The sequence below is a fragment of the Candidatus Omnitrophota bacterium genome, assembly GCA_016929445.1.
Taxonomy (GTDB): domain Bacteria; phylum Omnitrophota; class Gorgyraeia; order JAFGIU01; family JAFGIU01; genus JAFGIU01.
In genome coordinates this window covers 1-48,295 of the sequence record JAFGIU010000113.1, presented here as the reverse complement: position 1 = coordinate 48,295, position 48,295 = coordinate 1, and the positions used below count along the sequence as shown (strand labels likewise).

Sequence of the window (48,295 nt, the reverse complement as noted above, 5' to 3'; positions counted from 1 at the left end):
CGGCGGGCAAGCGCGACTATGTGGCGCCCCTGGCCAGGGCTGCGATCGCTGCCGGCGCGGACGGAATTATTGTGGAAGTCCACGACAAACCCGAAGAGGCGGTTTGTGACGGACCGCAGGCCTTGTTGCCCAAGGCCTTTGACCAGCTCATGAAGGAATTGCGGGGTATTGCCGAAGTCTTTGGCAGGACCCTTTAACCGTTTCGAACCCATCCGGTTCATTTCGGCTCCTCCACTAGATGAACTCCGAGGAGTCCTGCCTGAACCATTCCTTTGGCCCCCCGTGCAATGAAAAGCCGGTGTCCGGGGTCGGCATCTCTTTTGGCCATGACAGTGATTTCATTTAAAACTGGGTCAAACGCCCTTACCGTGTAGTCCGGGTTGAGTCCGTAGGGCTCCACAGAACGAATCTTTCCGTCACTATAAAGCAATTTCATGGCGGCGCTGCGCCCTCCGCGCAGAAAGGCCGCGCTGATGTCCTCGACTTCGGTTTCCCAAAAGCTGAAGGGAGGAGCCTCGTCAATCATGGCCAGAAGAACCCCCTCTATCCGGCGTGTGCTGCTGCTCAAATGAATCGGTGTGCCCAGATACGGGTCGTTGGTGCTTTTGCCCGGGGACATGTACCAGCTCGGGGATTGGGACACAGGCTCGCCCAAGGTCCCTGATTCATAACCTTTGGCAAAGAGCCGGTAACGGCCGGGCCGCATCACCAAAATCTCAAATGCGCCGCCCGCATCACAGCGAGTGGAATAGGTTCGGCCGTTAACCACGTGAACAGCGTGCACGGGAACGCGTTGATCCTGGCCTGTCTCAACTCTGCCGGAGATACGATACAGTGCTTCGGGCTTCCAGGCATCGACCCATAAAGCCTGGTCCTGTTCTGTGAGGGCCCGCACATCCCAGTGTTTCCAAGTGGGTCCCTCCGCGTTCATCAGGGCTGCAGGGGCCGGCGAATGTCCGACAATGCCCAAAGCGTGTCCGATTTCATGGGCCAGAACCGGAAAGCTCAGGGCTTCCAGCCCCTCGCGCACATTGAGGAACACATAGCCTCCCTCGTAATGATCCGGGCTCTGGCCAAAGCAGCGGCTGCGGTGAGCCGCGGGCGCCTCAAACAAATAATCGCTGTCCAACACAATACGGAGGATACCGTCCCGGGGGATTTCGTGGGGGAGGGTGTAGTGCTCTGCGCTCAGGCCAACGAACTTAAACTCCATTGGGGCCTTGGGAACAGAGGTCCAGAGCTCAAACACCCGCTCAATTCTTTGGAGCGCGGAGTCGGGAGTGGGGACGGGTTCCACAGCTTCCGGCACCCACATCCGGGCACTTACCTTGTAGCGGAGAGTCTCGGCCAGGGCGGATTTCGGATAGAGGCCCAGGGTCAAGCTGAGGAATAAGAGAAGGACAGAGTAAGGGGTCTTGCGAAGGAACACTATATAACACCTTATATTGATGTGAGATACAAAAGAAAATAGTCGTAATTCGGCATTGGAGGCCCTTGTGGTGCCCCTGCCTAATGCTATACTTGAATAAATATCAGGTAGCTTTTATTAAGTAACCTGGTACTGGCTAGCGAGCACCATGCCGCCTCTATAGAGAGGAAGGGGCATCGCTCGCATTGCCCTGGCTGAGAATACGATACAGGGCAAACCGGAATAACGAAAGGCCCAGAGGGACTAAACAAGACAGTCCACACCGCTGGGGGCGAAAGCTGGGTGGTGGGATGAAATTGACCAAAGCACTTAAGAATAATCGGGGGGTCACCCTTTTTGAGGTGCTCGTCAGCAGTTTTATACTGACGATTGCACTTGGGGGACTCATTGCGAGCATCGGGCATTCGCTTTATCTCATCGATGTGAGCGGAGAGCAAACGACGGCCAGCGAGCATCTGCACGATATGGTGGAGCAGATTCGGGCTGAGCCGTGGGATCAGATGGGGACTACCTTCCCGGAGTCTGTCACGAACGGCGACGGGAATGAGTATGCGGGTGTGGTCGGGGAATTGGTGCTCGGCAACGAGCAGATCTGGGTCAGGTATCCGGCAAGTACGGATCTGGACGGAGACGCGGATCCGGACCTGGTTGAAGTTGAAGTCACTTTGCAGTGGCAAGACAAGAGGGGACACCCGCATGTGGCGTCACTCACGACATTCAGGGCCCGCTAAGAACAAAGGCGGGTTTCTTTCCTGTGCTGGTCTTTCGGTAATGGAAGTCATGGTGAGCACGGCGATCCTTTCGGGCATCTTGATAGCGCTGGCCATGATCCAGGTTTCCGGAAAGGATATGTACGAGATCGGCCAGGCCAGAGCAGACATGCAGGCGCAGGCCCGGAATGCCATCCAGCGCATTGGGGATGATCTGCGGAATGCGACGGTAACATCGGCGGGGATTCCTTCGCCAAACCTTCAAATCGCCGCGGCTCCTCCGAACAATACAGGGCTCACGTTTTCCATTCCCTCAGACTTGGATGGAAACGGATTGATTACAGATGCCAACGGACAGTTGGAGTGGGACACCGGGAATCCCATAACCTATCAATTCCTGGCCGACACCTCTCAACTGGTGCGCCGGCAGGGAGCGAATACCACGGTCCTGGCCAATAATGTTCAGAGTGTGGAGTTCTTTAATTTCATGATGGATTCCGGGCTGGAAAGGGAAGAGCTCCGGATCGATTTGACGCTGGTAAAGACGACCGGAACTCAGCGGGTCATTACCTATGACTACTCTACGGTCATTCAAGTGAGGAATTGAGATGAATAAGCTGCGGGAAACCTTGCTGCGGGGTGTGGGGGACGAACGGGGGCATATCCTCATATTGTCCTATATGGCGGTGTCCTTCTTTTTGCTGGTCTCTGCGACTTTATTTTCTAAAGCGATCGTGGAACGGAATCTGACATTTCGCAGTGGACTCCAATCCGAGGTTTTCTATTTGGCCGAAGGCGCGATCGATAATGCCATTGCTACCGTGCGAGGGCAAATGGCAACCGGCGTGTTGGATCCCGGTATCAATGTCTACAACCATCTGGCAAGTTTTCAGACATCCGAGCTCCTCGGGCTGCAAATCCCGGTGACAGTGACGGCCTTGGATGCCGCTGATCGAGTGGAACAGGATGGCGCCACGACTGTTCTGGTGCGGAACTATGATGTGGCGGTGAGTGTGGGTCACCCGGACAATCCGAATGTCTCGGTCACGATGCATCAAATTATCGGCCGCCGTCTAATCTCTCCTTTTCAATTTTCCGCTTACTACTCTGAGGATTTGGAAATACTGCCCGGCCCTCCCATGACTTTGGCCGGCAGGGTCCATTCCAATAAGGATATTTATTTGGGAGCAAACAATACATTGACCCTGGATACAGAGCAAGTGCGCGCGGCCGGAGAAATCTATAACCGGCGCAAGGATGATACCAGCGTGCCCGGCGGGGACGTAGAGATCTTGGTGGCCGGGAGCAGTCCGGCAGTGTACGAAGAGATGAACGGCTTGGATAGTTCAGACCCGGATTGGCTTGCGGAATCCTTAAACCGTTGGAACGGTTCCGTGCAAACGGCCAGTCACGGGGTGACGGAGATGGGCATCCCGAAGATTGAATCCATTCAGAAGGATGGTTATTATGCCGGAGAAGCAGGCTTGACGATGACCGACGGAGTGCTCTACCGGGATGGTTTCGCACTGATTGAGGGTGTGGATTATCCGCCGGGGACAGTCTCCACATCAACTTCGGTTTTTAATTTCAGGGAGAACACCAATGTGCATATGGATACGGTGAATCTCTCGATGCTTGCGGGCTACGCCCCGGGAGATCCGCCCAATGCCCCGAGTTTTCCGAACAACCTCCCGGCCAATGGTTTGATCTATGCCTCACGTGCGGACAGCGGGTTGCAGCCGGGGATTCGTCTGGTTGGCGGACAGGAAATCCATCGCGCCGGGGGGTTGACAGTGGTCACAGAGGATCCCGTGTATATTCAAGGGGACTTCAACTCCACCAACAAGAAGGCTGTGAGCGTGATTTCGGATGCGATCAACATCTTTTCGAATGATTGGGATGATTCGCATTCCGCAGCGGGAATAAGTTCGCGTCGAGCGAGCGAGACCACCGTGAATGCGGCTTTCATGTCGGGGATCGAAATTACGCAGCCGGGTGTCTATAACGGCGGTTTGGAAAACTACCCGCGCTTCCACGAGAACTGGAGCGGGATTGATTTTAACTTTACGGGTTCCTTTACACAGCTTTGGGAGAGTGCAATTGCCGAAGGCGTCTGGGGCTCGGCGTCCTACTCTCCTCCCGACCGGAATTGGTCCTATGACCCTGCGTTTAACGACCGCACACAGATTCCTCCTTATTCGCCCTATGTGGTGGAGATTGTGCGTATCGGATGGTGGAAAGAATAATTACTCTTCCCAGTGACTGGCAAACCCGTTACAGAAGAAAATCTTCCTCAAGATCTCGCCCGAGTCCTTGTCCCGGTAAATCCACGTTTCGCTCAGAAATTTCCGGCCCAGATCGTCATTAGTGACTGCGCGCTCCACTTCTTCGGTCTTGCCCCAAGCTTTCTCAGCATGGCGTTGATCCATCCCCACGCGCAGAAGCCCCAGTTCTCCTAAGAGAATATCGAGCTGGCGGTCCTTGGGTTTTTCCTCGCGCGAGAGCAGTCCTGTGTCTTCAAAGAAGTAATAAACCCGCGTATCGGCTCGATTATCCGGGATGTAAACGAATTCTTCAAAAGCGCGATTCGTCATGGAGTCTACATTGACATTGCGTCCAATGGCGGTGGGGACACCGTTTATCCTGAGGAATTCGCATTTTTCTTCGGTGAGCAATCCGTAGTAGGGGTGGCTGAACGCCTTCTTGGCATCAACGGCTTTGGCGCTCACAAAGGCGGTCTCCAGATTGACGAAATCCGGGTCAAAGGAGTCCGAGCGTTGATAGCCCTTCCAATGGTCTGCCGGCATCCAGAAATTTTGCCAGTAGCGCCCCACAGACTTGGCTTCAGCCATGGGATTGGTGCTGGAAAAGCAGCCTTGCAAGGAGGCAAAAAGGCCTAAGAGTCCAATAAGTAAAAAGAGTGTCGGGGCAGGGATTCGCATTCTCATTGCGGGCTATTATACATGCATTCCGGTGTTCCCTAGAATTCGAGGTCAATGCCGCCATTGGGAAGCGCGACATCTATTTCGGTGAAGGGGAAGCTCGCCAGATGCGTCACGCCTCCTGCAGTCTGTATCAACGCCATCCCCATTCCTTTCAGAAGGGCCCAGTGAAAGGCTGCCCCATCGTTCACATAGCGTCCGGTGCCCCGGAAGATTTCGGTCCAGCCCAGGAAGCTGTGTTCCAGGCCAAAGCCCAATTTGTGCATCATGCGTGTGGGATAACCCACTTCATGGGTCCATCGGCTGGGCACGTAGTCGGAGGAGAGGGTGAGAGTGAAGGTGGAGTAGTCCGGGCTGCGAGCCCAAACAGAGGATGCGCAGGTCAGTAACAAAAGGAGCATGAGTCCGGTACGGAAAGCTCTCATGCGCCTATTTTAGCAGAAGACCGCGTACAATCCGGAGAAGCTCGTCAAAGGGAAAAGGTTTGGTGAGAACGCGCCCCGCCACATTCTTGAGATCGCAGGCTTGTTTGGCATAAGTCTCGGAAGCAGTGAGCAGGATCACGGGCACATCACAAGTGGCTTGGTTCCCGCAGAGCCGGCCGGCAACTTCCCATCCGTGGATTTTGGGCATGACTAAATCCAGGAGCACCAAATCGGGGTGCTCATTGACCGCAGCCTCCAAACAGCGCTCTCCGTCATTGACCACGACAGAGTCAAATCCGTGAATCCGGAAGAGCTGGCCGAGACTTTCGGCAAAGCCGGGTTCGTCGTCCGCGATCAGAATTTTCTTTTTCATCAGCCGCCTCAGGGTTGCCAAACACCCCTTTGCTGCATCATAAAACCTAATATTACAATATTATACGTAAATGTACGCAAAATCAACACGTGGTGTGTGTGAAGCAGAGCCCATAAAGGCATTGACCTGGGCTTTAAATGTGACTAAAATAGTCCGAATTTCATTCACAAGGCTATCCAGGGACTTTTGCGAAACAGCGAAAAACGCTGCAGTCGTCATCACGAGCGAAAGCGTGGTGATCCGTCGTTGCGAGGACCGGAGGGACGAAGCAATATATGTCTCGCCTTGTCAAGAGCTTATGTGCAACAAAGATTGCTTCGCGGAGCCTGCCCAGAGCGTGGCGTCGGGGTCCGCAATGACGGAAAGGCTATTTCGCAACGGTCCCATCTACAAGTTTCAGTGAGCGGCCGCCTTAGGGACTTATTTACATGCTAGTTATTGGAAAAAAAGAAATTGCATCAATAAGAGAGCAGGCTGAACAGGGCTATCCCGATGAGATTTGCGGTTTGTTCCTGGGTTCTTTTGAGCAGGAGGGTTCGCTGCGGCGTGTGGCTGCCGCGCGCCCGGCAGAGAATCTGAACAAACTGCGCGGGCGCGACCGTTACGAACTCAACCCCCTGGACTATCAGCGTATTGAAAAGGAAGCAGCGGAGCGGGGCTGGGAAGTCATCGGTGTTTATCATTCGCACCCGGATCATCCTTCCAAGCCTTCCGAAACGGACCGCCGACGTGCCGAGGAGATTTGGGAGTCATCGGAGAGTTGGTCCTATATGATCCTCGAAGTGACGCGGGGCAAAGTGGTTTCGTGGCGTTCCTGGGTGCTCCGGGACCGGCAGTTTGGGGAAGAAACCACACAGGTCGCAGACGAGTCGCGCGCATCCTAACAGGGAGACAGTACCGTGGCAAAGAGTTCTCAGGAAATGGCCCAGGAGTTAAGACAAAAGATTCAGGAGATTAGCCCTGCTGAGTTGCATGCCTTGCGCGAGAACGAAGAGGATTTTGTCCTTATCGATGTGCGCGAGCAGGACGAGTATGACCAGGGCTATATTCCCGGTGCCGTGCATATTCCCCGGGGCTTTCTCGAACTGCGTATCGAAGAGAAGGTTCCCGACCGATCCACACCCATTGTGGCTTACTGTGCCGTCGGGTTTCGATCCCTTTTTTCTGCCGAAACTTTGGAGCGCATGGGCTATGAAGAGGTGAGTTCTCTGAGCGGTGGTTACAACAAGTGGAAGCAGGGAGAGTACGAAGTCAAGATTCCCCGGGTCCTGTCCGCGCAGGCGAGGAAGCGCTATTCCCGCCATCTCCTGATTCCCGAAGTTCAGGAAGAGGGACAACTCAGACTTCTCAACTCTAAAGTTCTCATGGTGGGCGCCGGTGGTCTGGGCTCGCCTTCGGCCTTTTATTTGGCGGCCGCAGGGGTGGGAACCTTAGGCATTGTGGACTTTGATGACGTGGACATGTCCAATCTCCAGCGCCAAATCCTTCACACCGATGACCGCGTGGGCACGCCCAAGGCAGAATCGGCCCGGAAAACACTCACCGCTTTGAACCCGGATATCCGGGTTGTGCCGCACAAGGTGCGCCTTGGCAAAGAAAACGTGGATGAAATCTTTAAGGATTACGATATTATCGTGGACGGCACGGACAATTTTCCCACGCGCTACCTGATCAATGATGCGTGTGTGAAGCTCGGCAAGCTCAACGTGCACGGAAGCGTGTATCGCTTTGAGGGCCAGGTCACCGTTTTTTGCGCGCCTGGAGGCCCGTGTTATCGCTGTCTTTATCCTGAGCCGCCGCCGCCGGAATTGGCCCCTAGCTGTGCGGAGGCAGGGGTGCTCGGCGTGTTGCCCGGGGTGGTCGGTTTGCTGCAGGCCGTGGAAACGGTGAAGCTGATTTTAGGGGTCGGGGAGTCTATGGCCGGCAAACTGTTGCATTACGAAGCCTTGAACACCGAGTTTCGTAAACTAAAATTGCGCCGCGATCCCCAGTGCTCGTATTGCGGCGAGAAGGTCAAAGAGTTCCCAGGCTATGCCGACTACGAATTCTTTTGCGCCAATCCCTCGGGCTTATAGATCCATTGTGGCTTTTTGCCCCGGTGCCTCAATAAAGACAATCGTCACGCACCGCAGGATAAGACTGAGTTACAATAATTCCGACGTCCTAATTGGAGGGGGAATGAATGATGTTTAAAACACTCTTTGTGAGCCTGATGATCTTAGCCCTTGGGGGGATCTTTGTGGTAAATCCGTCGATCGCCTTTGCCCAAGAGGCCTGCGAGCACGACGCGCCGAAGATTCCCAATCCCGTCGAGCCCTTGGCCGGGAATGTGGCGGAGAGCACCGGGGAATCCGGGCTTTTCGGTTTACCGGCAGGTGTTGTGGAGGGAAGCGCGGAAGTGGTCGGTGATGCGGCCGAGTTTGTGGCGGGCGAGACAGAGGAAGTCTGGGACACTGTGGCTGAGCAGCTCGAAGGCAAACGAGAAGTCGGCAGCAAGAACGACCGGGCCGAGATCAAACTGAGGCGAATCGACTTTTGAATACGCTGTTTATCGATCTGGGAGGCGTGCTCGTATCCCTCCAAATTGAAAAAGCCCTGAAGGCCTATCTCTCATTTTCCGGTGTTTCCGAGGAAGCAGTGCAGTCCCTCCTGCAAAAGCGCGATCCCCAGGATTTGTGCAACCGCTATGAGAAGGGCTTGATTGAAAAGACCGGCTTTTACCGGAGTGTGGCCGGATTCCTCGGCCTGGAAATCACTCCAGAGGAGTTTGAGCGTATTTGGAACTCCATGATCGGGCCTGCGGTTCCCGGCATGGAGGCTGCGCTGCGGGGGCTCAAGGCAGCGGGAAGGGCGGAGATCCATCTTCTGTCCAACACCAATCCCGGTCATTATGGGTATGTTTGTGAGAATGAGCCCTGGATTCCGGAGCTTTGTGACGGGGTCCACCTTTCCTATGAGATGGGACTTCTCAAGCCGGATCCGGCCTTTTATGAGGCTGTGCTCCGGCAGTCGGGAGGGGTGAGCCGGACGGAAGTGCTTTTTGTGGACGATACGGCGGCCAATTTGGAGACTGCCCGGGCCCTGGGCCTGCAAACCCATCTATTTATTTCTTCGGACGCAATGATGGCGCAAGTGCAGGTCCTTTGCTAGAATGATCTAGATCATGTTTGCAAGCACCTTCTTTGGCGACAAGAAAGTGACGGAATGCCCCATCAATCCCCCGGTTACCACCCCTCCGGAGACCTCCATCCGCGATGCTGTGGACTGTATGCGCGAGGCCAAACGGGGCTATGTCCTGGTATGTTCGGAAGATAAGCTCTGCGGCATCTTTACGGAGCGCCATCTCCTGGACAAAGTCGTGGGCCGGGGGCTCTCTCCGGAGGCTCCGATCTCCCAGGTCATGCGCACGGAAATCATCACAATAGGGAAGAATGCGCTCCTGACCGAGGCAATACAGCTTATGGATCAGCACCACATGCGCCGGCTTCCCATAGTGGATGAAGGGGGTTCTGTTTTGGGCTTAATCACGGTGTTGGATATTCTTAATTATTTATCCGCACATTTTCCCTCTGTCATTGGCAACTTGCCTCCCAGGCTCCATCAAAAAACCCGCACTTCTGAGGGCGGCTAACAAGAGTATCCGATGGCCGAACAGAAACAAACCAGAACACTCAACGAGGTGACGATCCGTTTTGCCGGGGATTCCGGAGACGGGATGCAGCTTACGGGTCTGCAATTCACGGACACAGCCGCTTTGATCGGGAACGATATCAGTACCTTGCCCGATTTTCCCGCAGAGATTCGGGCGCCTGCGGGGACTTTGCCCGGGGTCAGCGGATTCCAAATTAACTTTTCGGATCAGGAAGTGCTTACGCCCGGAGACAGACCCGATGTGCTGGTGGCCATGAACCCGGCGGCGCTCAAGGTCAATCTCAAGGATCTGGCCCACGGTGCGACGATCATTGCCAATCAGGACAGCTTTACCAAAGGCAACTTGGATAAAGCAGGTTATGATTCCAATCCCTTGGACGACGGTTCTTTGGCCGAGTACCAGTTGATTTCGCTGCCGATCACCACTTTAAACAATGAAGCAGTCAAGGATGTGCCGGATCTCAAATCCCAGCAGGCGGAACGCTGCAAGAATTTTTTTGCCCTTGGCGTTATGTTTTGGATGTTCGACCGGCCCCTGGATTATACGCTCAAATGGATCGACGATAAGTTTGCCGCGGTCCCATCGGTGGCGGAGGCCAACCGTCTGGCCCTCAAAGGCGGTTATAATCATGCGCAGTCTACGGAACTGTTGCCCGTCCGTTACAAGGTCTCAGCTGCGGATTTAAGTCCGGGGACCTACCGCCGTATCACCGGCAATGAAGCCATGGCCATTGGATTGATATCCGGCGCTGAGCGGGCAGGTCTGACTCTGTTCTACGGAAGTTATCCCATTACGCCCGCCAGTGAAATTCTCCAAGACTTATCCCGCTTCAAGGAATACGGGGTCAAGACCTTTCAGGCCGAGGATGAAATTGCGGCAGTGACCGCGTCCATAGGCGCGAGCTTTGGCGGAAATATCGGGGTAACAGGCACGAGCGGGCCGGGTCTGGCCTTAAAATCCGAAGCCATTGGTTTGGCGGTGATGACGGAATTGCCTTTGGTGATTATCGATGTGCAAAGGGGCGGCCCGAGCACCGGCCTTCCGACTAAGCCGGAGCAGGGAGATCTTCTGCAGGCTTTGATCGGCCGGAACTCGGAATGTCCTGCTGTTGTGATTGCGCCCGCAAGCCCCGGGGATTGTTTTTGGATGGCTACGGAAGCTGTTCGCCTGGCCGTCACGTATATGACCCCGGTATTTGTCCTTTCAGATGCCTTTTTGGCGAATGCATCGGAACCTTGGAAGGTGCCGGTATATGAGAGCTTGCCAAAGATTAAGGTGGAACACCGCACGGATCCTGAAGGTTTTTATCCCTATTTGCGCAACAAGGAAACTCTGGCCAGGCCTTGGGTCCTCCCGGGTACGCCGGGTCTTGAACACCGGATCGGAGGTCTCGAGAAAGAAGACGTGACCGGGAATGTGAGCTATGACCCCTTGAACCACCAGAAGATGGTGGAGATTCGGGAGGCCAAGATTCAAGGAATTGCGAAATTCTTGCCGGATGCGCAGGTTTACGGTCATGACGAGGGCGATCTTCTTGTGCTCGGCTGGGGTTCCACTTACGGGGCTATTTTGACGGCTGTTGACAGGGCGAGAGAGAGGGGTTTGGATGTTTCCTGTTTGCACCTGCGTTATCTCAATCCCTTTCCCAAAAATTTGGGGGAGCTGCTGGGCAAGTTTAAGAAGGTTCTCATTCCGGAAATGAATTTAGGACAGCTCGCGCTGCTCATCCGCGCCAAGTATCTCGTTGATGCGATCTCTTATCCCAAGGTCCAAGGAAAGCCTTTCTTGATAACGGAAATAGTGGACAAAATCGAGGAGATACTTGCAGGTCATGGAGATTGAAGTGGATACGCATAGCCAAGAACAAAAGTTGACGCGCAAGGATTTTGTGAGCGGGCAGGAAGTTCGTTGGTGCCCTGGATGCGGAGACTACGCGATCCTGGCGCAAGTGCAGAAGATCATGCCTGAGGTGGGGATTCCGCGTGAGAAGATTGTTTTTGTGTCCGGTATCGGATGCTCCTCCCGCTTTCCTTACTATATGAATACTTACGGATTCCACACGATCCATGGGCGCGCGCCCGCAGTTGCGACGGGGCTCAAGATCGCGAATCCGGAACTCAGTGTCTGGGTGGTGACGGGTGACGGTGACGGATTGAGTATCGGAGCCGGGCACTTTATCCACACACTGCGCCGCAACGTCGATCTCAACCTTCTTCTTTTCAATAACCGGATATACGGCCTGACTAAGGGACAGTATTCGCCAACCTCTGAAGCGGGAAAGAAGACCAAGTCTTCGCCCTGGGGTTCTGTGGAGCGCCCGATGAATCCGGTGCGTTTGGCTCTGGCCGCTGAAGCTACCTTTGTGGCGCGAACCGTGGATGTGCATATCAAGCACATGGCCGAAACTCTATTGGCCGCCGCCGCGCACAAGGGGACTTCTTTTATAGAGATCTATCAAAATTGCATTGTGTTCAATGACAAGACGTTCGCCGATATCACGGAGCGTTCTGTCCGGGACGAACGCCTGTTGGAAGTGGTTCACGGCAAGCCCATGCGATTCGGGAAAGACAATGAGTTTGGAATTGTGGTGCGGGGGACGCGGCCTGAAGTTGTTAGAGTTGATGAGGTGGGTGAAGACCGGATTTTGGTCCATGATTCTTCAGATCCGAATATTGCTTCACTCCTGAGCAAGATGGAACCTCCGGACTATCCTGCTCCTATCGGGGTCTTCTATGAACGCCATTCGCCCACCTACGACGAACTGCTGATTCGTCAAATCGAGAACGTGATTCAGAACAAGGGGCCAGGAAATTTGCAGAAGCTCCTCGATGGCCCGAGTCCTTGGGAGATCTCCTGATGGAAGAAACCCTGCGTTGTCCTTATTGTGATGCGGAGTTGATGCCCGGAACGGATAATTGTGATCAATGCCATCAGGATGTCAGTGATTTGGCTTTGCCCGATCCTGCCCCGGATATGAAGGAATACATTACTTCCGCCCTGATCAAAGACCTGCCTCCCCAAGAGCCCATCCTTGTTGAGGCCCATACTCCGGTGGTCGAGGTCGTGAAGCGCATGCAGGGAAGGTGTATCGGCAGCGCGCTTGTTGTGGATGGGCGGGGAGCGCTTGTGGGGATCTTTACGGACCGGGATGTGTTGAGCCGGGTTGGGGTGGATCCTTCGGGATTGGATTCTGCTGAGATCCGTTTTGTGATGACGCCGGATCCTGTCGCTTTGAGGGAAACGGACTCCTTGGCTGCAGCCCTGCACAAGATGAGTGTAGGGGGTTTCCGGCATCTGCCTGTTTTGCGCGACGGGAAACCCGTAGGGGTGGTTTCCGTGCGCGAAGTCTTTCACTACCTCTGTCGATCCGAACCGGACTGATGCGAATGCGTCATGGCGAAGCCCTCCAGGGCTGTGGCCATTTTTGCGGAACAAAGATACTGTCGCTGCGTTTGGGATGACGGCGGGGTTGCTGTTGCGCGCCAGTTCAACTATCAGAAGCTGTCTTTGGTCTAAACAGTCCGATACTCGAAGTGTATCCGTGCACGTAGTTTCTTCCCGCCACAGGGCCGATCTCTCCGTTACAGAAAAAACCTCCCAAAGGGACCGAGCCAACAGCAGTGCGCACGGTGCGGATATCGTAGTGGGCTTCTCCGTAAAGACCGCGTCCGCGGCCCATACAGCTGAAGATCAAACCTCCTTGGGGCGGGCCTTGTTTGATGGACTCTTTGTGCTGATTGAGGGATTCTTCCAAATCTTCGCGCGAGGAGTCTGCGTCACGCACATGGAACTGAATGGTTTGACCGATTTCGACACGGTCTCCGACTGCAAGCGCGTTTTGTTCAGGATCCATGCCTAATAGATTCCGGATCAGAAAATCCCCCCGCCCGAATCTACTTTGATACTCATTCATGACCACACCTACGAAGAGAGCCTGCCGGGCGAGTTCCTGGTCTTTTTGAGGGAGGGAGGCGTACATCTGCTCTAAAACTTCGACAGAGGGTTTGCCTCCCAGTTGATAGATGATGTTTTCTTCCGCCTCCGTTACCACATAACTGTCGCCGATAGGCCGGCAACCCTGCGCCACAATCGTTTCCAGCTTGATATTGCCGGTTAGCGCAACCCCGACGGCCCCGGAGCCCAGGACATGGGTATCGAACAAGAGCAGGGGATCCTCCTCTTGTGTGGTGGTGCTGGCAAGGCCCCCGATCACAGGGGCCTTGGGATAAGCCCGATTGATTTCCCCGAGCAGACTGAGTACATCACAAGAAAAGGGATTGGGCAGGAGCACGATGATGGGTTCGTCTTCCGGGCGGACTCCGATGCGATCGATCCAAAATTCAGGCGGCTGCTCGAGCGGTTCGCCTTCTTCTCCCTGTAAGTCCTTTGGCGTGATGAGAAAGGGATGAACCTGCACACCGGGCAGATGTGCGGCGACCAAGGACATAGCAGGTGTGAACTCGAGCTCCTTGTCCGGCCCGATGATACCGCCTCCCGAGCATCCGATGAGTACCTTCTTCCCCAGATGATGGAAAAGGCCGTCCAGGAGTTCATCCCAATCCGCCTCGTAGAGGCTGGAAACAAACAAGAAGGCAAGGTCCGCGGGCTTTCCCCCGAGTTCCCTGAGGACTTGTTTGCTCAAGGTTTCGGCAGCGGCTTTGGGATTGGCCTCTGGCACAATGGCGGAAGCGAATTGCATGGGGACTGCTCCGTTGATGTAACTCTTTGATAGATTATGTAGATAGGATAGTCACTCTGCCGGGCGGAGTCAAATGGAGAGACGGAAGGGTCAGTTGCGCCAAATTGACACAAGGAATAACTTATAGTAGACTTTAATTTGGAATGTAATAACAGCTCAAAACCTTATCCCGGTTGGTCGTAATAGCCTCGCTCCCGAAGCATGTCGAGATGTGCTTAGCAATCCTACACGAGGACAGAATGCTCCAAGGTCAGAGATTTCTTTGCCGGATTACGAGCCTCGTTCTCTTCTGTCTTGCAGTTTCCTTTGGTCTTGCGACTGTCTCGCCCACCCATCCTCCTTCTCCTGTTCTGGCTGCAGAAAATAGAGCGGCCCTGCAAGTGCCTGCAGAGCATGGACGCCTTGTCGGGAGTTTTGATGCAGGACCGGGTTCGACCTGGGTTGTGCTTCTGCAGGATGTCCACGCCCATCCTGAAGCGCAGCGCAATGCCGCAGCCATTATCAATTCTCTTGCGGATCAACACGGCTTTCAGCTTGTCTGTTCCGAAGGCGCGGCCGGTCCTGTGGACACCTCTGCCGTTTCTTCCTTTCCGGCCCCCGAAATACTGACCCAAGCCGCGGATCTTTTTTTGGAATCCGGAGAGCTTTCGGGGGAGGAGTATGCCAGTATCACTGCCCACCCTTCTTTGAAAATCCGGGGCATTGAAGATCCGGAACTGTACTTTGAGCAAGGACGTCTTTACTTGAGGACCCTGGCTAGCCAAGAGAACGGATTCCGGGTCATTCAAGAGGCAGCGGAAGGTCTTGAGGTAAAGGCTCGGGAAATTTGGCCGGGACAAGCCTGGGAGCTGGATCAAAGCCTTGCAGATTTTCAGGCCGGAACCCGGTCTCTTCCGGACTTTATTCGATATCTCTCCGGTTTGGAAAAGGAATCCGGATTGTTTTCGGAGATTGCTTACCCTCAGATGCGGATGTTTGGTGAGCTTGCCGCCCTGAAGGAGGAATTCGGGGACTTGGATACAGTCGTCGCTGAGCTGAAAGGGCCGGAGGCAAATCCAAGTTCCGAGCATTTGGAAAAGCTGCTCAAGACTGTGCTGCGTCAGCAAACCCTGTCGCAAGCAATTCATCCGGGGAAGCTGGGCGATGAGCTCGGGGAATTCTCAGAAGCGCTGCTCCAAAGCTTGTTGCAGACCGGGCAACAGAAAGAGCTTTATAGAAACTTGTGTTACACGAGACTTTTGGGAAAACTGGTGAACTTGAGTCTTTCCCGGCATGAATTCGAAGACTACTTGGAGTTAAGTCATGACTTCCGCCCCGCCTCCATCCCGCAGCTATCTGTTTTGGATCCAGCCTTTTTTCAGAGAGCAGAAGATTTTTACCGGGTTGCCGCGCAAAGAGACTCGGCATTACTGGAGAACATCCTTGCACAGCTGAAGCAGGAGAGCCAGGACCGCTGTGTGGTGGTGACAGGGGGCTACCATACCGATGCCATTGCTCAAGGCCTCCGGGAACAGGGTGTCTCCTACACTGTGCTTCAACCTTCCATACGCACTGAGTGGAACCGGGACCGCTACCATCAAATTCTGTTTGGGCACCGCGAGGATGTGGCAAGGCTCTTTCAATCCCCGAAGGACGCCTACAGAGCTTATCTCATGTTTGTGCCTCTGAGTTTCCGGGCCGAGTATTCTGCGGAAGTGTTCCTCAAGGCTGCCCAGGATACGGCCGATGCACATGAAGGTATTTCCATGGAAAGCCTTGTTGAGGAGCCTCAGCCCACTCTGGAGCGTTGGAGGGCAGTTTTGGCAGTCTTAGTTGTGCAAGAAGGGATCGAAAAGAATCTCGACAAAGAGGTGATTGCCCAGAGGGTGCGGGCTTTTTGCGGTGAGGAGATCGAGGTTCTCTACTACCGGGGTCTGCAGTTTCCAGGATTTACGCGCCTTGCGAGGTTTCAAGAGAGCCGGTTCCTGATCCTTGCCAATGGAGAACACTTAGTTGATATAGGGGCGAATGGGGAAGTCCGGAATAGAAGTGGACGGCTGCGCCCTCAGCGGAGGGCCAGTCAAGTTTCTTTTGCTCCGGATACTCCCGGGACACTCAATATGAGGAGGCGGCATATTGCTGAAGCCGCGGGAATGCATGCCTGGACATTGAGTGAATTTCAAATTCTCCGGGAATCCATGCAGGGTATCCAGATGGCAGAGATGCCCAGTGGAAAGAACATCTCTCACAAGGCAACCGAAGAATTCAGAATAAGAGCGGGGGCAGAACTCCGGCAATGGTTACAGAGAATAGAGCACCAGGGCGCCGTGCCAAATTATGTTCGGAGAATTGAACCATCCCCGGGACCTAAGTGGGAGGAAGATTCCCCCTATCACACGCGAGCAGACTGGCCAGCCATTGATCTGAGGCCGGAGCCTGGCGAGGACTTGCCTTACACGCGGATTGAGTTTCGCAAAGTGGAAGCTGCGCTTGAGGATCCGGGCAGTATTTTGCCCGCTTCCAAGGATGTTTTTTCCTTCTTGGAGGGAGACACTCTGGTTGTCTGTGTGCACGATGTCGAAATGCTGAAGTACCGCTTGGGTGAACTGGGCAGCGCGCTATTTCTTGAACCTTGGTACTTCAGAGAATCCGGGGATCCCGGCGCAATGGCTGCTATTTACGCGGGATGGTTGAGCGGGATCTCGCTGGATTCCGGGCAGATCGGCATTAATGACCGGGAGGACTTGGATTTCTTGAAAGTGAGTTCCCGGACCCTCCGGTGGCTATGCAATCTTCCGCTTGGAGATCTTCGGGATCTAGAAAATTACTTTGCAGTTCCAGGCAGTGAGGAAACGTGGCTGCATGAGGAGCTGCAGAGGAGGTTGGGACCTGAAGAGTATGAGAATCAGGGAAGAGTCTATGTAGACGCGATTTGTGCGGCTGCAAAGATGTTGGCGGAGATTCGGCTGCAATTGGCGAGGAATCTGCATGCGCGCGGATTTGAATTCGAAGAAGGGATGAACCTTTGTTTACATATCCGTCCGGATCAACGCAATGCCACGGTTGAAAGCATGGAATATGTCTCCCAGAGATTGCCGTGGTCTGAATGGGCGAAGCGGATGAAGCCGCCGAAACGTTGGGTGTCTGTTCCGTACATTGTTCCCCCGGATCAGGAGTTTCGCTTGCCCTGGTTACGCGAGCTTCTTAACGCGCGGACGGATTTTGCCATGACCATTGCGGGATACCGGGAGGCTCAGCCGTTCACTTGGACCACTTCTGCGGAATGGCCGGAGCTCAGGGGGACAGGGATGATCTACTGGGGCTGGGATTCCGAGACAGGAGCCAGACAGCTCATGAGGACGTTCTCTCTGGGCCCTGCCTTGGAAAGAGCTTACCTGCGCAGTCAATCCGCGCGTGGCGAAACCCATCCTCAGATTAAAGTGCAACGCGTTGAGTATCCCTTTTCTTCCAGAGGTCTTCCTGAGCAAAGGCTGTATGCCGAGGACGCCAGCATGCCCGCTATTTGGTGGGGGAGATCTCCCACAACTTTGCCCAAGCTGCGCCGGTATTTGACTGAAAAGGGCTCCCAGGACATTGGGGCAGTGGAAGCCGGAGGAGCGTGGGTGGACTGGAGGGAGGTGAGCGGGCTTCGGCTGAAAAATGGCGATGAAATCAACACGAGCACTGTGGATTCCCCGATCAATTGGGACAAAGTCGTCGCCTTGATTGTGGGGGAAGAAGAATTGCCTTTGTTGGAAATCTCTGAAGTGCAACCCGGAGAGATGTTTTGGTGGGGAGAAAATCTACCCGCGGGGGTGCAGAGGCCCAGGGGCTTGGAAGGAGTCTCCAGAACGGAGTTGGAGCGCTTTTTGACACAAGAAGGTTTTTTTGATGATCAAGGCGAGCCGCGCGTTAGTGCTTTCTCCACCCGTAAATTGGAGCGGGGACGCTTACAGCGATTGGAGGAAGGTATTCCGCTTACAGCGCGGGGTGTCTGGACAGAGACCGCGGATCAGACCCGGAGTCTACTGGTTGTGGCGGCAAAGGATGTTAAGGCGGTGGTCCTGCTCGATGGAGAAACTCGCGAAATCGGGGCAGGTCTGGACTGGTCCCAGGTCCGCTCCCTGAAAGTCGAAAATATGGAGGTACCTTGGTCGCTCATTGACCGTGTCCATCCCCGGGGCACCTTTGAGGGAAAGCAGATGAGCATTGTGGGATTGGGAGCTGCAGGCATGGCAGCTGCTCAAACCGCAGCGCTGGCAGGAGCTGAAACCTTTGTCTTGAGTGATATTGATCCGGCCCGAATGGAGGAAACGAGCGGCCAGATCCGGGATATTGCAGTTGCAATGGAAAAGAATGTTTCTATCCGGACTCTGAGCGGGGAGACTCAAATCTCGGTCCCGGACTCAGGGGCGCATTCTACGCGGTGGGTTCGTATTGTGCTGGTTCCTGCCGGGGATGCCCGCATCCGGAGACATTTAGCAAACAGCCATGTGATTGCCAACTTTTCAAATGTGGGAATGCCCTTTTGGGAAGACGTGGCTGACTTAGGGACCGGTGCAGTCCGGAGGGAGCCCAGGCCTGAATGGCTCCAAGAGGCTTTGGAGCACAATCGAATTCCGGGGCGGCTAATCTACAACAATATGATTCAACCGCCTGTCCCGGCCGATCTGCGGGTGGCTGCGGTTGCGGCTGAATCTGCGGGTGTACCCATTGGCATTGCCAACGGCGGACGGGTGTGGGCAGAGGCCCAAGCCCTGAATATGGCACGGCTTTTGGAGTTGGACCCGCTTCAAGATAGTGAGGATTACGATCGAGTCCTGGAGGAAGTGCTCGCATACACCAGAGGAACTCTGAATCTTCTTGATGCGGAGGAAGTGCTCGTTCTGGAAAGGGTGCGCGCACTGACAGAGGAATACAAACGGGGTTTGAGTGTGGATGGCCAAGTCTATCCTTCGTTTGGAGCGGTTATTGAGGCAAAGATTTCTCCGGAATATCGAGACTTGGCCAGAAGAGCCGCCCAAAGGCGCGGTTGGCCGCCGGATCTTAATTTGTTGGAGCTTTTCGGCGACCTTCAAGCAGAAGGGGAGGAATCTGCAATCCTGGGAACTTTTCCTCCATTACAGGCTTTTGATAAAGACCGGATTGATTGGCGGCCAAGATCCAGCCCGCTGAATTTCTTGGCGGCCGTTCACCCGGGCGGGACTCCCATGCCTCAGGTGCAGATCTGGACTGATTATCCCTTGCGCGGCGGGCAAAAAAGAGCTTGGGGCCATTACCCTATGGAGCTATTGGCCACCCTTCCAAACGGAATTCAGATTTGGTCCCGGACTCTCGTGTTGCATCATTTCGAAGGCCCGGGTGAGGAATTGCCGCGGCGTGTGCAGCCCAATGTGTATGGAGTAACCGCACGGATTGCGCGTCCCCGGTCTCCGGAGCAAAGGGCGGCCAATGTTCTTTCGGAGTCCGATCCCTTCAAATGGGCTTCCGAGGAAGAAGGAAGGAACTTATGGTTCGGAGTCTGGGAGGAGGCGGCTCTTGCCCAAGAAGGAGCGGAGGCAGATTTGTCTTCGGATCTGGTTGGGGCCCCGGATCCTGCGGCAATGCGTTGGGTGGGCGGGCCACCGGTTATGGTAGCTGTGGACTGGGGAGGAACTCAAATAAGAGGAATCCTCGGCGGACCCAACGGATTGGATGAATCGAGCTTTTGGCGGATACCCACGGAGAAAGAGAGCCCCATAGAGGATTTGGTCGGGCGGGTTGCGGAGGCGATTGCGGGTCTGTATACAGGTCCGGAAGAGGATTCTTTTGATTGGTGGCGGGAGGTCGGAGAAGTGCGCATCGGATTCCCGGGCAAGATAACCGAACACAATGTGGTTCACGAAAGCTGGGGATTTCCTCAAGTTGTGGGTTTGCCTTTGGCAAGAATGCTGGAGGCCGAAATCCAGAAGCGCGTCGGTTGGTTTGTGCGTGTGAAGCTCTATCCGGACACGGAGACAGCGGCTTATGGAGAGGCGGTTCAAGGCTTGGGAGCGCCCCGGCAGAATACGGCGGGTGAAGAGCTGGGCTTGAGGGATTTCTTTACGGTGACGGGAGGCCATGGCCACGGGACCGGCCTTTTTAATCGCGGATTAGGGGTGCGCAAGGTAGCATTCGAGGATCACTATCGTCCGGATGTAGAGCCCTTTGATACGCCCGATATTCAAGAGGCCATACGGGACGCTTTGGGTAAGCTTCCGGATTCGAGTTTCAACCTCGAGGACTTGGTGGCCAGCCCTGCGCTCCGGGCTCGTGTGCGCGTCCCCGCGCAGCGAGTCATGGCCGATGAGAATTGGACGTTGAGTGATCTTCCCCAGGGTCTTATCTTGGATAACTCCCCGGCTGGACCAAGTGGTGTTTTGGCCCATACCAAACAACGTTTGGCAGCAGAACAATCGGAACTGCGGCGACAACTTGCTGAAATAGAAGAGAAAGAGGCAGCGGTGCGTCGCCGTCTGGAAAATGTCGAAGAAATCAAGAGGAATGTAAGTCCGGATGATTTTCCTGAAGCCATGCAAATGCAGGAGGCGGGACTTTCCGGCTCTCTGGAGAAGCTCAATAGGCGAGTCTCCGGGATCAAGAACCGTTTGGAGTTCTTGAGAGAGCTTTGTGAGACGGGGGATGATTTCTATATCACTCGATCCCAGGTAAAAGGTCTTCTCGAAGAACTGGAGCCCGAAGATGTGGGTAAGGCGGCCATGGAGGCGTTTTTGCCCCTTATCCCGGAACAAGCCATCCGGGCGGTTACAGAGAGGCGGCTTCTTCAAACAACCGGATCTGCCAATGCCCAGGGGGAAAGCTGGGAATCCCTGGTTGAGCTGCAAAGAATCGACTCCAACCCCGACACATTGGGCAACTTCCTGGATAAACACCGGAGCCCAACGGATATCAGTATTGCGTTGGACCAGCTGGTCTCTTCGGATGAGGCCTATAGAACGGCAATTGAACAGGCTCTTGGCGAGCAGGGCGGAAACATGGCGGCGATTTCCGCAGTTAATGCGATGGGAGTGTACTTGGCTCGTTCCTTTGAAAAGATGGCTGAGGAGGTGCAGCACCAGACTTTGGATTTTGTACTGGGCGGGGGTGTCTATCTGGGGATGGGGCCTGTCTTGCGCCAAGCGATTCTTTCCAATCTGAGGCCCGTGTCAGAGGACCGGATGCCCCGGGTCCATCTGTCGGATGCCGATCTTCGGGACATGCGCGGGCTCCTTGGCGCGTGGGCTGTAGACCGGTTTCCATCCAGACCCATGACTCCAAGCCGGCGCCTGAGTTCTGCGGATTCCGCAGAGACCTTAAAGACACTTTTTGATGTGGATTGGGCCAACGAAGACGTGCTGGTGATCCATACTGAAAGTTCCCGCAGGAGATTGCAGGAGACGGTGGGGGAGGAACTGACAGATCAATTGCTCCGGGACGTCAGCCGAGCTCAGGGAAGTCGCCGGGTTCTTCAGGTTGGAGGCATCGATGATCAAACCCTTCAGGAGCTGATGGGCCGGGTCGCTGAGCTCGTGGCCGGAGAGGGAGGGATAGGCAGAATCCCCGGCCGGATTGTTGTATTCGGAGGGGGCTCTGCCATTGATTTGGGAAAGGTGTTGGCGTGGCGGCTGGGCGCCAAGTACACTGCGATTCCCACGAGCCTTTCGACCAATGCCCATGACACTTACAAGCCTGCGGTGACGAAGCGGATGAGTGAAGTTCTTTCAGAGATCCGGCCGGAGAGTGCTGTGCAGCCCGGCGAGAATGGGGAGCTAAAATTCAAGTTCCCTGTATCCGAGGCGATGTTGGGTCGTCATGGGGAGACCTATGTGGAAATTCATGCTGCGCCGGAGGGCCAGGAGCATCCGGTGTGGACCAGGGTCCGGAGAGAGGGCCCGATGAGCATCCAAATCGTCTCTCAAAACACATCCGCTAAGGAGATTGAGCAACTCAGGACTGTGCGCGACAGGGTGCTCAAAGTGGGAGAGAATCTGGAGTGGAATGAAACTCTCGAGTTGCCTCCCGGACACCGGGCCGCCTCCGTGCGTGCGCGCTTGGTGGAGCAGAAGTGGACTAAGTATTCTTTTCCCGCAGGGGCTCCGGATGAGGTGGTCTTTTTGGAGGACTTACTCAGCAAGTCGGTGCGCCAAAATACCGCGGGATTGGCGGATGCTGCGTCTGCAGCGACCGCCTATTTGGACCGGGACAAAGCAAAGGAGCATCCGCAAGCTTTTAATGTTTATGAAGAGGTTCTGTCACAGATTCCTCGGGACCGGAGAGAGGAAGCGGCTCAGGTTTTTGAGGACATCGGAGAGCGCCAGTTGAGAATTGTGCGGGGCTTGTTTGATGCTTCCATGCGCACTCCCCCCACTTTAGGCAAAGGCGCGTCTCCCGGCAGCTTGGTTTCCCAGGTAAAGGCGTATTTGACGGAAGTTTCCGAAGCTGTGGTAGAGGCAGGGGACTTCCATCATGACTGGGCAGGGTTGATTGACGCAATGGGTGAACACCAACTGGCTTTTTCGTTGGAGACCCAGTTCCCCGAGGCGCGTATTCTACACGGTGAATACATCTCTTTGTGTATGGTGATGGTTTTTCGCTTGTACGAAGAATTTTTTCCGGATACAGACTTTATGGGTCAAAAGGTTGACTCAGCGGACTTTGCCCGCAAGCTTCAATCCTTGGATTTGCCTGTGACTCCCGGGGCCATCAGTCCGTTCATTACGCGGGACTCTCTGATCAATATGCTGATGGAGGCGGTGCCCAGGAAAGGGCGATGGTCTATTGTGAACCATCTTAGTGAAATGCGGGATGCAGGGGAGTTCACGTACCTGGACGCGGCGCACATTGTGGATTCGCTCTTTGGACCGGAGGGTTCTCTTTTCGGCCCCGACAGCTACCTTCCGACCCCATCCCAAGAAATGGCGGGCAGGATTCGGGAGCAGATCGGGCCGGAAATCGCGGAAGACGATTCCTTGTTTCGAGAATTCTGTGAGGTCTTGATCAGTGCGTGCGGGAATACCTGGTTTGAGAAACCCTTAAGACAGAGGCATATTCAACTGGAAGAGAGAGTTCTGCAGCTGAATCGCAACTTGGAGTTGACGCACTACCACCAGGACCTCACTTGGGAAATGCTTTCAGCCCTGCTTCTGGAGACTCTGCAAAACAGAACGGCTTGGCGCAATGCTGCGCAGCAGTCGAAGACCTCCCTGGAAAGCCTGGTGACTGCGGACGGGCTTCGGCAAATCGCCCAGCACCTCCTTTGGACCCGCTCTCCGGATGCTGCTTTGCCGCCCTTGCTTGCGGATCCGGGACATTTAGCTGTGTCACCCCCAGATTTGGCTGAGGCAGTGCAAGCGTCGGAGCTGCTGGCGGTCGCTCTCTAGGAAGCTCTCCGCCAGCCTTGAAACCCAGCCTGGGCCTTTTGCGGGGCCCGGAGGGACGAAGCAACCTATGTGCCCCCTTATCAAGAGCTTATGTGCAACAAAGATTGCTTCTCCGCCATGAATCGTGGCGGATCGCAATGACGGAAAGGCTATTTCGCAACAGTCCCCTTGACAAAAGGGCTTACTTATGGCATACTTTAACATACACTTTATGATCTGAAGAGATACAACTCTTGGAACCATCCTAAGACACCCTTTTAAAGGTACTTATGTCTTCTCTCAGGCGGGGCGGCTATGACGCAATTTGGAAAACGTCTTTGCGCTGTACTCCTATCCCTGGGTCTCTGCCTGTTGTTCCCCGCAATAGCCGGATCTGTCCCCTCAGATTCCCTTCAAATCGATTCTGCTAAGGGCCGGATTGTTGAGCAATACAAAGGCCGGACAAATTTACCCTTTGTCGTGCTCATGCAGGATGTGCATGCTCATCCCGAAGCCCAACGCAATGCCTCTGAAGTTATCGCGCAGCTGTATGAGACAAACGGATTCGAATTGGTCTGTTCTGAAGGCGCTGCAGGTTGGATTGACACTTCGGAAGTCTCTGAATTTCCCTACCCACAGATCCGGCAGAAAGCCGCAGACCTTTTCTTGAGACTCGGTGAGTTGACCGGGGAGGAGTATGTGAAGATCACGCGCTTTCCGGAACTCAAAATCTGGGGAATCGAAGATCCGGAGCTTTATTTCAGAGAAGGACGCGCCTATCTCAGTATTCTTTATCAAAAAGAGGAGTGTGTTTCAGAACTGCAACGGCTGACCGGACATCTGCTCTGGATCGGGAAAAAGGTTTGGCCCCGGGAGCTTGTTGAGCTCGATGCGGTAAGCCAGAACTTTGAAAATTCGAACGGGGGGTTGCAGCCCTATCTCCGGCTTCTCTTGAAGATGGCAGAAGATCAGGAAATACGTACAGAAGAGAGGTTCAAGCAACTCAGTTTGATGCAAGAAATGATGTTGTTGAGTGATTCTCTGCCTCCACCTGAAAAACTGAAGGAGCAAGTCCAGGCATTGAGCAGGGAGATTAGCGCGAGTTTGAGTCAGGCTGAGCTTAAGGAGTGGTTGGGGGGCTGCTGGGTTTCGGAAGCTCAGGGCCTGGATTTTCAAAAGCCGGAGGCACTGCTTCAGCTTTTTGAGTCCCCGCCGGCTAAATTGGACGGGTTTCAGAAACGCTATGGCATTCTGCAATCCGCACTGCGCTATCAGGTTTTGTCCACACAGGTGAAAGTTGCCGAGCTCAATGATCAACTGAGCGCACTGCAACAGCTTGTCCTGGATGGAATGCTGGTGCCAGGGCCTCAGAAGCAACTCATGGAGGCTCTTCGACAGGCACGGGCTTTGAGAAAGCTTCTGGATCTGGAGCTCAGTCCTGAGGAGTTTTCAGACTTTCTCCAGGCGGAGAAACTTCAATCAGTCCGGAACACAAAGAAGCTTATGGCACAGTTTGCCGGTCCGGAGATCTCACCGGACACAGAGCCTTTGGATTGGGAAGTGTTGGAGGAGAGTCTCGGGGATCTGGTATCCGGGGCAAAGGGTTTTTACAGGATTGCTTTGGAGCGGGATGCTGCCTTTTTGCGAAACATCCGGAGACAACTGCAGCAATCAAAAGCAGACCGGTGCATCGTGGTTACAGGAGGCTTTCATACGCCCGGCTTGGTCCAAGGCCTGCGCGAAGCGGAGTTTTCTTTTATAGTCGTCCGGCCGGTTTTTTCGCCGGATTCGGATGAGTCACGTTATCGGAATCTCTTGCTTGGGGAAAGACTTCCTTTGGAACAACTGCTCCGGAGTCTGGAGAATTCTTACCGGCCCTATCTCATGTTTGTGCCAGAAGCGTTCCGGGAACGCTACAGGCTGGAGGTCTTTCAAAGAACTCTGGAGGCGCTGAGTCAAACCAAAAACGAGCAATGGGTTCAGAAAGTGATCTCCGGTGAGAGCTCTTTGCACAGAATAAGGTTGGTGCTCGGAACCATGTTGGTTCTGGACGGGATAGAGAATGGCCGGGATCTTCGGGAAATAGGAGGCGAATTAGCGGGTCTGCTGGGCAAAAAGACTCGCGTTGGAACTTATCGAGGGAGCCTTGTGGCCGGGACTCAAGGAAGAAAACAGGTACTTGTCCAAATAGATCCTGACGGAGGGGTATCTTTTCCGGATGTACGCACCGAGGAGGTGACATGGATTCCACCGAATGAGTACTTCTTTACGCGCCACGCTGCCAATGAGGCGCGGCTTCGGGTGGCGCACTCCCTGCAAGAAAGAGAAGGCATTCGGGCGCCGGATGCTGATGAATCGGAGAGAATCCGTGGGCTGCTTTCTTCCCTCACGGTTCCCGAACCCGGTAGCCTGGCGCGTCCGGCCGCGGATCCTCCGGTTGTGGAGAAGGCCCTTCGGCATTTTGGGGAGTGGAAACAATCCATCACTCAGGCATCGCATTGGAGTGGGGGCAATCTCCGAATAGCCTCTTCTGCAGGGGGTTCCTATGAGCCGCCTTATAGGGAGATTGAATTCAGGATTATGACCAAGCCCATTTCAGACCCGGCCGGACTCCTGCCGGGTAAATCAAGGGTTCTTTCCTATCAGGAGGGGGAAAAACTAGTAGTGTGCGTGTGCCTGCGGAACTTCTCTGAGGAGAGACTGGGGGATTTGGCAGAGGAATTGGCCAGCGCGCTTTATCTTAAGCCCATTGCTTTTCAGGACGCTGAAAATCCGGAAGTGTACGCCCTGATGACGGAAGGGCTTTTCGGCGGCCGGCTGGTCTGGCCAACGGACCCGATGCATGGGGAAGAACCCTATTCTTGGTGGCGCGCACAGACATTGCGGGCGAACGGAGAGGCTGCGGCTGTGCCGGTTCCTCCCTTTGTCTGGGTGAGTGACCGTCTGATCAGGCACCTTGGGGAGCGGGCTCAAGAGGAGCCTCCGGAGCCGGACGGCGAAGCGAGCCTGACCTGGGTGTATCCGATGAAAGAAATCCTGGTCTCCGGAGGAGCTTCAGCGCCGGACCAGGAGTTTTTTAAGCACTGGGAAACCGCTTTAGGGCTTTACGCAAAGGCGTTCAAGGAGTTTGATTCTCAGTTCCAGGAGGAGCTCAGACAGCAGCACATTGATATGGAGCGAGGGGAATCTCGAGTGGGGATCCATCTGGCCGGCCGGACTCGGGGTTCCCGGACACCTTTTCTCCTCAACCACATTGTGGAAGAGATGGGAGGCCCTTGGCGCTTTGTGCCCTTTGAAATGGGGGAGTATCAACAGCATCGATTGCCTCAACTTTTGGACTGGATGCGACTTCGCGGTCTTTCAGGAACTGTGAGCCGGCCCTGGTCAGTGCCTTTGTCCTATCTGGTGCCTCTGGACACCCCTTGGCCTTTTTCTCCTGTGAGTCTGCTTTACTGGAAGCAAGATCCTTTGGGGAAATTGGGGCTTGTGGGGACCAATACCTCGGCCCAAGCTGTTGTGCATGAATATGAGTCAGTCTGGAGGCCGGGTCAGACCCTGGAAGACAAAAAGGTGGCCGTGATTGGATTAGGGGCTTTGGGCCAGGCTTTGGCCGTGGAGATTGCGCATCAAAAGCCCGTGCAGCTGATTCTCGTACTTCGCCCAGGACATGAAAGCACACCCCGGTTCCGAATGCTCATGACGGAGCTTCAGAAAATTGCCCAGGGGCAAGAACGCAGTCTTATAGTCGTAAGGCCGAATGGTGTAACAGAGGAGGTTCCACATGATTTCGGTCAGGCCGCTGCGCTGGAGGTGATTTTGTTGGAGGCCTGGGAAGATGAGTCAGTACAGGCGAGTTTAGCATCGGCTCATTTGATCATCAATGCCAGTGGAGAAAGGAGGCCTGTCAATTCAGGCTTCTCAAAAGGATTATCCCCGGACTGTGTTGTCTTAGATGCTGCAGCCAGAAATCCTGCGGTTCCGTTTCTGCGCGATGCTTTTGCTGAGTGGATGGCATCCATTCCTCCGGGTGCTGAAGAAAATGTACCTTCCTTTTGCAACGGAACAGGTCCGATGATTCGTTCGAACATGGAGGCTGCCGAGCTTTTGGCAGGATGTTCCATTGTGCCCCGTCATATCTCATCGATTGCGGAAAGCTGCCGCCAAAACCTCGAATTGTTGGAAGCGCTGCCGCTCTTGGTGCACGACTACTTAGAAAGACTTTTTACCGAGTGGCGTCTGGGAATGCACGTGGGTGGAGTTTTTTATCCGACCTTAAGGGAAATGATTGAGAGCCATTTCCCTCCCTCCCTCGCGGAGATTGCTTTGCGGGACATGCAAAGCCGGAGATGGGACCCGGATTCGGATCCGCGGCTGTTTCTCACACGCAGTCTGGCCAGGCGTCGCTGCGGGGAAGAAGCATCAGAACAAGATCCGGCAGAGTTGTGGAACCGAATTCTGAGTATGGAGTCCGCATTGCCTGGGCGCGGCATTCTTGCTGTGAGTCCTGAGCTGGATGAGCGAGTGATTGCGGAAGCGGGAGAGGAGTTGGAAGTTTGGGCTGCGGTCCTGGAAAATGAAGGCTCTGAGCCGCTTGTTTTTGCGCACCACAACTTGGCAGGTTCTTGGCAAGCCACCCATATGTCCCGGAGGTTTTTTTGGCAGACAGAAATTGACGGGGAATCTGCGCGGGTGCATTTCTTCCGGGCAGTCCTGCAGGTGCCGGAAGCGGGGCCAGAGGAGCTTGAAGAGCCGCTTCAGTTGACCTATTGCAAAGTTATTTCTGAGATCTCTCCCGAGCTTAATCTTGCAATAGGGCGAAGACCCGAACCCCTGGAATGGGCGGGTTCGCCTGGTGACAATGCGATCATTACTGTGATTCCTTCCACTTCATTGGTTGAGGATCGCAGTGTTGCCCCATACTTGCCCATGGCGATTACGGGTGAAGTGCCTGCGGTCTCCAGATTACGGGTTCAAAACTATGGTCAGATTTTTGCTGTGGATATGGGGGGGGGCAGTGTGCGGTTGGCTTTGCTGCCCGAGCATCTTCCTGAGGCTATAGAGGTAAGCCGTGTTACGCATGATAGAAGCTCTTGGACAACTCCTGAGGAGATGTTGAAATGGCTTGGACAGCGGATTGCCCTAAGCCTGCCTCTGGAGAAGGGGCTCTTGGGCTCAGGCTGGGAGGGGGTCGGCGAAATCATTGTGGGTTTTCCCGGCTTGACAGACCGCCATGGCAAGGTGCTCAACAGCTGGCATTTTCCGGAATTTGAGGGCTTTGGATTGGCGCGGGAATTGGAAAAGGTGATCCAACAGGAGGTGGGCTGGTTTGTGCCGGTAAGAGTGCATCCGGATACGGGGCTTTCCGTCAAGGGAGAGTATGCGCACGGGACACCGGAGCAGGAGTTTATCTACTTCAACTTGGGCACAGGGGCGAGTTTTGCGGTCATGAGCCGGGGCCATGTGGAAGCCGATGCGTTTGAGGATGACTATTTCCCGCCTGTTGGAACGAAGAATGAGGGCTATCTGCAGAAACTGCGAAAGTTGCTTGGCAAGAGACCGGGTATGCCCCTGAACTTTGAAGATTGTGTGGCCAATCAAGCGCAGCTCCTTCGTGTGCGTGAGGAGTTTAACCGGGTGAAAGCGCTCTCCAGCCAATGGAAGACAGAAGATTTACCCCCGAGTCTCCTTTCCGGTGACTATGGGCCGCATGATGCAGAGGGTCTTCCGAAGGGAATTCTGGTAAACACCAAGAGGCGTCTTCAGCAGGAACAGTCGGACTTGATTGCTGAACAATTGGCGCTGCAGAAACAAATTGAGGAACTGGAACAGAAGGCCGCAGCGTTTAGGGAGGATAGCCCAAAGGCTTCTGTCCGCGGGAGAGCCTTGGAATTGCGTATTGAACAGTGCCGTAAGAGAGAGTCTTGGATAAAAAGGAGGATTAGGGTTCTGACTCAGTTGACAGTCCGGGGAAAAAAGAAATTAATAACAAAATCACAGGTGGGACCGCTGCTGGCAGAACTGCGCATGGAAGACATCGGTTATGCTGCTGCTGAAGCTTATGAGGAATGGGTGATGGAGAATGGTTCTGGGGGCCGGTCCTTGTTCCGGATGTTTGATCAGGCACTCCCTCTGAATGCCACTCCTTGGGAGGCTGACAGAGTAGCAGAACAGGTTTTCGGAGGTACCTCCAATCCTCTTGCCCTGAGAATTGTCAATGATATGGGGCGGGACATTGCCCCGGCCTTCTTGGAGATTGCTGCACAGCACCGGATTCCGAATATACGCATTGGCGGCGGCACAGCTCAAATGGGAGATGTTCTGTATCAGGCGATTGTCACCCGGTTCCCGGATCCGGTTGAGGGAAGAGAGCCGGTGCATGTCGAGTTTTCTCCGCTGGGCGAGAATCGGGCTTTGCTGGGCGCGCATGAAATCGTCCAAGAGCAGGAAGGCAGATTCCGAACGAATCGCCGGTTTCCCAAGCGCATGCGTCATGGTGCAAGCGCCAAGGGCAACATGAGGCAAAGGATGGAGCGTTTGCGATCCGAGGGGAATCCTGCGCTTGTCGTTCTCAGTCAGAGTGCATTGAGTCTTTTGGAGGAAGTCTACGGTCCGGCATGGGTGCGAGATTATGTTCGGAATCATCCTGTGTTGATGGTCGGGGCGATGACAGAGGAGGTAATTCCCGAGGTGATGGCCCAGCTGGTGGAGTTGACCGGGGGAGAAGCGTTGGGAGGCCGTCTGCCGGAGACCATTGTGGGTATTGGAGGCGGTTCCGCCGTTGATTGGGCCAAATTGGTTGCGGACAGAGTTGTGGGATCGGAGTTGTTGGCCTTTCCCACTTCAGCAAGCACCAATGCGGGGTATACCTATAAGGTGGCGATGTGGTTGAGTCCGGATGATCGAGGGCGCAGAGGCAAGAAATCCTTGATTGCCCGGTCTCCGGATACAACCACCTTTGATCCTGATCTCGTTTACGATTCCAGAAATGAACGCGCCAATCGTGCGGGGCCCGGGGACCTGATCACCCTCTATTCGGGGCTTTTGGATTGGTATATGGCGCTCCAGTTGGGAGCGGACCTGCCTGCTTTGGGGCCTGTGGATCCCCTGACAGGGAAACCTGAGCACTATGAAAGGTATCTGGGACTCCTCGAGGAAACACAAGGTATCTGGGATCGTTTGCTGGATCGAGTAGTGCCTTCGGGCAATGGGAAAAGCCAGAGCATGCCCCAGGAAGAAGTCGCCGATCTGGCAGTAGAAAACTTGATGAAGGTTTCCAAGGTTGTGGCTGAGATGGGCGAGATACACGACGATATGGCAGGGCGGCCTCATGCTGCAGCGGAGCACCAGTTGGCCTTTGCCATTGAAACTCAGCTGCCCGGGGATGTCCGTTTGTATCACGGGGAAATTGTGGCGCTGTGCACCGTGATTTGCTCCCTGTTGTACAAGGATTCCATGGAGAAGGGGTGGATCGGCGAGGAGGCTGCCGGCCTGCTCAAACAGTCTTTGGGGACTTTGATTGGCCCGGACCGAGTGAAGCCGGTCATGCAGCGTTTGGGCATGCCTGTGACTCCCGGGGCTTTAGCCCCGGAAGACCTGCCCGAATCTTGGCCCGGCGCGTCAAGACTCAGAGAGATCTTGATCAATGCCTTAATGGAGGTAGAGCCCCGTAAAGGGCGCTGGAGCATTGTGGATCTTCTCCAAGCAAAACGAAATGCGGGAGAGTTTACCCGAGGCGACGCCGCTGCATTTGTGGATGGATTGTTTGGCCCGGAAGATTTTATTCCTCCCCATGCGCCCGGGCCGGTTGTTCCAAGCGGTCTGGGCGCAGATCGGGCCGGGAATCGTGCCCTTGTTCTTGATGAAATCTCGGCTGCACTCTAAAAGTCCCTTCCCGCCAAGCAGATCCCGCCCTTGATATCCAGTCCGTTTTCAGGTAGGTTTGGTAGTCTTGATCGTGAAAGACAGCAAACTCGACCTGGAGAATGAGGTGTCATTTGAAACTCTCGGACTGATTTCCGCCGTGGCCCTGCCTCTGTTTAATATTCCCCTGGTGATCAAAATCCAGGCGCGCAAGTCCTCCAAGGATATCAGCATGACTTGGGCCTGGGGAGTGTATGTGTGTTTGTGGGGAATGCTGCCTGCGGGACTGATGAGTGAGGACTTTGTATTCCGGGCCTTTGCGATCGTCAATATTGTGTTTTTTACAGGGGTCATGGTTCAAGTGATGAGATTTCGCAATGGATCTGTCTGAAAAGGGGGCCAAGGGGCAAAGCTCCAATCGCCGGCTGTTTATGCAGCTGCAGGCCTTTGGCAACTGCCCGGATCCCGAGGCCCTGAAATACGAGCTTCAAAAGAGTGGTTTGGAAACCATCCTGTATTTGGATCTCAACGACCCGCAGGGCTGTGCGGTGCTCTACATCACAGAGGATCCTCTGGAGCTGGCGCGTTCCTGGCGCTGCGCGCTTTCCTCAAAGACTTTCCTTTCCTTGCAGCGAAAGCCCGGGCTCACCATGACGGGACGCACCTATTCCGGAGGATATGAGCCGGATCTGGAAGACTGGCTCTTGCAGCGGCCCCGCCGATATTTGAAGAATCCGGAATGGCCCTGGGCTGTGTGGTATCCACTGCGCCGCAAGGCCGTTTTTGAACGATTGACGCCGGAAGAGCAGGGGCAGATGATGAGGGAGCACGGGGGCATCGGGCGTAAATACGGCGAGGCAGGTTTGGCAGGGGATGTGCGGCTGGCCTGCCACGGTCTGGACACGCATGACAATGATTTTGTGATTGGATTGATGGGGCCGGAGCTGCACTCGCTTTCGCGTTGTGTGCAGGATATGCGGGGGACTCGGCAAACTGCGGAGTACATGCAGTCCCTGGGTCCGTTTTTTGTGGGTAAGGTCTATTGGGTGTCCACCACAGTCCGTGTAGCCGCTCACCCAGAGGAGCCGCGCAGCGGCGTCTCGAAGGGCACAAGTGGTGCCTGACACCCGGTCAACCAGAACATGAGCAATTCAGCATTAAAGGAGTCGCCATGAAGAAATTATTACTCATAGTCCTTGTCTCCGTGATCTGCCTTCTTGCCATCCTCTATTTGGGCCGCAACCTCATTGTCAAAAACAGTGTCTCCTTTGGGGTGAAGACCTTGATGGGGGTGGATTTGGATATTGACAAGCTCGATATCAATATGGCCAGGACTTATATCGGCATCCAGGGTATGCGCCTGGCAAGCCCCAAGGGTTTTCAAGAGCCTGTGATGCTCAATATTCCCGAAATAATGGTGAACTACAAGATGGGTTCGCTCCTTACGGGCAAACCCCATTTCGAAGAACTGAAACTTCACCTCAAGGAACTGGTGGTCGAGAAGAACACAAAGGGAGACCTCAACCTCATGGCTTTGGCCCCGGCCCGGAGTCCTGACAAGCCCAAGGAAGAAAAGGCCCCGGAAGAGCCCAAGGACAAGAAGAGTAAGGCAGATTTTCAAATCGACCTCCTGACGCTCAAAGTGGATCGCGTTGTGTACAAGGACTATTCAGCCGGTGGAGAACCCAAGATTCAAACCTATAATGTGGGCATCAACTACCAGCAGAAGAACGTGGGAGATCTTAAAGCCCTGGTCGGGGTGGTCATGACCCAGGCATTGATGAAAACCAGTATCAGCCGTTTGACGAATCTGGAAATGGGCCAGATTCTGGGCGACGCGGGCGCGGCTCTGCAAGGGACAGGCGCGGCAGCCACACAGGCCGTGGGTTCTGCAGTGACTCAGGGCAAGGAACTGAGCGCCCAAACAGCGGAATCCGCTAAAGAGGCTGTGAACAAGCTCAAGGGTTCTTTGGGAGGGCTGCTCGGCTCAGGAGAGTGATTGACCGCCCCTACCCCCCAAGGCATAATAAGTACCTATGAAAGCAGCACTTGAGGCGTGGCAACAGGCTCTGGGGGCAGAGCATGTTCTCAACGACACGGATTCCCTTCAATCCTACGGCCGCGCCACCATTCCCATTAGCCGCCGTATCAGCGCTGTCTTGCGTCCCGAATCCACTGAGCAGGTTAGCTCCATTGTCCGCATAGCCTCGGAACACCGGGTTTCTCTATACCCGATTAGCGTGGGGCGCAATTGGGGTTATGGTTCCGCCAATCCGGTGGCTGAGGACAACGTGATTGTGGATCTCAGCAGGATGCAGGGGATCGAGCTTAACGGGGAGCTCGCCTACGCGGTCATCGAACCGGGGGTGACCCAAGAGAGCCTTTACCGCTATCTAAAGGACCGGGGCGCTCAACTTTGGATCGACCCCACAGGCGCCGGGCCTCAGGTCAGTGTGCTCGGCAATGCTTTGGAGCGGGGCTACGGGATCACTCCCTACGGGGACCATTTTGCACAGATCGCGGGAATGGAGATCGTGCTCCCGGACGGACAAGTGTTACATACGGGCTTTGGGCATTGGGAGAATGCCGTGGCGACCCGTGTCTTTCCCCGGGGCATTGGTCCTTATCTGGACGGGCTCTTTACCCAATCCAATCTGGGAATCGTGACCCGGATCGGCGTGTGGCTTATGCCTGTTCCCGAGCATTTTGAACTCTGTCTCTTCAGTACGGACAAGGATGAAAATCTCGACGGCTTGGTGAACTCTGCCCGCTGCTTGTTGTTGCAGGGGGTGCTCCGCAGCAGCCTCAATCTGATGCACCGTAATCGTATCTTGACCATGGTAAGTCAATATCCGTGGGACCTGATGCAAGGGCAGACACCTCTGTCCGAGGAAGTTGCACAGAAACTGGCTGATCAAAAACGCATTGGGATTTGGAATGGGGTTACAGCGGTCTATGGCACACGCCGGCAAGTCCGCGCGGCGAAGGCCGTGATCCGGCATGAACTCAAAGGACAGACCAACCGCCTTGTCTTTATCTCCCAAAAAAAACTGGAGTTTCTGGAGCGCTTTCCCGGTCCCTTGAGCTGGATTACAGGTTTGAATATTCCCGAAGTTATTGAGGCCGTGCGTCCGGGATTCGGGGTCTTGAGCGGGAATCCCACGGAGAGCTCCTTGGCGGTGTGCTATTGGCGCACGCCCAAGAAGCCGTCCGGAGCTTCGATTGATCCCGCGCGTGATGCCTGCGGCCTCAACTGGTTTGCGCCCGTAATACCCATGACTTCCGCCCATGTGCGTGAATTCCGGAGCATTGTGGAGCCCATCTTTGAGAAACACGGGTTGGAGTGCTGTATTACTTTGACCAGCGTGACCGCCCGTGCCTTTGATTGCACTCTGCCCATCCTCTTTGATCCGCAACGCCAAGGGGATCCCGAACGGGCCGAGGCCTGCAACCGGGAGCTGCTCGAGGCTTGTGCGGCATGCGGGTATATTCCTTACCGCGTGGGCGTGCAGTCCATGAGTTGGCTGAAGGAGCGCTCGTCCGTGTATTGGGACTTTGTCGCGCGTCTCAAACAATGTGTAGATCCGGCAGGGATTTTGGCGCCGGGCCGTTACGGGGGATAGGCGGGATTCTGGTTCGACTCAAACAGAGGAGTCTTTCATGAAGATTGGACAAGTCTTATTGATCGTTGTGTTGGGTGTTGCGTCCGGGGCTGCCGGCGGTTACTTTGTTCAACAGAAGCTGAATGCGGAAATCTCTGCCCCCGTGCCCGTCGCGGAAAAATTCATCCAGTCCACTAAGTTACCCGAGTGGCAACTTGTCGATGGCGCCGGCGAGGTGCGCGCCCACATGCGTATGAGCGGCGGGGATCCTGTGCTGGTCCTCTATGATCGCAATTCGACAATGCGTGCCGCCTTGAGCATAGACTCAAAAGGGGAACCGGCGCTTTTCATTCAAGGGAATGAAGGGGTCACACAGGGCGTCTTTGGCATGAATATGAACGGCCAGCCCATTCTCAAGCTTGCCGATAAGGCAGGCGAGCCGCGCATCGGGTTTCGTTTGAGTGATGAAGGCGCTCCATCCCTGGAGCTGTTGGATGCCGGTGGCCAGCCCAGGACTGTCCTGAATGTGGATCCCACCGGGATGCCCGGGATCTATCTGCTGGATGAGGCCGGGGAGGTTGTGTGGTCTGCGCTTCCCATGGAAAAAGAGTAAGGAGGGCAGAGACGGATGACCGGAGCTGATTACAATTTTCCCAGTGTTGAAGACTATGAGCCTTATATCGGCCCTGAGGCTGTTCGCCGAATCCGCACCAAGGCCAAGCAATTCAAAAATCATCTGGTGACCCACATTAATTCCACCTATTACGGAGGCGGAGTAGCGGAAATGCTTTCGTCCGTCACGTTATTGATGAACGATTTGGGGATCAAGACCGGATGGCGTTTGATCAAGGGTTTGCCTTCTTTCTTTGTGGTGACCAAAAAGATGCACAATGCGCTGCAGGGCGGGGATTTTGAGTTTAACCAAAGAGAGATTGATTTGTACGAGGCGGTTCTTTACGAAAATTCCTTGCGTATGAATCTCAATCACGATTTTGTAGTTGTGCATGACCCGCAGCCTTTGGGGCTGATCAAGCACTTCCGCAAGAAAGGTCCGTGGATTTGGCGCTGTCATATCGATATGAGCCAGCCCAACCAACAGCTCTGGGATTATCTTCAGCCTTATGTCGAAGAGTTTGATGCAGCCATCTTCAGCATGGAACAGTACAAGCGCCGGCTGCGAACGCCGCAGGTGCTCTTCATGCCGGCCATCGATCCCTTCACCCTCAAGAACAAGCAGCTTTCCGAGAAGGAGATGGATGAGAAGCTCAAGGAGTACAACATTCCGACGGACCTGCCTCTTGTGACCCAGGTTTCGCGGTATGATCGCTGGAAGGATCCAGAGGGTGTGATTGAAGCTTATAAGATTGCCCGCAAGGAAGTGGACTGTACTCTGATCTTGTTGGGGAATACCGCGACGGACGATCCGGAAGGCCAGGAGGTCTACGAGTCCCTGCTCGAAGCCCAAGACGATCGCACGCTGTTGATGGCTTGCGGAGACGACACGGCCTTGGTCAATACTCTGCAGGCGCGATCTGCAGTGGTCATGCAGAAATCGGTGCGCGAGGGCTTCGGGCTTACTGTGACCGAGGCCATGTGGAAGGGGACTCCGGTGATCGGAGGGAATGTTGGCGGCATTCCTGCGCAGATTTCGGATGGATTCAACGGTTTCCTGGTCAATTCGCCCCAGGAAGCGGCCGAGCGCCTGGTCACTCTGCTCAAGGATGAAAATCTTCGCTGCCGGATGGGAGAAAAGGCGCGCGAAAGCGTGAAGGAGAAATTCCTGATGACCCGTTTGGTCGAGCAGTATATTGATCTGTTTGCGAGCTTTGAAACTCAGTACCGCTGCACACTTCCGTTTTAGGCAACTGTCATCCCCGCCCCGCTCATCCTATGGAGCTGCGAAGCAGCGTTTCGAAGGAAGGCGGGGATCCAGTTGGATCAGTAGTCTATGTGAGCAAGTTGAGCACTGCCGCAATCGTGGTGGGCGCATTACCCTCGGCTCGATTATTTATGTAAACAAAGGCCTGGGTCTTTCCCTGCTTGGCCCGGTTCAGGAGCCGCGCCAAGTCCATGCGCAGATTGTGATCCGGGGCAGTGGCCTTTTTGTAAGGGGCAAAGGCCTTCACCGCTTCCGCATAGCTGCGCTGGCGCGTCAGCAGGGCTCGGCACACCCAGGCCCCGGCACCCGGGTCTTGCATGAGATCCAGCTGTTCTCCGATTGAAGGCATATGGGTCCAGGCATTGAGCACGTGTGAAACCTGGTGCTTTGCCAACATCTCAAAGTATTGGGGTTTGAGGAAGGTCTTGTTTCGGATCTCAACTGCATAGCGGAAGGTTTTGGGAAGTTCTGTGAGAAAAGCGTCCAAAGTGCGCACAAAATCCCGGCCGCGTTCGAAACTATCCCTATGGAACTGGCCAAACTCAAATATCACCATGCCGACCTTGGGTCCCAACAGGCTCAGCGGACCGAGAAAATACTCAATAAAAATTTCAGGATTGAGAAAATCGGGGTTTTCGTTGCCGGCCCGATCTCTGTAGCGCGCGTGTTGAGGGAAATGTTTGACTGTAACCGTTTCCGTGACCTTAAAGGAAAAAAGAAAATCCTCCGGGGTTTGTTCGTCCATCGCGCGGAGAGCGGATTCCTGGGGCCAGTTGTAGAAACTGAAGTCCACACCCACTGTGGGAAAAGTCTCGGCATACTCGGCCAGACAGTCCCGGTCAAAGCGTGTCCGGGCCATTTTGCCGCGATAGAGGTAGCGGTCTTTGCTGTAGATGGACCCGACCCAGCCCAGGTATTTCCATGAACTTGTTCCGAGATAGATTCCTTGCCGGGCCAGGTTACGGAGACGTTGGTTGTAATCGAGATCCCACATGGATGTCTAGCTCTGTCATTCCCGCGGAGGCGGGAATCCATTTGTCTCCAACTATTCTAAGTACTAGAATACTTCTTATATGCGTCGTTTCCTAAAAAACCTGACCCTCACATTATCCCTCTGCTTCCTGGGCGTGAACAGCCTTTGGGCTCAACCCGTGCGCACGGAGCACGTGAGAGCCGAGCTGCTTTCAGAGGTGGAGTGGGTCCAGCCGGGCCAAACATTCTGGGTGGCTGTGCGTGTGAAGACGCTGCCCCATTGGCACACCTATTGGAAGAATCCCGGGGATTCCGGTTTGCCCACCCGGCTGAGCTGGAAACTGCCGGAGGGTTTTGAGGCCGGTCCGGTGCACTGGCCCTATCCCGAGCGCATCGAGTTAGGGCCTCTCGCCAATTTTGGGTTTGAGCGGGAGATTTTTTTGCTCACCGAGATCAGTGTCTCTCCCAAAGTGGAGCCGGGTCAGAGCGTCGAGATTGGAGTGCGAGCCGACTGGTTGGTCTGTAAGGAAAGTTGTGTGCCCGAAGGCGCGGATCTTTCTTTAAAGATGCCTGTCCGGAAATCGATTCCGCCTCCAAGCCTCAGATCCGTGGGTGCCTTTGCCCAAGCTCGAAGTGAATTGCCCGTGGACTCCCGCGACTGGCAGGTGGAGGGGGTGGCTAATTCCAATCGTGTGGTTCTGAATCTGGCGCCTCGCTCCCCCCTTGATAGAAAGCTCAAAAAGCTGCAGTTTTTTCCTGTGGAATCCGGATTAGTGGAATATGCCGCAGACCAGGAGCTGGAAGAGGAGCAGGGCAACTATGTGCTCAGCTTACAGGTTTCCTCATTGGCACAGGGCGTGCCCCAGCGGGCGGAAGGGGTGTTGGTGGCGGATTTTTCCACTGATGATTTCAAAGATGTGCATGCTCTGAATATTGATATTCCCTTGGGTCCGTTGCCTGAGGACCCGCCTGCGGTGGTTAAGGTACCGGCGCCGCTTCCGGAATCGCCCCCTGAACCGGTTGCAGATTCTTTACTGCCTTTGCCGGCCGGTCCGGCCCAAGCCCCTGTGCCCGCTATGAGCTTGTGGTTGGCCTTGATCTTTGCCTTTTTGGGTGGCGTCATTCTAAACCTTATGCCCTGCGTGCTGCCCGTGCTTTCACTCAAGATTCTGAGTTTGGTCGAAAAGACTCATCACAAGGGCGAGAAGCCTTGGCAACACGGATTGGTTTTTGGAGCAGGGGTACTGGTCTCTTTTTGGATTCTGGCGGGTTTGCTTCTGGCCCTGCGGGCCGGCGGCGCGCAGCTGGGCTGGGGCTTTCAACTGCAATCACCTCCTTTTTTGGTTGCTTTGTCATGCTTGTTCTTTCTATTGGGCCTGAGTCTTTTCGGTGTGTTTGAAATCGGGCTTTCGATTTCCACGCAGAGCGCAAAGGCCAGCCGCAAAACCGGTTTTACCGGGTCCTTTCTAAGCGGATTTCTGGCCACTGCCGTGGCCACGCCGTGCACGGCGCCCTTTATGGGATCTGCTTTGGGCTATGGCCTCACCCAGTCGCCCTGGGTTTCCATGCTGATCTTTACGGGTTTGGGATTGGGTATGGCCTCCCCCTATGTTTTGTTGTCCTCGTCTCCGGCTTTGCTGCGCTATGTGCCCAAACCGGGACGCTGGATGGAGTCCTTTAAACAGTTTCTCGGTTTTCTTTTGATGGTGACGGTATGGTGGCTGTTGTGGGTTTTAGGCCATCAGGCAGGGACCCATATGGTGCTCAAGCTGCTCTTTGCTTTTTGGGTGGCGGGTATCGGAGCCTGGGTTTTGGGGCGTTGGGGCTCTCCTTCGCAAAAACCTTGGGTCCGTGCTGTGGCCCGAGTCACTGCACTCCTTCTGATTCTTTTGGCCGTGATTTGGGCCATGTCGAAGGCAGGAGAGCTGAGCCCGATGCCGGGCACTCCGGCTGCCGCGCCCCAGGAGCTTACTTTGCAATGGGAGCCCTATTCGGAATCCAGGGTGCAGGCCTTGCGCGCCCAGGGGGAACCCGTATTTGTGGACTTTACTGCTGCCTGGTGTTTGACCTGTCAGGTAAACAAACGTGTGGCCTTGCACACCCCTGAGGTCGAAAAACGATTTGAGACGCTGGGGGTGCATTTGCTGGTCGCGGATTGGACTTCCCGGGATGCGAAGATTACTCAGGCCTTGCAGCGTTTCGGCCGCAGCGGAGTTCCTCTTTATGTGCTTTACGGCCGGGATCCGCAGGCTCCCCCGCAAATTTTGCCCGAAGTTCTTACGCCGGGGATTGTTTTGGCGGCGCTTGATTCCCTGGAGTGATTGCGAATGTGCTTGACCCATGGGGGTGTTTCTGAGACCCTTGCTTCTTGCCCCAAGAGCCTGGAATGGGGTTAAACCGAGGAGGATCTAAATGCGCCGATGGATTTGTCTGGCACTTGCTGTCTCGTTTTTGTGGGCATTACCCGCGGTTAATGCCGATGTGAATGCCCAGGGAATTGCAAGCGGTACGGGTATCGGAGAGCTTGGGCCGGACTTTTCTTTGCCGGACACAAATGGGAAGCAACACTCGCTCTCCGATTACAGAGGCAAGTACGTGGTTTTGGAGTGGCTGAATCACGATTGCCCCTTTGTGAGAAAACACTATGACTCGGGTAACATGCAGTCACTGCAAAGGAAGTATACGGCTCAGGGTGTAGTGTGGCTGTCTATCGTGTCTTCGGCTCCGGGCAAACAGGGGAATTTTCCGCCGGAAAGGGCGGGGGAGTTGACCCGGGACAAGGGGGCTTTCCCGACAGCCGTACTGTTGGATGAGAGCGGTAAGGTGGGCCGCGCTTACGGCTCCAAAACAACACCGCACATGCATATTTTGGATCCGGACGGGATCCGGATTTATAACGGGGCCATCGATGACCAACCTCACGGTGAAATCGGGCCCGATACTCGCAACTGGGTGGCCCAGGCACTGGATCAGGTTTTGGACGGGCGTAAAGTCTCGACTCCTGCAACCCAGCCTTACGGTTGCTCGGTAAAATACTAAGAATCGCATTGGGTGCCTGACACCCGGTCAACCAGCAAATGAACAAGTTTATTTTATTAGCAGCGGGGGGTGTTTTCGGCGCCGTGGGCCGTTATGTGCTTTCCGGCGTGGTGTACCGCCTGTTGGGAACCGGTTTTGCTTACGGCACCCTGGCGGTGAATACCCTGGGTTGTTTCGGGGTCGGCTTTTTGGCCTCTTTGGCAGAACGGAAATTCTTGATGACTCCGGAGATGCGGATTTTTTGGATGATCGGCCTCTTCGGAGCATTTACCACCTTTTCCACGCTTATCTTTGAGAGCTGGAAGATGATCCAACAGGGACAATCGCTTTTGGCGGGTGGTAATTTAGCAGTGAGTTTAATCCTGGGCTTTGCCGCCCTCTGGATCGGGACGGTTATGGCTTCGGCAGTCTGACCATAATCGAATGGCTGGGTTAGTCATTGCGGGCCGAGCTGTGTGCGAGGAGTGGCAATCTTTGCGGAACATAGATGGCCGCGCTTTGCTCGCCATGACGCCTGCCGGTCACTCTGGTGTCGAGCACTGAAAAGAAGGGAATCATGACTGACAGCCGCCTTATCAGAATTTTTATCGGTGAGCAGGACAAATGGGAGGGCAAGCCCCTCTTCGAAGCCATTGTCGACTTGGCGCGCGCTGAACACATGGCGGGTGTCACCTGTATTAAAGGTTTTATGGGTTTTGGAGCCAAGGCTCACATGCACACAGCCAAGCTCCTGAGGCTCTCCGAGGATCTGCCCATTGTGATTGAAATAGTAGATACCGCAGAGAAGATCGAGGCGCTCTTACCGCAACTCAAGGAGATGGTTGCGGAAGGGCTCATTACGCTCGAGCGTGTTGAAGTCCTCTAGGGGTGTTTGACGCCACAGTCCGTCATTGCGAATGGAATGAAGCAATCTTTGTTCCGCCAAGTCTGCCACGCCTCCCTAAAAGTCGGCTTGGGATGGCGTGGTGCTGAACACCCGGCTCAATCCAGAAACTCCGCGTTTTTCACCGTCAACGTTACCACTCCATAGTTGGGTTCCAGCTTTCCCCTTAATACAAATGGCCGTGTCTTGGTGAGCATACGGCAAAAGCGCCGGTAAGTTTGCGGAAAAAAGGTGGCGTCGTAAATGCCGGTGGAGTCCTCAAAAGTCAGGAATTCCATGGGCTCTCCGTGCTTAGTGCTCACTAATTTTCCGGTCACCAGCATCCCGGCCATCTGGACCTCAGTACCGGGGCTCCGGTTTCCCACGGTGTGGATTTGTGCTGCTGCCAAAAATGGGAGCCTTTTGAGTTGTTCCGGATAGAGCTCCATGGGGTGGCAGCTTGCCAATAGCCCGAGGGCGGCACGCTCATGTTGGAGCCGCAGTCCTTGTTTGAGTTCAGGTGCTGCTGGCAAGTCCTCCATTTGGGCGTCGAAGAGTGTGCGGCTGTCCATACTCTGATTGCGATCCTTGCGGTACATCCATTCATAGAGTTGCCATACCAGCCGGGGGCGGGGCAGGTTGAAACAGTCAAAACACCCCGCTTTGATCAGGGTGCGGATTTCCGCAGCTTGAAAATGCGTCCGCCCTAGAAAATTTTCAAAATCCCTAAAAGCCCCGTTCTTAGAGCGCTCTTCCAAGAGCAATTCCCAGGCTTGGCGGCGCACACCTTGAATCTGCATAAAACCCACGCGCACCGTGCGGTCTTTACCCGAATAGGGAAACACGCTCTCATTGATATGAGGAAGAAGGATTTGAAGCCCCATGCGCCGGCACTCCGAAAGATAGGCCTGCGCAGAATAATAACCGCCTTGGTTTGAGATGACACAGGCCATGAATTCCGCTGGGTAATGAGCCTTGAGAAAAACGGTCTTGTAGGTCACCAAGCTATAAGAGGCGGAGTGGGCCTTGCAAAAAGAATAACCGGAGAATGAGAGGATCATTCGCCAGATTTCTTTGATTTGTTCAGTGTGCAGACCGCGCTCTTTTGCTCCGTGAAAGAATTTTTGGCGGAAGGCTTCCAGAGCCGTTTCCCGGTGTTTTTTAGAAAGAGTCTTTCGCAGTTCCTCGCCCTCTGCGGCCTTGAATCCGGCCAGGATCATGGCGATCTGAGTGATGTGCTCCTGATAAACCGCAATGCCGTAGGATTCTTCGAGCACTTCCTTGAGAAGCGGGTGGGGTGGAGCGCCTGCGCCTGTGCGAAGGCGGCGCACAAATTCCTGGATATAGGCATTGGCCGCGGGCCGGATTATGGACGAAGCCAGCACCATGTGCCCGAAATCCCCGCGCCTCATCTTTGCAAGCAACTGGCGCATGGCCGGGGACTCCGCATAAAAACAGCCAAAGGTATTGCCGTTCCGGATGAGTTCCTGTGTGGCTGTGTCCTCCAGGGGATTCCATTGGGCATAGGGGATTGTGGTGCCGTAGTTGTCTTGGATTAAAGCGAGCGCATCGCGGATAACGGCCAGACTGCGATTGCCCAGAATATCCAACTTAAAGAGTCCGGCCTGTTCGCATTGGTCCTTTTCCCATTGCACTAAAGGGATGCCTTTGCGCGAGACTTCGACAGGGATGCGTTTGCGGATGGCCTCCGGAAAAATGAGGACTCCGCCGCAGTGCAGGCTCAGGGATTGCAGGTGTTCGCCGAGTTGGCTTGCGTATCGCAGGATTTCGGGCCAGGGCTGTTTGAGTTGGAGGTCTCTGCAAAGGGGATGGTTTTTGAGGTGCTCGTGAATGCCGGCCGCCTTAATGAAGGAAGAGATCCGTTTGGTGACGCGCGCGATTTCCACTTCAGGAATTCCATAAACCTTGGCCACCTCGCGAATGGCCGATCGGGCCTTAAAGGTGATGTGATTGCAGACCATGGCTGTGCGGCGGCTGGAGTATTTCCAAAATAGACGGTCCAGCACGTTATCGCGTTCGTCCCAAGGGAAGTCCACGTCAATGTCCGGCGGATCCAGCCGCTCCAAATTGATGAAGCGCTCCAAGAAAAGCTTGTGGGCAATGGGATCCACATGAGTGACACCCAGACAATAGGCCACAATCGAGGAGGCTGCGCTGCCGCGCCCGCAGGTGATGGGATAGTGCCGGACAACGTCCTCGACAGTCAAAAAATACGGGGCCATGTGTTTTTGCCGGATGATGTCGAATTCCTTATGGACGCGCTCAAAGACCTCGGGCGTCACTTTGCCGTAACGCCTTTGTGCCCCGGCATAAGTCTTTTGTTTGAGCATCTCGAAGTTGCCGGTTAGAGCGGAGTCCTCTCCCGAAGGATGCAGAAGTTCGGGGAAGTCCCACTCGGTCATGCAGTCTTGGGCAATGCGCTGCGTGTTGCTTAAGGCTTGGGGTGCATGGTCGTAAAAAGGGGCCAGGGTTTGCAGAGGTTTGAGATCGCAGGTGGGCAGGCAGAGTTCGGATTCAGGGAGTTCAGAGAGCGTGGTGTTGAGATCAATGGCACGCAGCAAACGGTGCAGGGAATATTCCGGGGCCTCGGCAAAATGTACGCGGTTGGTGGCCACAGGGGGTAGGCGCAGTTCTGCGGCCAGGCTTAGAGCAGCGTGCATGTGATATCCAGGCGAAAGTTCCGCATAGAGATCCTTTCTGGAACCCCGGCACAGGCGGCGCAGGAGCGGCTCGCAATCCGAGATAATGACCAGCCCGCCTCGCCAACGTTCCAGGGCCTGGATAAGAGAGAATGTTGTGTCCGCGTGCCGGTCCGAAAGGATTTGGCACAGATGGGAATAGCCTTCTTCGTTACGGATCAGGGCCAGGGCGCTTTCGTGGTCTGTGATCAACTCTGCGCCGAGTAGGGGTCGGATCCCGTAGTTTTGAGCCTCGCTCACAAAGCGCACGGCTCCGTAGAGTCCATTGGTGTCCGTGAGGGCGAGGTGTTTTTGCCCCAGGCTTTGCGCCTTCTCCAATAAAGCAGTCACTGTGCTGGTGCCGCGCATGGGCGAATAGGTTGAATGCACATGAAGATGAGTGAAGTCTGTCATGGTGTTGAGCAGGCTCCGTCATTGCGAACGGAGCTGAGTCCGTCATCACGAGGAGCGGAGCGACGCGGGGATCTTTGTTCTGCAAAGATCCCTTCGCTGCGCGCGGGATGACGAGATGTGCGCCCGGGATGACGGTGAGTGGACGCATAGTCCGCAACTCCCTCGCCGAAGCGTTCTCGAATTTTATCGAGGGCCCGGGTGATCTTCTGCCGTTTTTCCAAATCCATTCCGTCCTTGCAATGGTCTAGAGAGGAGACCGCAGCAGTGGCCCCCACATCTCCGATACGCTTGAGTGCCTCCAAAGAGAGGGCCATGTAGCGGATGCGCGTGCGGCGTTTGCGGGCGCGCTTGAGGGCTTCTAAGGCGCGGGGCTCGATTTCCGTATCCCAAAAACTGGGATAGGCCATGGGCTGGGTGTTTTGGGCCTCCTGCATATCGGTGTAGCGCAAAAATAAGCGCACCCGTTGGCAGGCGCGATTCTTGAGCCGCAATTGCCGCGCGGCATCGCGCACGAGTTGACATACTTGAAGGGTGAGTCGTTCCCAATCATTGGTGTCGTTTTTAAAGTGGTGCTCCTGTGTGAGGGCTTCCATCTGATCCTGCAGGTGCACAGCTGTGTGATCAATGCCGTGGGATTCCCGCCGGAGCCGGTCGGCTGAAGGGCCGAAGACCGTGCGCAGACGTTGGGTTTGGATGCAGGCCACTTGGCGGATGCGCTGCAGATTAAGTTCCTCGATCAGTTCCTCAAAGTGGTGTTGCTTGATCGTGGGTAAGAGGGAAACAGGCCAGGGGCTGAGGAATGCGGCCTCTTCTCCCTCGGGCACCTGGACGAGTTCTTGCTTGAGCGGGGGGCTTACCTGGGAAGCAATGCGGCTAACCAGTTTATTACCGGCAATCCCAAACGCGCCGAAGAGTCCCCAGTCCGAACGCAGTTCTTTGTGAAACTTCCAGGCCGCGTCTTGCGGGGGGCCCCAGAGGCCCTGAGTTCCGGTCAGGTCCAAAAAAAGCCGGCCCGGGCGCGTGGGTTCGGTGATTGGGGTGATTCGGTGGGCCCGTTGAAGGAGGCGTTCGGAGAGCTTTTGGTAGAGCTGGGGTGTGGGCGGGAGCACCTTTAGATCCGGGCAGATTTTGGTGGCTTGGGCAAGGAGCATGCCCTTGCGGATGCCCCAGGAGGCGGCTTGTGGGGAAACAGCGAGGATGACGGCCCGTTCCGCACTCAGGGGGCTGATGACCACCGGGCGTTGGCGTAGGCGGGGATTTTGGAGGCATTCAGCCTGCACATAGAAATGGGGGATTTTGAGATGAACGATTGAGCGGATCATGAGCCGGCTGCCTCCAAACCAGGGGAAAATAGACTAGACGGATGTCTGTCCCTTGTCAAGCTCCAGGGACAGGTCTCGCTGTTTCACGGTGCCAGGCACCGGTGCCAGGCACCAGTGCCTGGCACCGTGAAACACGTGGTAACATAGGCCGATGGCTGAGACTTTTTTGCCTGATTCTTTTGTGATTTTGGATTTGGAGACCACGGGTTTGGGCGCAGACCGATGCCGGGTCATTGAGATCGGCATGGTTGAGGTGCGCGGCTCCAAGGTGACTGACACCTATACCACCTTGATTGACCCGGGCTGTCCTATTCCTTCCTTTATTACGGGTATTACCGGGATCCGGAGTGAAATGCTCCGGGGCGCCCCGCGTTTTGAGCAAGTGGCTGCGCCCGTGGGCGAGTTTTTAGATCGAGGGCTTATGGTGGCGCACAATGCGCCTTTTGATTTCCGGTTCATTAGCGCGGAATTCGAACGCGCAGGCCAAGTGCGGCGTCCCGATCACTTATGCACGGTGCGCATGGCCCGCCGTCTTGTTCCTGAATTACGTTCCTGTAGCCTGGATTCACTCATGCGTCACTTTGAAATCCGGCTCCAAGAAAATAAAAGACACCGCGCCTTGGGAGATGCCCTGGCTACTGCAAGAATTTTTATCCAGTTGTGTCGACTTACTCTGAATCCAGATGAACTAATCGGTAGTTTAGTCAGGAGTCCGCAGGGGTGTCAGGCACCAGAGGCTGGGCAGAAGCATGCTTCACGACGGGTGCCTGACACACGGTCGAGTCAAGAATCGTTTAACTCAGGAAGATAAGAGGGTACTCGCTATGAAAAGAATCGGCGTAATGACCACAGGTGGAGACGTGTCAGGATTGAATGCCTGCATCCGTGCGGTGGTTCGCACGGCGATCTATCACGGTTTGCAAGTGACGGGAATATGCCGGGGTTATCGAGGCATGATGGAGGGGGACATGATCCCTTTGGATAACCGTTCGGTCGGCGGCATCATCAACAAAGGAGGCACCATCCTGCTGAGTGCACGCAGCCAGGAATTCCGAACCGAAGAGGGGCAGAAAAAGGCTGCCAAGCAGCTGGAGGCCTCGGGGATCGAAGGCCTGGTATTGATCGGCGGAAACGGCTCCCTAAAAGGGGGCGATGATTTAGCCAAATGGACGAAGATCCCGATTATCGGGGTGCCCAAGTCCATTGATAACGATATCGGCGGCACGGAATACGCCATTGGTTTTGATACGGCAGTCAATGTGGTGGTGGATGTCATCGACAAGATCCGTGACACAGCCACTTCGCATGAACGTCTTTTTTTAGTCGAGGTCATGGGGCGTGACCGCGGATTTTTGGCGTTGGAGTCGGCCTTGGCTGCCGGCGCTGAAGATGTGCTTCTGCCTGAAACAGCCACTGATGTTAAGGATATCTGCAATCAGCTGGATAAAGGGAAGAAGAGCGGAAAGACTTCCAGCATTATTGTGGTGGCCGAAGGGGATGAGATCGGCGGCGCGTTTGAATTGGCAAAGCAAATTGAGAATGTGAGTCCGTATGAAGTCAGAATCTCCATTGTGGGCCATATGCAGCGCGGCGGCGCCCCGAGCGCGAAGGACCGCGTACTGGGTTCCAGTTTTGGCCAGACGGCGGTGGAGGCGCTTCTGGCGGGAGAATCCCATAAGCTGGTTGCCTATGTGGATGGCCGGCTTATTCTCAAACCTTTGGAGGTGGCCTGGGATCAGTGCCGGCCACTTAACGAGAACATGCTGCGGCTTTCTCATATCCTTTCACATTGAGTCTATCCGAAAAAATCCACGCGCATTTTGACACCTTCCGCCGTCTCCTGGAACTGGAGCGCGACGAAGAGATTCGTATGGTCCAAGAGGAAATGAGCGGCATGTCCGCCACCCAACGCGAGTCGCGCGGTCATGCTCTGGCGCGCATGCGTTTTGTGTCCGAGGATACAGGACTGGGAGGGATGCGCGTCCTGCGCTTTTCCAAGGCCGATCCCAATCAATCTCTGCCTCAAACGACGATCCGTACCGGCGATTGGGTGATGATCT

At 55.0% G+C, this 48,295-nt stretch carries 35 protein-coding genes; 27 read left to right on the top strand and 8 right to left on the bottom strand.

The genetic code is table 11. The annotated features are described in order from the left end of the window. On the top strand, nucleotides 1–197 hold a 197-nt coding region (locus JW937_09085; protein MBN1587561.1), incomplete at its 5' end, for a 3-deoxy-7-phosphoheptulonate synthase. 20 nt (nucleotides 198–217) lie between these two features. Here the strand turns inward: JW937_09085 and JW937_09080 are convergent. Beyond that, the gene (locus JW937_09080) at nucleotides 218–1,429 is read right to left on the bottom strand and encodes a hypothetical protein (GenBank protein ID MBN1587560.1); all 1,212 of its coding nucleotides are present in this window, start codon (nucleotides 1,427–1,429) and stop codon (nucleotides 218–220) included. 290 nt (nucleotides 1,430–1,719) lie between these two features. On the opposite strand from JW937_09080, the gene JW937_09075 reads away from it, so the two are divergent. The 3 genes from JW937_09075 to JW937_09065 are packed head-to-tail and all read left to right on the top strand — an operon-like array spanning nucleotide 1,720 to nucleotide 4,385. Further along, nucleotides 1,720–2,160: a prepilin-type N-terminal cleavage/methylation domain-containing protein gene (locus tag JW937_09075; protein MBN1587559.1), complete on the top strand. Its 441-nt coding sequence runs from the start codon at nucleotides 1,720–1,722 to the stop codon at nucleotides 2,158–2,160. Further along, nucleotides 2,126–2,746: a hypothetical protein gene (locus tag JW937_09070; GenBank protein MBN1587558.1), complete on the top strand. Its 621-nt coding sequence runs from the start codon at nucleotides 2,126–2,128 to the stop codon at nucleotides 2,744–2,746. Before JW937_09075 ends, JW937_09070 begins: the two co-directional genes overlap by 35 nt. 1 nt (nucleotide 2,747) lies before the next feature. Continuing rightward, the gene (locus JW937_09065; GenBank protein MBN1587557.1) at nucleotides 2,748–4,385 is read left to right on the top strand and encodes a hypothetical protein; all 1,638 of its coding nucleotides are present in this window, start codon (nucleotides 2,748–2,750) and stop codon (nucleotides 4,383–4,385) included. Here the strand turns inward: JW937_09065 and JW937_09060 are convergent, their stop codons facing one another. The 3 genes from JW937_09060 to JW937_09050 form a co-directional block, all read right to left on the bottom strand. Further along, entirely contained in the window at nucleotides 4,386–4,991 is a 606-nt protein-coding gene (locus JW937_09060) for a hypothetical protein (GenBank protein MBN1587556.1), read from the bottom strand. Nucleotides 4,992–5,119: 128 nt separating this feature from the next. After that, a complete protein-coding gene (locus tag JW937_09055; GenBank protein ID MBN1587555.1) occupies nucleotides 5,120–5,506 on the bottom strand; it encodes a hypothetical protein in 387 nt (128 codons plus the stop codon). Between the two features lie 4 nt (nucleotides 5,507–5,510). Further along, nucleotides 5,511–5,879, bottom strand: coding sequence for a response regulator (locus tag JW937_09050; GenBank protein ID MBN1587554.1), 369 nt, complete (start codon nucleotides 5,877–5,879; stop codon nucleotides 5,511–5,513). 428 nt (nucleotides 5,880–6,307) lie between these two features. Here JW937_09050 and JW937_09045 point away from each other — a divergent pair, with 428 nt between their 5' ends. The 8 genes from JW937_09045 (at nucleotide 6,308) to JW937_09010 (ending at nucleotide 12,912) form a co-directional block, all read left to right on the top strand. Next, on the top strand, nucleotides 6,308–6,763 hold the full coding sequence (locus tag JW937_09045) for a M67 family metallopeptidase (GenBank protein MBN1587553.1): 456 nt from the start codon (nucleotides 6,308–6,310) through the stop codon (nucleotides 6,761–6,763). A 36-nt stretch (nucleotides 6,764–6,799) separates the two neighbouring features. Then, nucleotides 6,800–7,954 (top strand): molybdopterin-synthase adenylyltransferase MoeB, encoded by a 1,155-nt coding sequence (gene moeB, locus JW937_09040; GenBank protein MBN1587552.1) that lies wholly within the window; start codon nucleotides 6,800–6,802, stop codon nucleotides 7,952–7,954. A gap of 107 nt (nucleotides 7,955–8,061) precedes the next feature. After that, a complete protein-coding gene (locus JW937_09035) occupies nucleotides 8,062–8,418 on the top strand; it encodes a hypothetical protein (GenBank protein ID MBN1587551.1) in 357 nt (118 codons plus the stop codon). Next, nucleotides 8,415–9,029, top strand: coding sequence for an HAD family phosphatase (locus tag JW937_09030; GenBank protein MBN1587550.1), 615 nt, complete (start codon nucleotides 8,415–8,417; stop codon nucleotides 9,027–9,029). The genes JW937_09035 and JW937_09030 overlap by 4 nt, the downstream gene beginning before the upstream one ends. A 13-nt stretch (nucleotides 9,030–9,042) precedes the next feature. Beyond that, nucleotides 9,043–9,510, top strand: a complete 468-nt coding sequence (locus JW937_09025) for a CBS domain-containing protein (protein ID MBN1587549.1) — start codon at nucleotides 9,043–9,045, stop codon at nucleotides 9,508–9,510. 12 nt (nucleotides 9,511–9,522) lie between these two features. Continuing rightward, nucleotides 9,523–11,373 carry a 2-oxoacid:acceptor oxidoreductase subunit alpha gene (locus tag JW937_09020; protein ID MBN1587548.1) on the top strand — a complete coding sequence of 617 codons (1,851 nt, stop codon included), beginning with the start codon at nucleotides 9,523–9,525 and terminating at the stop codon, nucleotides 11,371–11,373. Next, nucleotides 11,363–12,388: a 2-oxoacid:ferredoxin oxidoreductase subunit beta gene (locus JW937_09015; GenBank protein ID MBN1587547.1), complete on the top strand. Its 1,026-nt coding sequence runs from the start codon at nucleotides 11,363–11,365 to the stop codon at nucleotides 12,386–12,388. Before JW937_09020 ends, JW937_09015 begins: the two co-directional genes overlap by 11 nt. After that, nucleotides 12,388–12,912: a CBS domain-containing protein gene (locus tag JW937_09010; GenBank protein ID MBN1587546.1), complete on the top strand. Its 525-nt coding sequence runs from the start codon at nucleotides 12,388–12,390 to the stop codon at nucleotides 12,910–12,912. The genes JW937_09015 and JW937_09010 overlap by 1 nt, the downstream gene beginning before the upstream one ends. A 106-nt stretch (nucleotides 12,913–13,018) precedes the next feature. Here JW937_09010 and JW937_09005 read toward each other — a convergent pair whose 3' ends face one another. Then, nucleotides 13,019–14,230: an FIST C-terminal domain-containing protein gene (locus JW937_09005; protein MBN1587545.1), complete on the bottom strand. Its 1,212-nt coding sequence runs from the start codon at nucleotides 14,228–14,230 to the stop codon at nucleotides 13,019–13,021. Between the two features lie 239 nt (nucleotides 14,231–14,469). On the opposite strand from JW937_09005, the gene JW937_09000 reads away from it, so the two are divergent. The 8 genes from JW937_09000 (at nucleotide 14,470) to JW937_08965 (ending at nucleotide 36,909) form a co-directional block, all read left to right on the top strand. Beyond that, nucleotides 14,470–23,607: a hypothetical protein gene (locus JW937_09000; GenBank protein MBN1587544.1), complete on the top strand. Its 9,138-nt coding sequence runs from the start codon at nucleotides 14,470–14,472 to the stop codon at nucleotides 23,605–23,607. Between the two features lie 294 nt (nucleotides 23,608–23,901). Then, complete coding sequence (locus JW937_08995; GenBank protein MBN1587543.1) at nucleotides 23,902–31,467, top strand: iron-containing alcohol dehydrogenase; 7,566 nt, start codon at nucleotides 23,902–23,904, stop codon at nucleotides 31,465–31,467. A gap of 106 nt (nucleotides 31,468–31,573) precedes the next feature. Then, the gene (locus JW937_08990; protein MBN1587542.1) at nucleotides 31,574–31,837 is read left to right on the top strand and encodes a hypothetical protein; all 264 of its coding nucleotides are present in this window, start codon (nucleotides 31,574–31,576) and stop codon (nucleotides 31,835–31,837) included. Next, nucleotides 31,824–32,570 carry a chlorite dismutase family protein gene (locus tag JW937_08985; protein ID MBN1587541.1) on the top strand — a complete coding sequence of 249 codons (747 nt, stop codon included), beginning with the start codon at nucleotides 31,824–31,826 and terminating at the stop codon, nucleotides 32,568–32,570. The genes JW937_08990 and JW937_08985 overlap by 14 nt, the downstream gene beginning before the upstream one ends. 47 nt (nucleotides 32,571–32,617) lie before the next feature. Next, nucleotides 32,618–33,445: a hypothetical protein gene (locus tag JW937_08980; GenBank protein MBN1587540.1), complete on the top strand. Its 828-nt coding sequence runs from the start codon at nucleotides 32,618–32,620 to the stop codon at nucleotides 33,443–33,445. A 37-nt stretch (nucleotides 33,446–33,482) separates the two neighbouring features. Next, nucleotides 33,483–35,069 (top strand): FAD-binding oxidoreductase, encoded by a 1,587-nt coding sequence (locus JW937_08975; GenBank protein ID MBN1587539.1) that lies wholly within the window; start codon nucleotides 33,483–33,485, stop codon nucleotides 35,067–35,069. Between the two features lie 37 nt (nucleotides 35,070–35,106). Then, a complete protein-coding gene (locus JW937_08970; GenBank protein ID MBN1587538.1) occupies nucleotides 35,107–35,661 on the top strand; it encodes a hypothetical protein in 555 nt (184 codons plus the stop codon). A gap of 15 nt (nucleotides 35,662–35,676) precedes the next feature. After that, on the top strand, nucleotides 35,677–36,909 hold the full coding sequence (locus tag JW937_08965) for a glycosyltransferase (GenBank protein ID MBN1587537.1): 1,233 nt from the start codon (nucleotides 35,677–35,679) through the stop codon (nucleotides 36,907–36,909). 85 nt (nucleotides 36,910–36,994) lie between these two features. Here JW937_08965 and JW937_08960 read toward each other — a convergent pair whose 3' ends face one another. Continuing rightward, a complete protein-coding gene (locus tag JW937_08960; protein MBN1587536.1) occupies nucleotides 36,995–37,921 on the bottom strand; it encodes a DUF72 domain-containing protein in 927 nt (308 codons plus the stop codon). Between the two features lie 79 nt (nucleotides 37,922–38,000). Here JW937_08960 and JW937_08955 point away from each other — a divergent pair, with 79 nt between their 5' ends. The 4 genes from JW937_08955 to JW937_08940 all read left to right on the top strand — a co-directional run bounded on the left by JW937_08955 (nucleotide 38,001) and on the right by JW937_08940 (nucleotide 41,803). Continuing rightward, the gene (locus JW937_08955) at nucleotides 38,001–40,220 is read left to right on the top strand and encodes a thioredoxin family protein (GenBank protein MBN1587535.1); all 2,220 of its coding nucleotides are present in this window, start codon (nucleotides 38,001–38,003) and stop codon (nucleotides 40,218–40,220) included. Between the two features lie 91 nt (nucleotides 40,221–40,311). After that, nucleotides 40,312–40,938 carry a thioredoxin family protein gene (locus tag JW937_08950; GenBank protein ID MBN1587534.1) on the top strand — a complete coding sequence of 209 codons (627 nt, stop codon included), beginning with the start codon at nucleotides 40,312–40,314 and terminating at the stop codon, nucleotides 40,936–40,938. A gap of 38 nt (nucleotides 40,939–40,976) precedes the next feature. Next, nucleotides 40,977–41,351 (top strand): CrcB family protein, encoded by a 375-nt coding sequence (locus tag JW937_08945; protein MBN1587533.1) that lies wholly within the window; start codon nucleotides 40,977–40,979, stop codon nucleotides 41,349–41,351. Nucleotides 41,352–41,494: 143 nt separating this feature from the next. After that, a complete protein-coding gene (locus tag JW937_08940; protein ID MBN1587532.1) occupies nucleotides 41,495–41,803 on the top strand; it encodes a DUF190 domain-containing protein in 309 nt (102 codons plus the stop codon). A gap of 116 nt (nucleotides 41,804–41,919) precedes the next feature. Here the strand turns inward: JW937_08940 and JW937_08935 are convergent, their stop codons facing one another. Both JW937_08935 and JW937_08930 read right to left on the bottom strand, forming a co-directional pair. Further along, on the bottom strand, nucleotides 41,920–44,913 hold the full coding sequence (locus JW937_08935; GenBank protein ID MBN1587531.1) for a DNA polymerase III subunit alpha: 2,994 nt from the start codon (nucleotides 44,911–44,913) through the stop codon (nucleotides 41,920–41,922). Continuing rightward, nucleotides 44,910–46,235, bottom strand: a complete 1,326-nt coding sequence (locus JW937_08930; protein MBN1587530.1) for a hypothetical protein — start codon at nucleotides 46,233–46,235, stop codon at nucleotides 44,910–44,912. Before JW937_08930 ends, JW937_08935 begins: the two co-directional genes overlap by 4 nt. Nucleotides 46,236–46,386: 151 nt before the next feature. On the opposite strand from JW937_08930, the gene JW937_08925 reads away from it, so the two are divergent. The 3 genes from JW937_08925 to JW937_08915 form a co-directional block, all read left to right on the top strand. Continuing rightward, nucleotides 46,387–47,046 (top strand): 3'-5' exonuclease, encoded by a 660-nt coding sequence (locus JW937_08925; GenBank protein MBN1587529.1) that lies wholly within the window; start codon nucleotides 46,387–46,389, stop codon nucleotides 47,044–47,046. 13 nt (nucleotides 47,047–47,059) lie between these two features. Next, a complete protein-coding gene (gene pfkA / locus JW937_08920) occupies nucleotides 47,060–48,028 on the top strand; it encodes a 6-phosphofructokinase (GenBank protein MBN1587528.1) in 969 nt (322 codons plus the stop codon). After that, on the top strand, nucleotides 48,025–48,295 hold a 271-nt coding region (locus JW937_08915; protein MBN1587527.1), incomplete at its 3' end, for an IGHMBP2 family helicase. The genes pfkA and JW937_08915, both read left to right, overlap by 4 nt.

What these genes read in the sequence shown, in the direction of transcription:
- JW937_09050 (MBN1587554.1), bottom strand. Translation starts at nt 5,879, where the DNA reads ATGAAAAAGAAAATTCTGATCGCGGACGACGAACCCGGCTTTGCCGAA.
- JW937_09035 (MBN1587551.1), top strand. Translation starts at nt 8,062, where the DNA reads ATGATGTTTAAAACACTCTTTGTGAGCCTGATGATCTTAGCCCTTGGG.
- JW937_09055 (MBN1587555.1), bottom strand. Translation starts at nt 5,506, where the DNA reads ATGAGAGCTTTCCGTACCGGACTCATGCTCCTTTTGTTACTGACCTGC.
- JW937_09065 (MBN1587557.1), top strand. Translation starts at nt 2,748, where the DNA reads ATGAATAAGCTGCGGGAAACCTTGCTGCGGGGTGTGGGGGACGAACGG.
- JW937_09060 (MBN1587556.1), bottom strand. Translation starts at nt 4,991, where the DNA reads ATGGCTGAAGCCAAGTCTGTGGGGCGCTACTGGCAAAATTTCTGGATG.
- JW937_09070 (MBN1587558.1), top strand. Translation starts at nt 2,126, where the DNA reads ATGTGGCGTCACTCACGACATTCAGGGCCCGCTAAGAACAAAGGCGGG.
- JW937_08980 (MBN1587540.1), top strand. Translation starts at nt 32,618, where the DNA reads ATGAAGAAATTATTACTCATAGTCCTTGTCTCCGTGATCTGCCTTCTT.
- JW937_08975 (MBN1587539.1), top strand. Translation starts at nt 33,483, where the DNA reads ATGAAAGCAGCACTTGAGGCGTGGCAACAGGCTCTGGGGGCAGAGCAT.
- JW937_08955 (MBN1587535.1), top strand. Translation starts at nt 38,001, where the DNA reads ATGCGTCGTTTCCTAAAAAACCTGACCCTCACATTATCCCTCTGCTTC.
- JW937_09075 (MBN1587559.1), top strand. Translation starts at nt 1,720, where the DNA reads ATGAAATTGACCAAAGCACTTAAGAATAATCGGGGGGTCACCCTTTTT.
- moeB (MBN1587552.1), top strand. Translation starts at nt 6,800, where the DNA reads ATGGCCCAGGAGTTAAGACAAAAGATTCAGGAGATTAGCCCTGCTGAG.
- JW937_08930 (MBN1587530.1), bottom strand. Translation starts at nt 46,235, where the DNA reads ATGATCCGCTCAATCGTTCATCTCAAAATCCCCCATTTCTATGTGCAG.
- JW937_08960 (MBN1587536.1), bottom strand. Translation starts at nt 37,921, where the DNA reads ATGTGGGATCTCGATTACAACCAACGTCTCCGTAACCTGGCCCGGCAA.
- JW937_08950 (MBN1587534.1), top strand. Translation starts at nt 40,312, where the DNA reads ATGCGCCGATGGATTTGTCTGGCACTTGCTGTCTCGTTTTTGTGGGCA.
- JW937_08940 (MBN1587532.1), top strand. Translation starts at nt 41,495, where the DNA reads ATGACTGACAGCCGCCTTATCAGAATTTTTATCGGTGAGCAGGACAAA.
- JW937_08970 (MBN1587538.1), top strand. Translation starts at nt 35,107, where the DNA reads ATGAAGATTGGACAAGTCTTATTGATCGTTGTGTTGGGTGTTGCGTCC.
- JW937_08945 (MBN1587533.1), top strand. Translation starts at nt 40,977, where the DNA reads ATGAACAAGTTTATTTTATTAGCAGCGGGGGGTGTTTTCGGCGCCGTG.
- JW937_08935 (MBN1587531.1), bottom strand. Translation starts at nt 44,913, where the DNA reads ATGACAGACTTCACTCATCTTCATGTGCATTCAACCTATTCGCCCATG.
- JW937_09010 (MBN1587546.1), top strand. Translation starts at nt 12,388, where the DNA reads ATGGAAGAAACCCTGCGTTGTCCTTATTGTGATGCGGAGTTGATGCCC.
- JW937_08965 (MBN1587537.1), top strand. Translation starts at nt 35,677, where the DNA reads ATGACCGGAGCTGATTACAATTTTCCCAGTGTTGAAGACTATGAGCCT.
- JW937_08985 (MBN1587541.1), top strand. Translation starts at nt 31,824, where the DNA reads ATGGATCTGTCTGAAAAGGGGGCCAAGGGGCAAAGCTCCAATCGCCGG.
- pfkA (MBN1587528.1), top strand. Translation starts at nt 47,060, where the DNA reads ATGAAAAGAATCGGCGTAATGACCACAGGTGGAGACGTGTCAGGATTG.
- JW937_09025 (MBN1587549.1), top strand. Translation starts at nt 9,043, where the DNA reads ATGTTTGCAAGCACCTTCTTTGGCGACAAGAAAGTGACGGAATGCCCC.
- JW937_09005 (MBN1587545.1), bottom strand. Translation starts at nt 14,230, where the DNA reads ATGCAATTCGCTTCCGCCATTGTGCCAGAGGCCAATCCCAAAGCCGCT.
- JW937_09045 (MBN1587553.1), top strand. Translation starts at nt 6,308, where the DNA reads ATGCTAGTTATTGGAAAAAAAGAAATTGCATCAATAAGAGAGCAGGCT.
- JW937_08925 (MBN1587529.1), top strand. Translation starts at nt 46,387, where the DNA reads ATGGCTGAGACTTTTTTGCCTGATTCTTTTGTGATTTTGGATTTGGAG.
- JW937_09020 (MBN1587548.1), top strand. Translation starts at nt 9,523, where the DNA reads ATGGCCGAACAGAAACAAACCAGAACACTCAACGAGGTGACGATCCGT.
- JW937_09015 (MBN1587547.1), top strand. Translation starts at nt 11,363, where the DNA reads ATGGAGATTGAAGTGGATACGCATAGCCAAGAACAAAAGTTGACGCGC.
- JW937_08995 (MBN1587543.1), top strand. Translation starts at nt 23,902, where the DNA reads ATGACGCAATTTGGAAAACGTCTTTGCGCTGTACTCCTATCCCTGGGT.
- JW937_09000 (MBN1587544.1), top strand. Translation starts at nt 14,470, where the DNA reads ATGCTCCAAGGTCAGAGATTTCTTTGCCGGATTACGAGCCTCGTTCTC.